This is a genomic window from Georgenia satyanarayanai, assembly GCF_023715365.1.
GTDB lineage: Bacteria > Actinomycetota > Actinomycetes > Actinomycetales > Actinomycetaceae > Oceanitalea > Oceanitalea satyanarayanai_B.
The window spans coordinates 1-56,799 of sequence record NZ_JAMBNZ010000015.1; the positions used below are offsets into that span (position 1 = coordinate 1).

The following is a 56,799-nucleotide window of genomic DNA, read 5'->3' on the forward strand; positions in this document are numbered from 1 at the left end:
TGGCATCGGAGGCCACCGGTCCATACACGCCGGGCTCGGCGCGCAGCAGCGCGATGTCGGCCAGGCATTCCCCGCCCAGGGCGAGCGTCACGGCCAGGTCCAGCACGACCTTCGCGGGGTCGTGCACCGCCAACGGCTTGCGCCACCGGCCAAGCGCCGCCGACAGCTCCAGGCCGAGCCCGGTCGCGGTGACGGCCTCGGTGAGCAGCACCCCACCGGCCTGACCCACCGCCCTGGAGGTGGTGCTCGTGTCGACCTGAACACGGGGATAGAACCGCGTAGTCTTCTTCACCTGGAAGGTGCTCCTCGAACTCGGCTGACATGGACCTCGACAATCCATATCGTCCCAGTTCAGGAGCACTTTTCAGTTCACCGACACGACCTCACCCCGCTCCGCCGTGAAAGCACCGGTCTAGCAGGATCAGACCGATGACGACAAGCATGTTGCTCCCCTTCGCTCGATACTGCCTACGGGGACTATTGACGTCAGTGTAGTGGCTCACACGACGGGCCACCGGGTGGCGAGGTTGGTGCCCCGGCGGTCGTGCCAGGTTCGCGCTCATCGCCGGCGGGGCGTCAAGGTTTCCGAATTCCGTAAGACGAACCCGCTACGAGAACGGCGCGGGCCAGCGTGTTCGCCCCTCTGACCGGTGTCCGTATGGCCCGTCCGGTGATGTGTTCCGGTGGCGGGGCCCCGTGCGCGCCACAGCTGCGGTCTTCAATCGGCTGCGCCGGGGCCATCGGCACCGCGCACTCCGTTCTTGCCGCACTCGCGGCCTCCGGTGAACACCATGACAGCACCGCACGCTCATCGAGTGCGCGTCCGCGCGAACGCCAACGTGCCGCCGACGCGCACCGCGACGCCGACGGTCCGCGCCCATTTCGGGTCCCACATTTTCTGCTCGTCCACGAGGTGCTCTACCAGCGCCTCGAGCAGCACCGTGCATGCCACCGGTGACGCAAGCACCCGGCCGACGCAGTCCTCGATCCCATGCTCCTTCTCGACCGTCTTCGTGGTCACCCGGTCGACGACATGCACCGCGATCGCGCCACGTGCGGCCGCACGCCTCTCCTCGTATGCCGCGCGCCGGCACGACTGCGAGCACCACGTAGCGGGGCGTCCCGTTCTTTGTCGCGGGACCGGTGCGCCGCAACGCGGACAGTTTCCCGGGTCGATCTGGATGTCTGACAGCTCGTCCATCACGCGCCTCCCTTCCGTGCGGACGTAACAGCAACCGCCTCTGGTGCCAGAGGTGTGAGGACTACAATTCGGCCCCTGGCTCGGCTCGTTCGTGAGGTATCTGAGCCCCAGTGCGACCGCTCGCAGGACGGCGTAGTTCTCGACGACGAGCCCGCGGTGCCGGTGTGCATCGTGCTACACGTTTGTGCCTCTGGCGCCGACGGCGCACCTGGTAGTCGAACGGGAGCTTCTCGGGCACATTCTCGGGGTGGACTGCACTGTCGCCGTGCTCCACAGTCCTGGCCGACGTCGGTGCGCCGCCGTACCATCGATGCATGACCCCGAAGCTGACGGAGTACATCGAGGCGGGCTACTCGCTCACCCCTGATGAGCGCCTGGAAGCTGCTCGCATGCTTAGGCTCAGCGTGGATCAAGACGCCGACACGGATCCGGCGGAGGTCGAGGTCGCCTGGCGCGATGAGGTCGGCTCGCGGATCAACGACATCCTTGCGGGCAAGGTCGAACTGGTCGACGCGGACGAGACGTACCGGCTCCTTTCAGCTGAGCTCGCGTCGAAGCGCCGGTGACGCTCGCCCAGCGCGAGCATCCCGAGGCGCGCGCCGAGCTTCGTGCCGGAGCCATTTGGTACGACGACTCGGCCACCGGCCAGGAGTTCCTTGATGCGACGCGCCAGGCACGGCGGAGCATCGCCGCGATGCCCGACGCATGGCCACCGATCCGCGATTGGGACCGTGAGCCAGTCGTCCGGCGCAAGGGCGTGCCCGGCTTCCCCTACGGGGTGATCTACCACGTTGCCAATGACGAGGTCGTGATCGTCGCCTACGCCCATGAGAGGCGCCTGCCGGGGTACTGGAAGCACCGGGTGGGCGACTGATCAACGGTTCGCCGCCGGTCTCGGGCAGAGTGTCTGAGACCAGTCGACCACCCGCGGCGACGATTGCCCCGTACGCATCTGGACCTGGGCTGATGCTCCTCGTCAGGGTGCGTACGGGGTGCGTACGGGGTCAGGCACCCCGTACGTTCTCGGTAACGCACCCCCGCGAAACTGTCCACATGATCGAGCGATCCCACTTGTGGACGGTGAGCAGGCCGAAGTCGGCCTGCGCCCGGGGTTCGACGAGCGCGCTTTGGGGGAAGAGAGCGGTGGTGATGACTCATCACGACCGCGGACGCGCCGGTGGGCAGACGATTCCCTTCGGTGCAGACGCCGACCTCAGGGGGAGAGAGCGGTGGTGAGGGCTCCTCACCACCGCTCCCTGCGTTCACTTCTCGTCGGTGCTGCTGTCACGAGGAGCGAGTGACTCGAGGATCTCGGCGGTCACCGGGTTCACCTTCTCGTCGGGCTCGATGTAGTGCTCCTTGGTGATCTGGGACGAGGTGTGGCCGAGCATCTCGGCCGCGAGGTCCGCACCGCTTGCCCGGTCGATCACCGTCGCGACGGTCCGGCGGAACGAGTGCGGCGTGACCCCCGAGATGCCGGCCTCGTCCAGGATGGCGCGCAGGCGCCGGCGCACGTTGTTGGTCGTCAGCGGCGTGTGGTTACGGCTGAAGAAGATCAGGTGCTCCGCGTCCTCGTCGGCGATCGCGACGAGCCGCTCGCGCAGCACCTCAGCGGTGAACGACGGCACCGCGACGGTTCGGGCCGACTTGGCCGTCTTGGGGTGCGGCTGCCGGTGGGTCGGCTTGCCCGTGGGCGAGACGATCGTCCCGCTGAACCGGACGGTGGCGGGCGAGACGGTGACGTCGACGTCACACTTTCGGATCGCCAGCACCTCGCCGATCCGGGCCGAGGTACCGAGCATGACCTCGATGATCTGGTCGAGCTGGCCGTCCGGCGGCGGTCCGGGTATCCCGGGCTCTCGGCGCCATCCCCGCACAGCGGCCCGGATCGCGTCCACCTGGTCCAGGGTCAGGGCCATCGCCCGAGTCGGCGGCTTCCTCAACCGGACCGTGTCCCGCACCGGGTTCTCCCGGAGCGCGTCGTAGCGGACCGCCAGGCCGAGCGCGAGGCTGAGGACGGTGCGCGCCTGCTTGGCCATGCTGTAGCTCCGGGCGGTGGCCAGCGCCTTGATGAACCTGTCGACCTTCGCGACGCTGATCTCGCGCAGCGTGTAGTGCTCGAAGGCGGGCATCACCAGCTGCCGCATGTTGCGTTCGTAGAGCGCCCTGGTGCTCGGTGCGAGCTTGCCCTCCAGGTCGAGATCCTCCAGCCAGAGGTCGACGAGGCGCCCGAAGGAGGCGTCGGGGGTCAGCTCGCCGGTCCCGATGGCGTAGTCGGCCCGGCGGGAGAGTCTTTCCTTCAGGCGGTGCTCGGCCGCCTTGCGCGTCGGGCTGCGCGCCTCGACCCGCCGGAGCCGACCGACGAGGTCCCGGACGCGCACCCGGGCGCGGACCACCCCGTTGGCCAGAGCCGTGAACTCGATGTCACCGAACGTGCCGATCGGGGTGCGGGGCCGCGCCACCTCAGCTCACCCCGCCGAGCGATCGCGGCGGTCCGCCGTGGCGTTGCGCTGGGCCTCGACCCACGCCGCGACGTCGGAGACGGCGAACTTCAGGTGCCTGCCGACGCGGAAGCCGCGAGGACCGTGCCCGGTCTGCCGCCAGTCGTAGATCGTCCGGACGGGCACGCCGAGGTACTCGGCGAGCTCCTGGACGTCCAGGAGCGGTTCCAACCCGCCCAACCGTGTCGTCGAGGTTCCCATGCCCGCCAGGTGCGCGGGACGCGCCGTGGCAGCCGTGACACCCCGGCAGCGACCGGCGACGACCGCACGGCAGACCCGACCCGACCTCGACGAGGAGGTCAAAGTGGAGGGTTTGTGGAGGGTAGATCAAATCTCTAGACGCCTCAGGCCCGGGAATCCGTGGATTCCCGGGCCTGATCTGGTAGCGGGGGCAGGATTTGAACCTGCGACCTCCGGGTTATGAGCCCGGCGAGCTACCGAACTGCTCCACCCCGCGTCGGTAATCACCACCCTACGCGGCGGTGACCCCCGGTGGCAATCCGGCGGGCAGTGAGGTGACTCACCACCCGCCGGACCGCCGCGGCCGGCTCAGCCTCCGCCGTCGTCGCCGCCCTCGGGCGGTGTGCCGTCGGCGGGCGACTCGCCCTCACCGTCGGCCGGCGGGGTCGCGCCGTCCTCGGGCGCGGGGACCTCGCCCGCCGCGGCGTCGAGCTCCTGCTGGGCCTCGGCCGCCTCCGCGAGCGCGGCCTGGAGGCGGGACTGCGCCTCGCCGTAGGTCGTCCAGTCACCCTCGGTGAGGGCCGCCTGGCCGTCCTGGAGGGCCTGGTTCGCGTCGGCCAGCGCTCGGGTGAGGCGTTCCTGCGCCGCGGCGTCGACCTCTGTGGTGCCCTCCGGCGTCTCCCCCTCGGGTGTCTCGCCCTCGGGCGTCTCGTCGACGACGTCGGCGTCCCCGCCCTCGGCACCCGAGTCACCACCGAAGACCTGGTCGAGCGCCTCGGTCAGCGTCGGCGCGAAGCCGATCTCGTCACCGAAGGCGACGAGTACGTACTGCAGGAGGGGGTACTGCGTGCCGGCTGATGCCTGGACGTAGACCGGCTGCACGTAGAGCAGGCCGCCGCCCACCGGGACGGTGAGGAGGTTGCCGTGCAGCACCTGCGAGCCACCCTGCTGGAGCAGGTTGAGCTCAGTGGAGATCGTCGGGTTGGAGTTGAAGGTGTTCTGCACCTGGCCCGGGCCGGGCACCGTGACGTCCGAGGGAAGCTCGAGGAGCCGCAGCTGCCCGAAGCCCTCTCTCACCTCGCCCGGGGTGTTGCCGGTCTCCGAGTCCACCGCGAGGAAGCCGGTGAGGATGTTCCGGTCGGTCTGCCCGCCCGGGATGAAGCTCGAGGTGAGCGAGAACTCGGCGGTCTCCTGCCCCGGCATCTGCATCGTCAGGTAGTACGGCGGCTGCGGCACACCCTCGGCCGCGGTCGGGTCGTTGGGGATGTTCCAGAAGTTTCCACCGGAGTAGAAGGAGGCCGCATCCGTCACGTGGTAGCGGCTGAGCAGCTCGCGCTGGACCTTGAAGAGGTCCTCGGGGTAGCGCAGGTGGCTCATGAGGTCGCCGCTGATCTCCGCCCGCGGGGAGATGTGGTCGGGGAAGACGTTCTGCCAGGTCTTGAGGATCGGGTCCTCCTCGTCCCACTCGTAGAGCGTCACCTCGCCGTCGTAGGCGTTGACGACCGCCTTGACGGAGTTGCGGATGTAGTTGACCTCCTCCGGCGCGGGGCCCACGACGACGCCACCGAGCTCGTCGGTCAGGGCGTCGGTCGTCGCGTCCTCGAGCGACTCACGAGCCGAGTAGGGGTACTCGTTCGTCGTCGTGTAGCCGTCGACGATCCACACGAGCTCCTTGGGGGTGGACTCGTCCCCGTCCATGTCGACGATAGCGGGGTAGGCGCGCGCGTCGAGGGTGAGGTAGGGCGCCACCTTCTGGACGCGCTCGTGGGGGTCGCGGTCGTAGAGGATCTGCGACTCGGAGTTCACGCGGTCGGAGAACAGGATCTGCTCCGAGCCCATGCGGATCGCGTAGAGCAGCTGGTTCCAGAAGTTGCCGAGGCTCGGCCCGCCGTCCCCCTCGTAGGTGGTGTTGACCTGCCCCTGGTCGGCGTCGTCGTTCGGGTAGTCCAGCTCCCACGGCTCGGTGCCCTCGGGGGCGCCGACGATCGAGTAGCCCGGGGTGTTCTGCCCGAAGTAGACCCGCTCCTCGTACTCGCCGAGCTCACCGACGCTCGGGATCCCGTACTCGAAGAAGGCCGGCTGGCCGTCCCCGGCGACGGTGTTGCCGTACGCGGCGACTGCACCGAAGCCGTGGGTGTAGACCGTGTGGTCGTTGACCCAGGTGCGCTGGTCGTTGCCCAGGCCGTCCTGGTTGAGCTCACGGATCGCGATGACGGTGTCACGCTTCTCGCCGTCGATCTCGTAGCGGTCCACGGCCAGCGTCGTAGCGAAGTCGTAGTACTGCCGGTTCTGCTGGAGCTGGCGGAAGGTGGGGCTGACGATGTTCGGGTCGAGGAGCCGGATGCTGGCTGTGGACTCGGAGTCGTTGCGCAGCTGGCCGGCCTCCGCCTCGGTGACGGCGTCGTAGGTCTGGGTCTCGACGTCGTCCAGGCCGTACGCGACGAGCGTCGCGTCGATGTTGCGCTGGATGAACGGCGACTCCGCCTCGACGGCGTTCGGCGTCACCTGGAAGCGCTGGACGACGGCGGGGTAGATCCCGCCGATGACAACGCCGGAGACGATCATGACGCCGACGCCCGCGGCCGGCAGCATCCAGCTCCCGCGGAAGGCGGCGACGATGAAGAGGATCGCGATGATGACCGCGATGACGGCGAGGATCTCGCGGCCGGGCAGGTTGGCGTTGATGTCGGCGTAGGAGGCACCGGCGAACCGCTCGTTCTCCTCCACGAGCAGCGAGTAGCGGTCCAGCCAGTAGTTCGCCCCGATGAGGAGGACGAAGACGGCGGCCATGACCGACAGCTGGACCCGCGCCGCGCGCGTCACCCGCTGCGGACGGCCGGCGAGCTGGATGCCGCCGTAGAGGTAGTGCGTGACGAGCGAGGCGACCAGCGTGATGAGGACGACCGTCATGAGGAAGGAGACGAGCGTACGCAGCACCGGCAGCGTGAAGACGAAGAAGCCGACGTCGATGTCGAACTCCGGGTCGGTGGTGCCGAAGGGCTCACGGTTGAGCCACATGAGCACCGAGCGCCAGTTTCCGCTCGCCGAAATGCCCGAGAAGACGCCCAGTACGAGAGGGGCGCCGATCATCACGAGGCGGCGAAGCGGCTCCACGCTCTCGCGGTAGCGGTCGAGGTTCTGCTGCTCAGGGGTGACCGGCGCGTAGATGGGACGCGAGCGGTAGGCCAGGCGCAGGCCGAGCCAGACGGACACGCCCATGACGAGGAAGCCGATGGCGAAGAGCACCGCTCGGGTGGTCCACTCCCGCCACAGGACCTCCTCGAAGTCCAGGTGCGAGAACCACAGCACCTCCGTCCAGAACTGGGCGGTGATCATGAGGATCGCCGCGAGGACCGCGAGGATGACGAGAGTGGGCACGAGTGCGCCGCGTCGTCGGCCTGCCGCGGGCCGCGGTGGTCGTGGGACGGAAGAGGTCGTCACGTGGTGGCACCTTCGGTCGTGGAGCTGTCGGGAGGCGGCGTGGGTCGCCCCTGCCGGAACAACGCGCCGCCCGCCCTCTAGGTTCCCACACGCGCCGCTCGCCTCCCCCTCCCGAGGTGCGCGATCATGGGCCCATGACGGCTTCCCCCATCGAACCCAGCCCCCGCCAGCGCGCCCTCGCCGAGGCGGTCCGCGACATCGAGCGTCACGTCGGCTCGCTCGGCTGGGACTCCCCCGTCCTCGTGTTCTCCCTCGTGCGCACGGCCGCGGCGCTGGCGGTCAACCCCGCGCTCGCCGCCGAGCTGCCCGAGGGCGCGGAGGAGTCGGCGCGCCTGGACCCCGAGCACCTGCTGTCCGTCGAGCAGGACGGCCTGCCGCCGGCCGGCACCCTCGAGGAGCTCCTCGCCCAGCTCGGCTGGCCCGAGGAGGTCGACGGCGCCGCGATCGTCGTCGAGCGCATCGTCGTGCCGCCGGAGGCGGAGACGGACATGCCGCAGGACCCGGAGGCGGCCGTCGCCTACCTCGAGGCGCACCCGGACCGGCAGGACGTGCGGATCGTCGCGGGGGTGCTGCGCACCGGGGAGTCGTGGTGCGCGTTGCGCTCGCGTGCGCACGACTCCGAGGACGCCGTGGGCGGCTCCCCGGACGCCGTGCCCGGGCTCGTCGAGGCGCTGCGCGCGACCTTCGCCTGAAGGCTCAGGGGGCCGGGCAGCGCTCGAGGTCCCCGGTGCGTCCCTCCGTCACGGCCTCGAGCGCCGCGACGGCGTCGGAGACGGTGTCGACGGCCACGACCTCCAGCCCGTCCGGCACCGCGCCGGTGACCTCGTCGCAGTTCTCCACCGGCGCGAGGAACCACTCGGCGCCGTCGCGCTCGGCACCGGCGAGCTTCTGGGCAATGCCGCCGATGGGGCCGACGTCACCGGCGAGGTCGACCGTGCCGGTGCCCGCGACGACGGCGCCGCCGGTCAGCGAGCCGGGGGTGAGCATGTCGACGATCCCGAGCGTGAGCATGAGTCCCGCGCTCGGGCCGCCGATGTTCTCGATGGCGAAGCCGACGTCGACGGGCAGCTCGACCTCCGGGGAGATCATCACGCCGAGCAAGCTGCCGCCGTCGCCGTCGTCGGCGGTGACGACCTCCACCGGCGTCTCCTCCCCCGCGCGCTCGACACCGAGGGTGACGGTCGACCCGGGCGGGGTGTCGGCGAGGACGTCACTGAGCACGGCGAAGGAGGTGAGCTCGGTGGGTCCGGCGCCGGCGGCGATGCTGACGAGAGTGTCCCCCTCCTCGAGCAGCCCCGTGGTCGGGCCGTGGGGGCTGGTGCCGGCGACGCGCAGCTCGGTGGGCACGTCGTAGCCGAGCTCGGTGAGCGCCGCGACCGTGGCGTTGGTCTGCGAGGAGCTCATCTGCAGGGTCGACTCCTGCTCGACGTCCTCCCGGGTCTGCTCGGGGTCGAAGGCGGCCTCCCGCGGCATGACCGTCGTCGTCCCCGAGAGCCAGCCGCCGACGACCTGGGCGGCCGTGGCCGGGAAGCCCGGCCCGCCGCGCGTGGAGACGGTGGTGAGCCGCAGCTCCCCGTCGGTCGGGTAGGTCTCGGTGCCCTCGACGGTGATGAGCGGGACGTCGGTGCCGGGCGCGTCCCCGAGGGTGTCGACCGTCGGTCCGGGGCTCTGGATCGCGTAGGGCGGGGTGATGACGAGCATCGCCAGGGCGAGGACGAAGGTCACCGCACCGGCGACGGCCGCGGTCACCGTCCGAGGGGTGAGCAGCGGCCGGTCGTCGTCGGTCACCGCGGGGTGGTCGGGTCGCAGGCGCACCGCCACATCATCACCCCGGGCGGGCGGCAGGCCGAACCGTCCCGCCTCGTCACGCCCTCGGCGAAACCGCTCCTGCCGTGCTCTGAGCCCCGGGCCGCGGGGTTACCGTGGTGCCCCCCGAAGGATCGGAGCTGTCGAATGAGCCAGGACCCCGCCGGTGAGGAGAGCTGGGAGGCGCTGCTGCGCTCCATGCTCGGGCCGCAGGCCGCCGACGAGGCCATGGCCGCGATGCGCGCCGCGGGCCTCGACCCGGAGGCGATGGCCAGCGCCGCCGGCCTCCCCCAGGACCGCAACCAGCTCGCGCTGATGCTCGGCCAGATGCAGCACATCCTCGCCGCCGGCGGCACCGACCCCGTCAACTGGGCGCTCGCCGGTGACGTCGCCACCCAGGTGGTCCGCCAGACCGGTGACGTCACCGTCACCGCCGCCCGGGCGGCCGAGGCCACCGAGGCGCTGCGCGTGGCCGACCTGTGGCTGGACGCCGTCACCGAGCTCGGCCCCAGCGGCGGCGCCACGCGGGCGTGGTCCCGCTCGGACTGGGCCCGCGAGACGCTGCCGACGTGGAAGACGCTCGCCGAGCCGATCGCCACCTCCGTGGCCCGCGCGCTGGAGCGCGTCCTGGAGGAGCAGACCCGGGAGCTCGGCGACCACCCGCTCGCGGCCGGCCTGGGCGCCGGTGCGGGCGGCGGCATGATCCGCCAGCTCGGGGGCGCCGTCTTCGGGATGCAGGTGGGCCAGGCCGTGGGCACGCTCGCCGGGGAGGCCTTCGGCGCGTCCGACACCGGCCTGCCGCTCGTCGAGGGCCACGATGCCGCCCTGGTCCCCGCCAACGTCGACGCCTTCGCCGAGGGCCTGGACGCGCCCGCGGAGGAGGTGCGCCTCTTCCTCGCCGTCCGGGAGGTCGCCCACGCGCGGCTCTTCGCGCACGTGCCGTGGCTGCGCGCCCACCTCCTGGGCACCGTCGAGGCCTACGCCCGGGAGATCTCCATCGACACCGGGGCGATCGAGGAGGCCGTCCGGGGTCTGGACCCGAGCGACCCCGAGTCCCTGCGCGAGGCCTTCTCCGGCGGCGTCTTCGCGCTGGAGCAGAGCGACGCGCAGCGCGCGGCGCTGGTCCGGCTCGAGACGGCGCTGGCGCTGGTCGAGGGCTGGGTGGAGGTCGTGGCCGGCCAGGCCGTGGCCCCGCACCTGCCGCACGCCGTCCCCCTGCGCGAGATGGTCCGCCGCCGCCGGGCTGCAGGTGGTCCGGCGGAGCAGACCTTCGCCTCGCTCGTCGGGCTCGAGCTGCGGCCGCGGCGGCTGCGGGAGGCCGCGGCGCTGTGGACGCACCTGGCCGAGCAGCGCGGTGTCGAGGCGCGTGACGCCCTGTGGTCCCACCCCGACCTCATGCCGACCGCCGAGGAGCTCGACGACCCGAAGGGCTTCGTCGCCGCCCGCGACGCCGCCGCGAGCGCGGACGAGGACGTCGACGCCGCCCTCGCGAGCATCTTCGCCGAGGCCGAGCAGGCCGAGGGCCCGGACGCCGCGCAGGACGACGCCGAGGGCGACCCCCGCTAGTCCTCCGTCCCGCCGGGCTCGGGTGCCTCCCGGCCCTCGAGCCGGCGGGCGAAGGAGACGCCGTCCAGGAAGCCGCGGGCCCGCTCGGTCTGTGGGTAGCGCTCGACCCAGGCCCAGAAGTCGGGCCCGTGGCCGCCGACGAGCAGGTGGGCGAGCTCGTGGACGAGCACGTAGTCCAGCACCCACGGGGGCATCCCCTTGACCTGCTCGGAGATGCGGATGGTCCCGGTGCCCGGCGTGCACGAGCCCCAGCGCGTGGTCTGGTTGCCCACCCAGGCGACGGACTGCGGGCGTGCCCGGCCCTCGAGGTAGCGCGCGGACAGCTGCTCGGCGCGGGTGGCGAGCTGCGCGTCCGACGGTCGGCGGCGGCGACCGGTGCGCTCGAGCCGCTCGACCATCCGCGCCACCCACTCCGCCTCCTCGGCCGCGGTGAAGCGGTCCGGGATGGCGACGACGGTGCGCCCGTTCTCGCGGAAGGCCTGAACCGTCCGCGTGCGCCGGCGGCTGCGTCTGACCTCGATCTCCGACATGACACCAATCTACGGCGGGCCACCGACAGCTCGGCCGCGCGGGCCGGCCCGTCCACAGGCGCGGCTGTCCACAGGGCGCCGGTGCACCTGCGCCGCGCCGGTCGGCCCGCTGCCATCCTCGGGGTGGGAGGGCACATGCGACTACGACCAGGCACCCACGTGCTGTGGCGCCAGGAGGGCAGCAGCCAGGTCCACGCGGACCCGGACCTCGCCGTCGTCCTCGACGGGCTCACCGGCGAGGAGCAGCAACTGCTCGACGGCCTGGAGCGGGAGACGAGCGAGGCCGCGTTCCTCGCCCGCGGACGCGAGCTCGGGGTGCGCGCCGGCCGGGCGCGGGAGCTGCTGGCGCGACTCGAGGGCTGCGGCGCGCTGGAGCGGGCCCGCGACCCGTCCCTCGACCACCGGGGCCTGGGCGCGGAGGTCGACCACTGGTCGCGGGTGGCGCAGCGTGACGCTAGCGACGTCGTCGCCCGTCGCGGCGCCGCGACGGTGGCCGTCCTCGGCCTGGGCCGGCTCGGGCTCCTCGTCGCCTCGGGTCTCGCGTCCGCCGGAGTGGGGACGCTGCTCGTGGAGGACCGGGCGCGCGTCCGGCGCGACGACGTCGGGCTGGGCGGCTACGGTCTGCACGACGTCGGCAAGGAGCGCGGGGAGCGGGGCCGGGCGGTGCTGCGCCTGGCGCACCCGCACCTGCGGACCTCGGCGCCGGCGCGCACCCGGCCCGACGTCGTCGTCCTCGTCGAGCAGGACGTCAGCGACCCGGTGCGGCTGCGGCCGCTCGTGCGGGAGGACGTCGTCCACCTGCTCGTCGTCACGCGGGAGGTGGACGTCGTCGTCGGTCCGCTCGTCACGCCCGGGGCGGGACCGTGCGGGCGCTGCGTCGAGCTGCACCGCACCGCGGCGGACGAGCGGTGGCCGGCGGTGGCCACGCAGCTGCTCGGCACGCCGGCCCGCGGGGTGGAGGCCGCCACCTGCCTGCTCGCGGCCGCCGTCACCGTGGGGCAGCTCGTGGCCTCCCTCGACGGCCGGCCGGTGGCGACGGCGGGCACGAGCCTCGTCGTCGACGCGCGGCGGCCGGTGCCCCGGACACAGCAGTGGCCGGTGCACCCGGACTGCGGGTGCACCGGCCTGCCGGCGCGGACGGGGGTGGTGCCCGCCGCTCAGGCCTGACTCAGGCCGCGGGGTGGTGCTTCCGGGGGCGGCCGCGGCCGCGCTTGGTCGCGACGACCGCGCCGCCGATGAAGACCTCCCCGCCCCACACGCCCCAGGGCTCGGCGCGCTCGAGCGCGCCGGCGAGGCAGGCCTCGCGCACGGGGCAGGTGCGGCACAGCGTCTTGGCGAACTCGACGTCCGCCTGGCGCTCGGCGAACCAGAGGTCGGGGTCCTCCGCGTCCTGGCACGGGGCGAGCGGCGTGGGCTCGACCAGCGCGAGCACGTCCGTCTCCTCGGCCAGCGGCCACGACTGTGAGGACCCCTCGTTGAGGCGGTCGAGAAGGGTGGTGAGTTGCACGAGAGTCTCCGTGAGTGCGAAGCCGGGTCTGGACAGACCTGCGGCAAGTCCCCGGGAGGGGCGAACCGCGGTCGGGAGCTGCGCGGTCCGGCGGAGAACGTGTGCGGTTCTACGGCGTCCGGAGCGCGCGGCCCTCGGCGTAGCCGACGGGCGCGGGGCGAAGGCGGGAGCGGTCCCCGGTGAACCAGGGCAGAGCTCGGCCCAGCTCACGGCTGGCGGCTTCCATCGAGATGATGGTGATCACTGCGGTTCACCTCCCCTTCGCACATGGGGGCCCTTGTGTGCTGGCTAGGCACGGGCCCCGACTCGGTCACGGACGAGAAGGACATTACGCCCGTCCCGTGACGGGGGGCAAGGTATTTATCGAGGAGATCGTCCCGATCTTCCCGGCGGACCGGAACCGGCGAGATCTCGCGGCTCGGCGGCCCGGGCCGGCTCAGGCGCCGGGCGGCTCGACGACGACCTCCTCGCCGCGCACGACGGCGAGGACGGCGGGCCCGTAGGCCTCGAGCTTGGCGGCACCGACGCCGCGCAGGATGCCGAGCTGGCGCAGGTCCTTGGGCTTGGCCTCGGCAATCGCGGCGAGGGTCGTGTCGTGGAGGACCGTGTAGGGCGGCTTGCCGATCGCGGTGGCCACCTGCCCGCGCCAGGCGCGCAGCCGTTCGACGAGGGCGGCGCCCTCGGGGTCGGACTCGGTGAGCTCGGCGATGCGGTCACGCCGGGGCGCGCGGGCGGCGGGGCGGCGGGCGGCGCCCTCCTCGGGCCACAGGCCGTCGAGGAAGCGCGAGGGCTTGCGGCTCGCGCGCCCGCCGACCGTGCGGGCCCGGGCGTAGGAGAGCATGAGGTGCTCGCGGGCCCGGGTGACGCCCACGTAGAGCAGGCGGCGCTCCTCGGCGACCGCCTCCTCCGTCTCGGCCAGGGAGATCGGCAGCAGCCCCTCGCTCACCCCGACGAGGAAGACGGCGTCCCACTCCAGGCCCTTGGCGGCGTGGAGGGAGGCAAGGGTGACCCCGGAGACGGTCGGGGCGTGCTGGGCGCTGGCCCGTTCCTCGAGCTCGGCGACGAGGCCGGCGAGGTCGGCGCCGCGGGCGGCCGCGATCTCGTCCGCGAGCGCGACGAGCGCCTGGAGCGACTCCCAGCGCTCGCGCACCGCGCCACGGGCGGCCGGCGGGTCCGGGGCCCAGCCCATGCCGGCGAGGACGTCGCGGACGGCGTCGGGCATGGGGTGGTCGGTCATCGTGCGGGCCGCCCCGCGCAGGAGGACGACGGCCTCGCGCACCTCCCGGCGGGAGAAGAAGCGCTCACCGCCGCGCACGAGGTAGCCGATGTCCGCCTGGGCCAGGGCCTGCTCGAGCGCCTCGGCCTGGCCGTTGGTGCGGTACAGGACGGCGATCTCCCCCCGCGGCACGCCCGACTTCTCCAGGGCCGCGATGCGGGCGGCAACCCCGGCGGCCTCCGCGACGTCGTCGTCAAAGGCCTCGAAGCGGACCGCGGGCCCGGAGGGGCGCTGGGCCACGAGCCGGACGGCTGCGCTCGAGCGGTGGCGCCCGGCCCGCTCGAGGACGCTGTTGGCCAGGGACACCACCTGGGGCGTGGAGCGGTAGTCACGCACGAGGCGGACCACCTCCGCGCCGGGGAAGCGGCGCGGGAAGTCGGTGAGGAAGCGCGGGGTGGCACCGGTGAAGGAGTAGATGGTCTGGGAGACGTCCCCGACGACGCACAGCTCGTTGCGGTCCCCGAGCCACAGGTCGAGGAGGCGCTGCTGGAGCGGGGAGACGTCCTGGTACTCGTCGACGACGAAGTGACGGTACTGGCGGCGGACCTCCGCGGCGACGTCCGCGCGCTCCTCGAGGATGCCGACCATGAGGAGGAGGACGTCCTCGAAGTCGATGACGCCGCGCTCGGTCTTGACGTCCTCGTAGATTTCCAGCAGCCGCGACACCGTGGCGCGGTCCTGTCCGGCCGCCTCCTCGCGGCCGGCGGCGGCGGCGCGCGTCACGTAGTCCTCGGCGGTGACGAGGCTGACCTTGGCCCACTCGATCTCGGCGGCGAGGTCCCGGATGCTCACGCGGTCCACGCCCAGGCCCAGGCGCGAGGAGGCCTCGGCGACGAGCGGCGCCTTGTGCTCCTGAATCTTCGGCAGGCCGCCGCCGATCGCGGCGGGCCAGAAGTAGGACAGCTGGCGCAGCGCGGCCGCATGGAAGGTGCGCGCCTGGACGCCGCCCACCCCGAGGTCGCGCAGCCGCGAGCGCATCTCCCCCGCGGCGCGGGCGGTGAAGGTGACGGCGAGGACGGTCGTCGGGCTGTAGACGCCGGCCCGCACGCCGTGGGCGATGCGATAGGTGATGGCGCGGGTCTTGCCGGTGCCCGCGCCGGCGAGGACGCACAGCGGCCCGGTGAGGGTCTGGGCCACGGCGCGCTGGTCGTCGTCGAGGGCCGCGAGGAGCTCCTCGCTGCTGGGGGTGGTCGAGCTCGTCATCGCGGCCAGTGTCTCAGCACCCGCCGACACGCGGCCCGACCGTCCCCGGGCCCGTGGAAATACGCCGTCGTGGCACGGCGTTATGGTCGGCGAACCCCGACCTGAAGGAGACCTCTGTGAGCACGATGACGCCCGAGCCCGGCACGATCACGATGTACACGACCACGTGGTGCGGGTACTGCCGCAGGCTGAAGAAGCAGCTCGACGGCGAGGGCATCGGCTACAGCGAGGTCAACATCGAGGAGGACCCGCAGGCCGCGAGCTTCGTCGAGGAGGTCAACGGTGGCAACCAGACGGTCCCGACCGTCCTGTTCCCCGACGGCTCCGCCGCGACGAACCCCTCCCTCAACGAGGTCAAGACGCGCCTGGGCTGAGCCCGGGCCGCAGCTGGACGCAAGGTGTGGGGTTCCGGACCTCTGAGGTCCGGAACCTCGCACCTTGTCTCATGCCCGGATCGGGCCGGCCTCGAGCGGGCCGCCGTACCAGTCCTCGATGAGCGAGCGGGCGATCGAGGACAGCGAGGGCAGCAGCACGCTCCCCTCGGCGACGGCGGCGGCCAGCGCGGCGCGGGTGAAGAAGCGCGCGTCGGTGAGCTCCACGCCGTCGACGGTGATCTCCGTGCCCGCCCCCGGGGCGACGTCCGCCCGGAATGCGGTCATCAGCGAGCAGGGGAAGGGCCACGGCTGGCTGCCCTCGTAGCGCACCGCGTCGACGACGACGCCGGTCTCCTCGGCCACCTCCCGCCGCACCGCCGCCTCCAGCGACTCCCCCGGCTCGACGTACCCGGCCAGGGTGGAGAAGCGGTGCTCGGGCCAGTGGGCGGCGTGCCCGAGCAGCAGACGGTCCTCGGCGTCGACGACCGCCATGATGACCGCCGCGTCGGTGCGCGGGTAGTGCAGCGAGTGGTCGACGACGCAGCGGCGCACCCACCCGGCCTCGAGCACCTCGGTCGCCTCCCCGCAGCGGGGGCAGCGCGGGTTGCGCGCGTGCCACGCGGCGAGCGCCACCGCCGTCGTGCCCAGCCCCGTGTCCCGGTCGCTCAGCCGGTCCCCGACCTCCCGCAGGTTGCGCATCCCGACGCCGGCGAGGAGGGCCACGAGCGGCGCGTCGGTGTCGACCGGTGCGCCGTCGAGGTCCCGCTCCGAGCCGAGGTGGCCGGGCAGGACGAGCGCGACGAAACGCGCGTCCCCCTCCCGGCCGAGGTAGTGGACCTGCTCTGCCGTCCACGCGTCCGCCGGCACGTCGGCCGCGGGGAGCAGGACGAGACCGTCCTCCCGTGCCCCGACCTGGCCCCGGTGGACGAGGACGACGCGCGTGCCCGGGTCCTCCCGCAGCTCACCGAGGAGGTCGGGACGGGCACGGGAGGCGCCGTCGGCGTCGATGGTCGTGCGCGCGAGGGGGAGCTGGGTGAGGGCCACCCGCGCACCGTATCCGCACCCCGATCTGGGGGCGCGCCGCGGGCGCCGCGGGTGTGGAGGGCGCGCGCGTCCTACGGTTGGGGCGTGACACGTAGATCCCCCCTCGCCCTGGCGGCGCTCGCCACTGCGGCGGTGCCGGGCCTCGACGTCGTCGCGACCCGCTCCCCGCAGAGCACCACCGCCGACTTCCAGGTCACCGGGGTCCTCGACTCCGGCGGTCGCCACTGGGTGGTCCGCTGCCCGCTGCACGCCTCCGCCGGGGCGTCGCTCGAGGCGGAGGTCGCGCTGCTGGGCACGCTCGCGGCACACGTCCGCGACGGCGTGCTGCCCTTCGCCGTGCCCGAGCCTGCCGGCTTCGCCGCCCTTCCCGAGGGCGGGCGCGCGATGGTCTACCGCCAGCTGCGCGGACGCCCCCTCGACCTCGAGCGCCTCGGCGCCGGGCCCGGGCTCGCGGCGGACCTGGGGCGCAGCCTCGCGGCGCTCCACGAGCTGCCCGCGCGGATCGTCGAGGACGCCGGCCTGCCGGTCTACGACGCCGACGAGTACCGCAAGCGCTGCCTCGCGGAGATCGACACCGCCGCCCGCACGGGGCACGTGCCCACCGTCGTGCTGGCTCGCTGGGAGCGGGCCCTGGAGGACGTCGCCCTGTGGCGCTTCCGCACCACCCCGGTCCACGGGGACCTCGCCGAGGAGCACGTCCTCGTCCAGGACGGCGAGGTGAGCGCGGTCATCAGCTTCTCCGAGACCCACGTGGGCGACCCCGCCGTCGACCTCGCGTGGTTGCTCGCGAGCGCCCCCGAGGAGTGCCTCGACGCGATCGAGGAGGCCTACGCCCTCGCGCGCCCCGAGAACGCCGACACCTACCTCCTCGACCGGGCCCAGCTCGTCGGGGAGCTCGCCCTGGCGCGCTGGCTCATGCACGGTGTCAACACGTCCAACGAGCAGGTCGTCGCGGACGCCGTCCACATGCTCGAGGACCTCGCCGAGCAGGTGGGGGACGCGGAACCGATCGGCCACCGGGAACCCGTCGTCGTCCCCGGCCGGCCCGAGGACTGGGCCGAGGACGGCGACGACGCAGCTGCCGGCGCCGAGGACCTCGACCCGAACGCGACCGCCGAGCTGCCGTTCCTGCGCGCGGAGCAGTCCCCGGACGACCCGGCCGAGGAGACCGAGCCCGACGGCGGGGAGCCGTCCCGGGCGTGAGCGGCGCCCCGTCCGCCGATGCCCCGCGCCGGGACGCCGCCCTCACCGCCGTGCTGGCGGCCGTCGGCGTGCTCGGCGTGTGGTGGGTCTTCGTCACCACCTCCCTGGGGCAGCGGGTGGAGAGCACCGCGCTCGAGGGCTCGCGGATCGGCCGGCGTCGCCTGTCCGAGGGCAGCCAGACGGTGCTCGACGTCGTCTCGGTGCCCTTCCTCGTCGTCGTCATCGTCGTCGGTGTCGCGATCGCCCTGGTGCAGCGGCAGGGGCGGGTCGCGCTCGCGGTGCCGCTCCTCGTCGGCGGTGCCAACGTCACGACGCAGGTCCTCAAGTACCAGGTCCTCACCCGTCCCGACCTCGGCGTCTCCGAGGCGGTCGCCAACTCGCTGCCGAGCGGGCACACGACGGTGGCCGGCACGGTGGCCGCCGTCGCCGTCCTCGTCGCGCCGCCGCGCTGGCGCTGGGCCACCGCGCTGGCGGGCTGGGCCTACGCGGGCGGCACCGGGCTTGCCACGATGGTCAACGGCTGGCACCGGGCCTCCGACGTCGCCGCGGCGATGCTCGTCGTCCTCCTGTGGGGCGCGCTCGCCGTGCTCGTCGGGAGGCCGCTCCCGCCCGGCCCGGGCCACCGTCCGACGGCGGTGACGCGCCGGCTGGTCCTCCTCGCCGCGGGGGTGAGCGGGCTGCTCACGAGCGTGTCCCTCGCCCTCACCGCGGGCAGCACCGGATCCGACGCGAGCCGCGCCGAGCTGCTCGTCGCCTACGGCGGGGCCGTGCTCGGCGTTGCCGCGGTCACCCTCCTCACCGCGGGCCTCCTCCTTCGCCTGTGCACGTCCGGCCCGGGGCGCCGGGGCCGCAGGCGCTGACGCGGCCGGACAGTCCTGTCCGCTCTCGAGATGCGGCACCGCCACTCTCGGTGTTGTCTATGGGCCACACGTCGGCCGCCGCAGGCCGACCGTCACGCCGAGGAGGGCACGTGCGACGACCGCGGACGACGATCACGGTCCTGACGCTCGCCCTGGCCGCCGGCCTCAGCGCCTGCGCCAGCGAGTCCGGACCCCCCGTGCTCACCTGGTACATCAACCCCGACGACGGCGGCCAGGAGTCCCTCGCGCAGACGTGCACCGAGGAGGCCGAGGGCGAGTACCGCATCGAGACCTCGCTGCTCCCGCGCGACGCCGCGTCCCAGCGTGAGCAGCTCGCCCGCCGCCTCGCCGCCTCCGACGAGTCGATCGACATCATGAGCCTCGACCCGCCGTTCATCCCCGAGATGGCGGCCGCCGGCTTCCTCGCCCCGGTCCCCGACGACCTCCAGGAGACCGAGGACGTCGTCCAGGGCGCGGTGGACTCCGCGACGTGGGACGGGGAGCTCGTCTCGGTCCCGTTCTGGGCCAACACCCAGCTGCTCTGGTACCGCAAGTCGGTGGCCGAGGAGGCCGGGCTGGACATGGAGCAACCCGTCACCTGGGATCAGCTCATCGAGGTGGCCACCGACCAGGATCTGCTCCTCGGCGTCCAGGGGGCCAAGGCCGAGTCCCTCACCGTGTGGATCAACGCGCTCATCGCGTCCGGCGGCGGCGAGGTCATCGCCAACCCCGAGGCCGAGGCGGACGAGGTGGAGATCGACCTCGACTCCGACGCCGGCCGCGCCGCTGCCTCCGTGCTCCAGCGGATCGGGCAGGGCGGCCTGGCGGGGTCCGGGTTCCCGACGGCGGACGAGAACGCGTCGATGAACCTCTTCCGCGGGGACGACGGCTCGTTCATGGTCAACTGGCCCTTCGTGTGGCCGGCCATCAACGGCTCGGACCCGGACATCGCCGAGGACATCGGCTGGGCCATCTACCCGCGGATGGACGAGGGCACCGACGCCGCGCCGCCCGTCGGCGGGATCAACCTCGGGGTCAGCGCCTTCAGCGAGCACGTCGACGCCGCCTACGACGCCGTCGCATGCATCGTCCGTCCCGAGCACCAGGCCGAGTACTTCGTCACCAACGGCAACCCGCCGTCGTCGGTCGAGGCCTACGAGGACGAGCGGGTCCAGGAGGACTTCCCGATGGCCGACACCATCCGGGAGTCCCTCGAGCTCGCCGCCCCGCGTCCCCAGACGCCCTACTACAACGAGGTCTCGATCGGCCTGCAGGAGACCTGGCACCCGCCCGCGGGGGTCGATCCCGACGTCACCCCCGGGTCCTCGGCCGACTTCATCACCGCGGTCCTGCGAGACGAGAGGCTGCTATGACCTCGAACATCCCGGCGGCCGGTCCCGCAGCGGACCGGCGCCCCGACGATCCCACCCCCCGGCCCGACTCCCGCCCGCGCGGCAAGAAGGGCTCGGACCGCTCCCGCTCCGAGGCCCGGCTCGGCTGGTACCTCGCCGGCCCCGCGTTCGTCATCATGCTGGCGGTCACGCTCTACCCGATCCTCCAGGCGCTCTACGACTCGCTGTTCAGCCTGCGCCTCACCGCGCCGGACGAGACCGAGCTCATCTGGTTCCGCAACTACCAGGTGGTGCTCGGCGACCCCGCCTTCCTCCAGTCGCTGTGGATCACGATCGTCATCACGATCATCACCGTGCTCATCGAGCTCGTGCTCGGCTTCCTCCTCGCGCTCGTCATGCACCGCGCGATCCAGAACCTCCGCGGCCTGATCCGCACGGCGATCCTCGTCCCCTACGGCATCATCACCGTCGTCTCCGCCTTCGCGTGGTTCTACGCCTTCGACATCAACTCCGGCGGCTACGTCAACAACTGGTTCGACTGGGTCCCGGGCATCACCGAGAACCTCAACTGGTTCGCCTCCCAGGGCACGTCGCTGTTCGTCATCATCGCCTCCGAGGTGTGGAAGACGACCCCGTTCATCTCCCTGCTCCTCCTGTCCGGCCTCGCGCAGGTGCCCGGGGACCTGGAGGAGGCGGCGAAGGTCGACGGCGCGACGGGCTGGCAGGTCCTCAAGCGCGTCATCCTGCCGAACATGAAGGCGGCGATCATGGTCGCCGTCCTCTTCCGGGCGCTGGAGGCCTTCCGGATCTTCGACAACGTCTACATCATGACCAACGGCGCGAACGACACCGAGGTCCTCTCGCTGCTCGCCTACGACACCTCGATCGGGCGGCTCGAGATCGGCCTCGGCTCGGCGATCTCCGTGCTGCTCTTCCTCTGCGTGCTCATCATCGCGGGCATCGCGATCAAGGGCTTCAAGGTCGATCTCGCCGGCTCGACGGGAGGAAAGTGATGAGGGGCCTGTCCACGAAGCAGAAGATCGGGTGGGTGGCGATCACGCTCGTCGTGCTCGTGTGGTCCCTGTTCCCCGTCGTGTCCATCGCCATGACCTCGTTCAAGACGCAGAGTGGGCTCTTCTCCGGGACCTTCCTGCCCGAGGAGTGGACACTGGAGAACTACGAGACGATCCTCGCGCCGGGCGGCAGCGCCCAGGACCTCTTCCTGCCGTCGCTGCGCAACTCCATCGGCATCTCGCTCATCGCCACCTTCATCGCCGTCGTCCTCGCGACGCTGTGTGCGTACGCCATCGCCCGGCTGGACTTCCGGGGCAAGCGGCTCATCCTCACCACCGCCTTGGCCGTGTCGGTATTCCCCGTCGTCTCGATCGTCACGCCGCTGTTCAACCTCTGGCGCTCCATCGGTCTGTACGACACCTGGGCCGGCCTCGTCATCCCCTACCTGTCGCTCACGTTGCCGATCTCCATCTGGACCCTGGCGGCCTTCTTCCGGCAGATCCCCTGGGAGCTGGAGCAGGCGGCCCAGGTGGACGGCGCCACCCCGTTCCAAGCCTTCCGCAAGGCCGTCGTCCCGCTCGCCGCCCCCGGCGTGTTCACGACGGCGATCATTGCCTTCTTCATCGCGTGGAACGACTTCGTCTACGGCATCTCGCTCACCTCGACGAGCGCCGCCCGGCCCGTGCCGGCGGCCCTGTCCTTCTTCACCGGCGCCTCGCAGTTCGAGGAGCCCACCGGTTCGATCGCGGCGGCTGCCATCGTCGTCACCGTGCCGGTCGTCATCGTCGTCCTGCTCTTCCAGCGGCGCATCGTGTCCGGCCTCACCCAAGGCGCAGTCAAGGGCTGAGGCCCGAACGACAAGGAGTTCAGCCATGGCATCGATCACCCTCGACAACGTCGTCAAGACCTACCCGGACGGCTTCACGGCGGTCAAGGGCGTGAGCCTCGACATCGCCGACGGCGAGTTCGTCATCCTCGTGGGACCGTCCGGCTGCGGGAAGTCGACCCTGCTGCGGATGATCGTCGGGCTGGAGGACATCAGCGACGGCGAGCTGCGCATCGCCGACGAGGTCGTCAACGACAGGGCGCCGCGCGACCGCGACCTCGCGATGGTCTTCCAGAACTACGCGCTGTACCCCCACCTCACGGTCTACGAGAACATCGCCTTCCCGCTGCGCCTGGCCAAGGGCGAGTACACCGACAAGCAGATCGACGAGCGGGTCCGCGAGGCCTCGCGGCTCCTCGAGCTCGACGAGCACCTCGAGCGCAAGCCCGCCAACCTCTCCGGCGGCCAGCGCCAGCGCGTGGCCATGGGCCGGGCCATCGTCCGGCGGGCCAAGGCCTTCCTCTTCGACGAGCCGCTCTCCAACCTCGACGCCAAGCTCCGCGGGCAGATGCGCACCGAGATCGCACGCCTGCAGCGCAACCTCGCCACGACCACCGTCTACGTCACCCACGACCAGACCGAGGCGATGACGCTCGGGGACCGGGTCGCGGTGCTGCGTCGCGGCGAGCTGCAGCAGGTGGCCAGCCCGCGCGGGCTGTACGACCAGCCGATCAACCTCTTCGTCGCGGGCTTCATCGGCTCCCCGCCGATGAACTTCCTGCCGGGGATCGTCGAGGGCGACGTCCTGCGCCTGCCCATCGTCGACGTCCCCATGGACGAGCGGATGCGTGCCGCCGTCGGCGACCGCGAGGTCGTCATCGTCGGCATCCGGCCCGACGCCTTCGAGGACGTCGACACGATGGAGCCCGGCCGCACCGACACCGGGGTGCGCTTCGACGTCGACGTCGACGTCACCGAGTGGCTCGGTGAGGTGCTCTACGCCTACATCCCCTTCGAGACCCACAAGGCCGTCCAGGCGCAGCTCGAGGAGCTGGACCGGGACCTCGACGGCGAGGGCATGCGCACCCAGCTCATCATCTCCCTCGACGCGGCGAGCACCGTCCGCGCCGGGGACCCGGCCGAGCTGTGGTTCGACCCCGCCTCCCTGCACCTCTTCGACCCGGAGTCCGGCGACAACCTCACGCGCAGCGAGGAGCGCGCGGCCGAGCTCGAGGACCAGGCCCGGGCGATGCGGGAGCGCGCCCTGGAGCGGGCCCGGCGGCGGGCTGAGAAGGACGGCCAGCAGGACGGCGAGCGCGCGACGGAGACGGCCCGCACGCGCCGCTGACTCGCCCGCTTCACCCCTGCCCCTCGCCGCCGACAGCTGGATCCCGCACCGGACGGGATCCGGCTGTCGGCGCATGCGGGTGGGGCGAGGGCTGGCGTGGCCCAAGTCACACTTAGGGAAATATCTCACCATGCGGACGCAATTTCCCCCGGCCAGGGCCGCGCCGGAACGAGGTCGAGCTTCCCGCACCATGTCACGCCAGACCGCCGCTCCGCCGCCCGCCGAGATCAGGCCCGGAGGGCGACGGCAGGCCGCTGGACGACTGTCGGACGGCGCGCGACCTCGTTAACGTGGTTGGCCGTATGCCCCCCGCCACACCAGCAGCACCCCGTGTCCCGTCCGCCGCCGCACCCGACACAGTCAGCGGCAACCCGCCCGTGACCGTGCGGCCTCCGCAGCCCGCCGAGGGCGCCGACATGTGGCGCCTCGCCCGCGACTCCGGCGCCCTGGACCTCAACACCTCCTACGCCTACCTCCTCCTCGCGCGCGACTTCGCGCGCACCTGCCGGGTGGCCGTGGTCAGCGGTGAGGTCGTGGGCTTCCTCCTCGGCTACCGCCGTCCCGAGGAGCCGGGCACCCTGTTCGTCTGGCAGGTCGCCGTCGACCCTGCCCAGCGCGGGCGGCGGCTCGCCGCCCGGCTCCTGGCCGACGCCGCCGCCGGCGCCGTTTTCGTGGAGGCCACGATCACCGCGGACAACACCGCCTCCCAGCGCCTCTTCGAAAGCTTCGCCGCCGAGCGCGGCGCCCCCCTGGTCCGCAGCGGGCTCTTCGCCGCCGCGGACTTCCCCGACGCCGGACACGAGACCGAAGGGCTGGTGAGGATCGGCCCCCTGGAGCCCATCGAGAGCTGAACCCCGCACCCACACGCGTCCGTACCGCCACGAAAGGCAGCCTCCCCGATGACGATCACCAGCCCGACCACGACCACGACCGATCTCGAGTCCGAGGTCCGCAGCTACTCCCGCTCCTGGCCGGTCACCTTCGACCGCGCCGTCGGCGCGACGATGTACGACACCGACGGCAACCCGTACATCGACTTCTTCGCCGGCGCCGGCTCCCTCAACTACGGGCACAACAACCCGGCCCTGAAAAAGGTGCTCCTCGACTACCTCGCGCGTGACGGCGTCGTGCACTCGCTGGACATGTTCACCGCGGCACGCGACGAGTTCCTCACGACCTTCGCCGACACGATCCTGCGTCCCCGCGGACTGGACCACAAGGTCGTCTTCCCCGGTCCCGGCGGTGCCAACGCCGTCGAGGCCGCGCTCAAGCTCGCACGCAAGGTCACCGGCCGCGAGTCGGTCATCAGCTTCACCAACGCCTTCCACGGCATGACCCTGGGCGCGCTGTCGGTGACCGGCAACGCGATGAAGCGCGGCGGGGCGGGCATCCCCCTCGTCCACGCGACGCCGATGCCCTACGACGACTACTTCGACGGCGACGTCCAGGACTTCCTCTACCTCGAGCGGCTGCTCACCGACTCGGGCGGCGGCCTCAACCAGCCGGCCGCCGTCATCGTCGAGACGGTCCAGGGTGAGGGCGGGATCAACGCCGCTCGCGCCGAGTGGCTGCGCAACCTCGCGGACCTGTGCAAGCGGCACGGGATCCTGCTCATCGTCGACGACATCCAGATGGGCTGCGGCCGCACCGGCGGCTTCTTCAGCTTCGAGGAGGCCGACATCGTGCCCGACATCATCACGCTGTCGAAGTCGATCAGCGGCTACGGCCTGCCGATGGCGCTGACCCTCGTGCGCCCCGAGCTCGACATCTGGGAGCCGGGTGAGCACAACGGCACCTTCCGCGGCTTCAACCCCGCCTTCGTCACCGCGACCGAGGCGATCCGCCGCTACTGGTCCGACGACGAGCTGCAGCGCAGCACGATCTCCCGCGGCCTGGCGGTCGAGTCACGCTTCAACGCGCTCGTCGCCCGCTACGAGAGCCACGGCCTCGTGGCCAAGGGCCGCGGCCTGGCCCGCGGGCTGCAGCTGCCCTCCGGCGAGCTCGCCGGCCGGGTCACCCAGGAGGCCTTCGCGAACGGCCTGCTCGTCGAGACGTCCGGGCCGGGCGATGAGGTCGTCAAGCTGCTTCCCCCGCTGACCATCAGCCCGGCGGAGCTCGAGGCGGGCATGCGCATCCTCGAGCAGGCCGTCGTCACCGTCCTCGAGAACCAGGAGAACTGACCATGATCGTCCGCAGCTTCCACGATCTCGACGACACCGAGTTCGACATCCAGACCCCCAACTGGCGTTCGAAGCGCATCATCCTCGCCCGCGACAAGGTGGGCTTCTCGGTGCACGAGACCACCCTGTACGCCGGCACCGAGAACGAGTTCTGGTACGCCAACCACATCGAGGCCGTGATGATCGTCGAGGGCGAGGGCACGATCACCGACCTCGGCACCGGGCAGACGCACGAGCTCCGTCCGGGCTCGATGTACCTCCTCAACGAGCACGACAAGCACGTCGTCCGCCCGCGGACCGAGATCCGCACGATCTGCGTCTTCAACCCGCCCGTCACCGGCCGCGAGGTCCACGACGAGAACGGCGTCTACCCCCTCATCACCGAGCCCTGACACCCCCCTCCATCGCATATGCGGGAAATCCGCGGCTCCAGAGGACCCCGGAGCCGCGGATTTCGCGCATATGCGCTTGTTTGGGGGCTAGGCCAGGTCCGTCAGCCAGCGGAGCAGGAGGCGGGCGCCGTAACCCGTCGGGCCCTCGGGGACCTCGTCGCGGGCCTTGGTGGCGCGGCCGGCGCCGGCGATGTCGAGGTGCGCCCACGGGGTGTCCCCCGCGAAGTGCTGGAGGAACAGCGCCGCGGTGATCGAGCCCCCCGAGACGTGCGGGTCGCGCGCCTGGTGGGAGATGTCGGCGACGGCGGAGTCCAGGCTGTGCCGGTAGGAGTCCACCAGCGGCAGGCGCCACGTCCGCTCGCCGCTCACCTCGCCCGCCACCTGCAGGGCGGCGGCCAGGGACTCGTCGGTCGCGTAGAGGCCGGCGTGGGTCCGTCCCAGGCCCAGCGTCACCGCGCCGGTGAGCGTGGCGACGTCGACGAGGACGTCGGGCCGCGCGGTGTCGCGCACCCAGGCCATCGCGTCGGCGAGGACCATGCGGCCCTCCGCGTCGGTGTTGGAGACCTCGATCGACGTGCCGTCGTAGGCGCGCACGACGTCACCGGGCCGGTAGGAGGAGGCGCCGAAGGCGTTCTCCGCCAGGGCCAGCACGCCCACCACCCGGTGGGGCACCTGCAGCTCGGCGGCAGCGAGGACGGCGGCGAGCACCGCGGCCGCGCCGGCCATGTCGGTCTTCATGCCGACCATCGACTCGCGGGGCTTGATCGAGATGCCGCCGGTGTCGAAGGTGATGCCCTTGCCCACGAGCGCGACGGTCCGCCCACCGCGGCGGCGCGGGCTGTAGGTGACCGTGACGAGCCGCGGCGGTGTCGAGGATCCGGAGCCGACGGCGAGCAGCGCACCCATCCCCTGCGCCCGGATCCAAGCCTCGTCGTGGACCTCGACGCTGACGCCGGGGACGCCCGCGGCGAGGGCCTGAGCCTGCTCGGCCAGCCACTGCGGGTTCTTGACGTTGGACGGCGTCGCGGCGAGGAAGCGGGCCCTCACCGTGGCGGTGGCCGCCGTGCGCGCCGCCGCGATGACGGCGGTGTCCGCCTCGTTGCCGAGGAGGACCAGCCGCGAGGCGGCCGGCTTCCCCGGTCGCGGGGACTGCGCCATGCGCGGGCCGCGGTAGGCAGTGAGCCAGAAGCCCTCGAGCAGGGCGGCCAGTCCGGTGGCGCCGGCCAGTGCGCCGATGGGCGTGATGACCGTGCCCAGGCCGGTGGTCGTGCGGCACAGCGCCGAGCCCACCTTGCGCATGGCGTCCGGGCCGGCGTCGCCGACGCCGAGGAGCACCAGGCGGGCGGGCAGCTCGTTCCAGCCGAAGTCGCGGCCGGGCAGGGCACGCGGCAGGTCGAGGACCGCAGACTCCCCCGCCCGTCCGGTCAGGCCGTGGCGCGCGGCGAGGTCGACGAGGTCGATGCCGTAGCGCGCGGCGGCGTCCGCCGTGCCGGGGCGGGGCTCCACGCCCTCCTCACCGGCCCCGGCGGGCGCGACGGCGACGACGACGGCGCCGGCCTGCGTGAGGTCGGCGCCGTCGAGCGAACCGGCCTCACCGACGACCTCGGGAAGCTCGGCGAGGCCGAGCTCGCTCAGGGAGGTCAACGGTCAGGCGGGAGCGACGGCGCTGAGGGCCTCGCTGAGCTCGCCCGCCTCTGCAGGCGTGAGCTCGACGACGAGGCGACCGCCACCCTCGAGGGGAACGCGCATGACGATGCCGCGTCCCTCCTTCGTGACCTCCATCGGCCCGTCCCCGGTCCTCGGCTTCATCGCGGCCATCTGGCACCCCTATCGTTCGACGTGTCGTGCCGCAGGGTCTGCGGCGCACCGGGACCAGTCTAGTCCACCCCTGCCCCGCGGCGGTGTGCGCTTGGCGCAACGGTGCAGGTGGGGGCCTTGCGACGGGCCCCCGGGACGCTCAGGAGGTCGAGGCCTCCTCCGCGGTGCGGGCCTGCGACTCGGCCTCGTCCCGCATGAGCGCGAGCCGGTCGCGGACGCGGTCCACGGCCTCCTCGGCGGTGTCGACGAGCTGGATGAGATCCAGGTCGGCCGCGGCGATCGTGCCCGCGGGCACCATGGTGTCGCGCGCCCACGCCAGCAGCCCGCCCCAGTACTCGGTCCCGACGAGGACGATCGGGAAGGAGCTCACCTTGCCGGTCTGGACGAGGGTGAGGGCCTCCCACAGCTCGTCCATCGTGCCGAAGCCGCCGGGCAGGACGATGAAGCCGAGGGCGTACTTGACGAACATCGTCTTGCGGGCGAAGAAGTAGCGGAAGTTGACCCCGAGGTCGACCCACTCGTTCATGCCCTGCTCGAAGGGCAGCTCGATGCCCAGGCCCACCGACACCCCACCGGCCTCGCAGGCGCCCTTGTTCGCGGCCTCCATGACGCCCGGGCCACCTCCCGTGATGACGGCGTAGCCGGCCTCGACGAGGAGGTGGCCCACCTCCTCGCCCATCCGGTACTCCGCGGACTGCCGATCGGTACGGGCGGAGCCGAAGACGCTGATGGCAGGGCCGAGCTCGGCGAGCGCCCCGAAGCCCTCGACGAACTCGCTCTGGATGCGCATGACCCGCCACGGGTCGGAGTGCACCCAGCCGGCGTCGCCGTCCTGGGCGAGCAGCCGCTCGTCGGACGTCTCGTCGGGGATCTGAGCGCCGCGCAGCGTCACCGGGCCCTTGCGGTAGACGTCGGCGTCACGGCTGTCGCGGACGGCGGGGCGCTCGGACCCGCGGCTCGCACCTGCCGAACCGTTGCGGTGGTAGGACCGGCTCATCGTGCTCCTTCGGTCAGCCACGCCTCCAGGGCGGTGGCACAGTCACGGATCTGGGCGGTGGGGCAGTGCTCGTCGTCCGCGTGGGCCAGGGACGGGTCGCCGGGCCCGAAGTTCACGGCCGGCACGCCGAGCTCGGCGAAGCGGGCGACGTCGGTCCACCCGTACTTGGGGGCGGGGCCACCGCCCGTCACGCGCCCGACGGCGGCGAGGAAATCGCCGACACCGGGGGCGTCGAGGCCGGGGCGGGCACCGGCGGCGCCGTCGACGACGGTGACGTCGTAGCCGGCAAACACCTCGCGCACGTGCGCCTCCGCCTCGGCGAGGGACGACGACGGCGCGAAGCGGTAGTTGACGAGCACCTCGCACACGTCGGGCACGACGTTGCCGGCGATGCCGCCGCTGATCCCGACGGCCGAGAGGCCCTCCCGGTAGACGAGCCCGTCGACCTCGACCGACCGGGGCTCGTACTCGGCCAGGCGCGTGAGGACCGGCGCGGCGAGGTGGATGGCGTTGACCCCGCGCCAGGCCCGCGCGGAGTGGGCGGCGCGTCCCGCCGTCGTGACGGACACGCGCAGCGTGCCGTTGCAGCCGCCCTCGACGCCGCCGTTGCTCGGCTCCCCGAGGACGGCGAAGTCGGCGGCCAGCCACTGCGGGTGGTGGCGCGCGAGGCGGCCCAGGCCGTTGCGCTCGGCCTCGACCTCCTCGTTGTCGTAGCAGACCCACGTGACGTCCCACGCGGGCGCGGTGAGGCGCGCGGCGAGGTGGAGGGCGACGGCGACCCCGCCGAGCATGTCGACGCTGCCGCGGCCCCAGAGCACCTCCTCGCCGTCGACGGTACGCAGCTCGCTGGGCAGGTTGCCCGCGACCGGCACGGTGTCGATGTGGCCGGCGACGACGGCCCGGCGCTCGCGGCCGAGCCGGGTGCGCGCCATGACGGCGTCACCGTCGCGCAGCAACTCCAGGTGCGACAGGCCGGCGAGAGCGGCCTCGATCGCATCGGCGAGCGGCCCCTCCCCGCTCGAGACGGAGGGGATGTCGCACAGGGCGCGGGTGAGGTCGACGACGTCGGCCGTGCGCAGGTCCGGGAGCGCGGGCGCGGTCATGCACTCAGTCCCCCGTCTGGTGCAGCGTGCGGGCGGCCTCGGCGATCGACCCGCTGAGCGAGGGGTAGATCGTGAAGACGTTGGCGAGCTGGTCCACCGTGATCCGCTGCGTGACGGCGACGGCGAGCGGGAAGATGAGCTCACTGGCGCGCGGCGCGACGACGACCGCACCGAGCACCGCACCGGAGTGCCGGTCGGCCATGATCTTGACGAAACCCTCGCGGATGCCGAGCATCTTGGCCCGCGGGTTGCGGGCCAGCGGGAGCTGGGTGACGACGGCGTCGACCGTGCCGTCGTGCACCTCTCGCTCACCCACGCCGATCGTCGCGATCTCGGGGGCGGTGAAGATGTTGGCGGTGACGGCGTCGACGTCGAGCGGGGAGACGGCGTCCCCGAGCGCGTGCCACATGGCGATGCGGCCCTGCATCGCCGCGACCGAGGCGAGGGGCAGCACGCCGGTGCAGTCGCCGGCGGCGTAGACGCGCACCCCGGTCGTCCGGGAGACGCGGTCGACCTGGATGTGCCCGCTGTCGCGGAGCACGACGCCGGCCTCCTCCAGTCCCAGGTCCGCGGTGCTCGGCACGCCGCCGACGGCGACGAGGCAGTGGGAGGCGGAGACGACGCGGCCGTCGGTGAGCTCGACCTCGACGCCGTCGCCGACGCGGCGGACGGCGGCGGCGCGCGAGCGCGACAGGACGGTCATCCCGCGGCTGCGGAAGACGTTCTCGATGAGCTCGGCGGCGTCCTCGTCCTCCCCGGGCAGCACCCGGTCCCGGCTGGAAACGAGCGTGACGGGCACGCCGAGGCCGTTGTAGGCGCCGGCGAACTCGGCGCCGGTGACGCCGGAGCCGACGACGACGAGGTGCTCGGGCAGCTCGGTGAGGTTGTACATCTGCACCCAGGTGAGGATGCGCTCGCCGTCCGGCTGCGCGTCGGGCAGCACGCGGGGGGTGGCGCCCGTGGCGACGAGGACGATCTCGGCGACGAGCTCGACCTCCTCGCCGTCGGCGGTGGTCACGTGGACGGGCCGGGTGCCGGTGCTGCCGAGGTCCCCCGCCAGCCGGCCGGTGCCGTCCACGACCCGGATGCCCTCCCGCTCGAGACGGGCACGGATGTCCTGGGACTGGCGCTGGGCGAGCTCGAGGACACGCCGGTTGACGGCGGCCATGTCGACGGACGTGCCGCCCCCGCCTCGGATGCCGAGCTCGGCGGCGGCGTCCGTCGTCGTCATCCACTCGGCGGTGGCGATGAGGGTCTTGGAAGGGACGACGTCGGTGAGGACGGCGGCCCCGCCGGTGCCCTGCCGCTCGACGAGCGTGACCCGCGCGCCGAGCTGCGCGGCGACGAGCGCCGCCTCGTAGCCGCCGGGCCCGCCGCCGATGATGACGACGCGGCTGCCCGCGCGGACCGGCGAGCTGCCGGCCGCTTCCTGGGTACGCCGTCCCTCGGTGGGGGCGGTGGGGGCGGGGCGCTCCGCGGCGGGCCGGTGCTCGTCGGTCGATGTGCTCACCCAGGCATTGTGCCGCCTTTGTCCCGCGGCATGCCTGCCGAGCACCCAGGACGGTAACGTCGGGGCATGGTCACCCCCACCGGCATCGCCGGCCACGACGCGCCCTTCGCCCTGGCCCGCGAGGCGGCCGACCGCCTCGCCGAGCTCACCGGGGTGGCCCGGCACGATGTCGCCCTCGTCCTCGGCTCGGGCTGGGGAGGGGCGGCCGAGCTCCTCGGTGAGACCGTCGCCGAGGTGCCGGCCGAGCAGGTGCCGGGTTTCCGCGCCCCCGTCGTCGCCGGGCACGGTGCCACCATCCGCTCGATCCGCATCGACGCCGACGGCGAGGCGCGCCACGCGCTCGTGCTCGGCTCGCGCACCCACTACTACGAGTCGCGCGACGTGCGGGCGGTCGCGCACGGCGTGCGGACCGCCGCCGCGGCCGGTGTGCAGCGCCTTGTCCTCACCAACGGCTGCGGAGGCCTGGACCCCGCGGTGGCGCCCGGCACGCCGGTCCTCATCTCCGACCACATCAACCTCACGGCCGCCTCGCCCCTCGAGGGCGCGACCTTCGTCGACCTCACCGACCTGTACTCCCCGCGGCTGCGCGAGATCGCGCGGGAGGTCGACCCGACCCTCACCGAGGGCGTCTACGTCCAGCTCCCCGGCCCCCACTACGAGACGCCCGCGGAGGTGCGCATGGTCGCGCTCCTCGGCGGCACGCTCGTGGGGATGTCGACGACGCTGGAAGCCATCGCCGCGCGGCACGTGGGCCTGGAGATCCTCGGCCTGTCGCTCGTGACGAACCAGGCGGCGGGCATCAGCACTCAGCCGCTCTCGCACGAGGAGGTCATCGAGGCGGGCCGCGCTGCCGGCCCGCGGATCTCCCGGCTGCTGGCAGACATCGTCCGTCGTATCTGAGAGAGGAACCCATTCATGGATGTCGACGTCGTCCGGAGCTGGATCGCCGAGGACCCCGACCCGCAGACCGCCAACGAGCTGGGGGTGCTCCTCGAGCGCGCCACGGCAGGCGGCCCGGAGGCCCACAAGGCTCGCGCCGAGCTGGAGGACCGGTTCTCCGGCCCGCTCGCCTTTGGCACCGCCGGGCTGCGCGGGGCGCTCGGCGGAGGTCCCAACCGGATGAACCGCGCCGTCGTCATCCGCACGACGGCGGGTCTCGCCGCGTGGCTGAGCGAGCAGCTCGCGGGCGCCGCCCCCCGCGTCGTCATCGGTTACGACGCCCGGCACGGCTCGGCGCGCTTCGCCGAGGACGCGGCCGCCGTCGTCACGGGTGCCGGCGGGGAGGCGATGCTCATGCCGACCGTCGGCCCCACCCCCGTGCTCGCCTACGCCGTGCGCGCCCTGGACGCCGACGCCGGGATCATGGTGACCGCCTCCCACAACCCCAAGGAGGACAACGGCTACAAGGTCTACCTCGGCGGAAGGGTCGTCACCGACTCCGGGCAGGGCGCCCAGCTCGTCTCGCCGGCCGACGCCGAGATCGCCGCGCGCATCGCCGCCGTCGGGCCCCTCGCGGACGTCCCGCGCCCCGCCGACGGCTGGCAGGTGCTCGACCCCTCGATCACCGAGGAGTACGTCGCCCGGGTCGCCTCGCTCGTCCCCCACGGCTACGCCCGCAGCCTGCGGATCGTCTACACCCCGATGCACGGCGTCGGGGCCGAGGTGGCCGTCGCCGCCCTCGGGGCCGCCGGCTTCACCGACGTCCACGTCGTCGCCGAGCAGGCCGAGCCGGACCCCGAGTTCCCCACGGTGGTCTTCCCCAACCCCGAGGAGCCCGGGGCCCTCGACCTCGCCTTCCGGCTCGCGCAGCAGGTCGAGGCCGACGTCATCATCGCCAACGACCCCGATGCCGACCGCTGCTCGGTGGCCGTGCCGGACACCGGCACGGTCGAGGGCTGGCGTCAACTCACCGGTGACGAGGTGGGTGCGCTCCTGGGCAAGCAGGCCGCGATCAGCGCGGCGGTGTCCGGGCACGGGGTGCTCGCCAGCTCGGTCGTGTCCTCCCGCCTGCTCGCGCGCATCGCCTCCTCCCACGGCCTGGAGCACCGCACGACGCTCACCGGCTTCAAGTGGATCAGCCGGGTGCCGGGGCTCGTCTTCGGCTACGAGGAGGCGCTGGGCTACTGCGTGGACCCGCAGGCCGTGCGCGACAAGGACGGCATCAGTGCGGCCGTGCGGGTGGCGCTGCTCGCCTCCCAGCTCGTCGACCGGGGCAGCACGCTCCTCGACGTGCTGGACGAGCTGGCCCTCCAGTACGGGCTGCACGCGACGGCGCCGCTCACCCTGCGCGTCGAGGACGTCTCGGTCATCCCGCCGGCGATGAAGCGGCTGCGCGAGAGCGGCCCCGAGGCGCTGGCCGGCTCGCCGGTCGTGCGGACCATCGACCTCTCCGCAGGGGAGGACGGTCTGCCCCCGACCGACGGGCTGGTCTACCTCACCGCGCGTGGTGACCGAGCGATCATCCGGCCCAGCGGCACCGAGCCGAAGCTCAAGTGCTACCTCGAGGCCGTGGAGCCGGTGAGCGAGCAGGACCGCCTGCCCGCCGCGCGCCGCGCCGCCGCCGCGCGCCTCGAGGAGATGAAGGCCCAGCTCGGCGCCCTCATCGGCCTGTAGCCCAGGCCCTCCTTCGCCGCACAGCTCCCCCTTCCTCGCGTCGAGCGAAGGGGGGCGAGCCACAGCCGCCGAGAGCCGGATCCCTCCTGGAGGAATCCGGCTCTCGGCGGCTGAGGTGGCTGAGGTGGCTGAGGTGGCTGAGGTGGCTGAGGTGGCTGAGGCGGCTGAGGTGGCTGAGGTCAGCCGATGAGGTGCTCCATGGCGAGCTGGTTGAGGCGCACGAAGCGGTAGTCGCGAGCAGCGGCGGCGTCGACGTCGAAGTCCTCGAAGGTGCTGCGGTCCGCGAGGAAAACCTCGAGCGACTCGCCCTCGGCGAGCGTGGGCTCGGACAGCTCGAGCACGCCGGACTCCTGGAAGGCCTCCTGCACGCGGGGGTCGGCGCGGTAGGCCCGGGCCTTCTCGGCGAGCATGAGGTACATCGACATGTTTGCCTCGGCGGAGTCCCACACGCCCTGCATGTGCTCGGTCCGCGAGGGCTTGTAGTCGAAGTGCTTGGGGCCCTCGTAGCGGGGGCCACCGCCGGCGAAGCCGTTCTCGAGCAGGTCCACGGTGAAGAACGCCGAGAGCAGGTCGCCGTGGCCGAAGACGAGGTCCTGGTCGTACTTGATGGACCGCTGGCCGTTGAGGTCGATGTGGAAGAGCTTGCCCGACCACAGGGCCTGCGCGAGGGCGTGGGTGTAGTTGAGGCCGGCCATCTGCTCGTGCCCGGTCTCGGGGTTGAGGCCGACGATGTCGCCGTGCTCGAGCTCGGCGATGAAGCCGAGCGCGTGACCGACGGTGGGCAGGAGGATGTCGCCACGGGGCTCGTTGGGCTTGGGCTCCAGCGCGATGCGCAGGTCGTAGCCCTTGTCCTTGATGTAGCCGGCGACGGTGTCGATGCCCTCGCGGTAGCGGTCGAGCGCGGCATTGACGTCCTTGACGCCGTCGTACTCGCTGCCCTCGCGCCCGCCCCACATGACGAAGGTCGTCGCGCCGAGCTCGGCGGCGAGGTCGACGTTCCGCAGCACCTTGCGCAGCCCGAAGCGGCGCACGGACCGGTCGTTGGCGGTGAAGCCGCCGTCCTTGAAGATCGGGTGGCTGAAGGTGTTGGTCGTGACCATCTCGATGGTCAGGCCGGCGTCGTCCGTCGCCTGCTTGAAGCGGGTGAGGATGCGCTCACGCTCGGCGTCGTCGGCGCCGAAGGGCACGACGTCGTCGTCGTGGAAGGTGATGCCCCAGGCACCGAGCTCGGCCAGCTTGGTGGCGTACTCCCAGGGGTCGAGCACCGGGCGGCTGGCCGAGCCGAACTGGTCCTGGGCGGACCAGCCGACGGTCCAGAGGCCGAAGGAGAAGCGGTCGTCGGGGGTGGGCTTGCGAACCATGGAGTGACTCCTCGTCGAGTGAGTTTTGTTTCTTAGCGCAATTTAACTACGTCGGGGGCAGGGGGTGTCAAGCACCAGGCAACCATCGGCTCGGCGCTGCGACCACCTCGCCCAGGACCGCGAGCGCCGCCCCCGTCAGCGCCGGCTCGCCGGACAGGCCCGGCCTGATCGTCACGTCGAGCCACGGGGCCGCGAGGACGCGGCTGCTCAGCTCCTCCTCCAGGGCGGGTCGCAGGGCCGGCAGGAGCGGGATGAACTGCCCCCCGAGGACGAGATCGTCGACGTCGAGGAGGTTGACGACGTTGGCCAGCGCCGTGCCCAGCGCCCGTCCCGCGCGGTCGACGGCGTCGCGTGCCGGACCTGGCACGGCGGCAGCAGTGACGAGATCCTCGGCCGTGGCGTCGAGCCCGAGACCGGCGGCGGAGAGGAAGGCGTCCCGCCCGGCGTACTGCTCGAGGCAGCCCGCGGCCCCGCACGTGCAGGGCGGCCCGGCCGGGTCGACGAGCGTGTGCCCCACCTCCCCGGCCCACCCGTGGCGCCCGCGCACCGGCACGCCGTCGACGATTGACGTCCCACCGACGCCGATGTCGGCGGAGACGTAGAAGAAGGTGCCGCTGCCCGCGGGCCGGCCCGGCGCCTCCAGCGCGTGAGCGAGGGCAGCCAGGTCAGCCTCGTTGCCCACGCCGACCGCGGCCGGCGCCTCCCCTGCGGGAGGGGCGGGCAGCTGGAGCCGCTCGGCCGGCATGACTTCCCGCCAGCCGAGGTTGGGCGTGCGCAACACCCGGCCGTCGGAGTCGACGAGACCGGGGACCGCGAGGCGCGCCCCGGCCAGCACGGTCCATCGTCCGTCACTGGACGCCAGGATCTCGCCGGCCAGGTCCGCGACGCGGTCGAGCACGATGTCGGGGTCGCTCGCCTCGAGGTGGGCCGGCACCACCCGCTCAGCGAGGACCGCGCCGCTGAGGTCGACGAGCCGAGCCCCGAGGTAGCTCGGGGACACCTCGAGGCCCAGCCCGGCGATCGTGCCGCGTGCCGGCACCAGCGGGGTCGCAGGACGGCCGCGCCCGGCGATCAACGGCGCCAGCTCCTCGAGCAGTCCACCGGCGAGGAGCTCGTCCACGAGCCGGGACACCGTCGAGCGGGTGAGGCCGCTGCCCGCCGCGATGGCGGCGCGGGAGACCGGCTCCGGCGCGGCATAGGCGAGCATGGTGACCACCGAGAGGTTCTGGTCGCGCAGCGACGCCTGGCCCACGCCAGGGGTGAGCGAGCCCGTAGGGACGCTCTGCGCGTCGTCAGTGACCGTCATGCCTTGACCATACCGATCCCACCTGGTTTAGTTCTATGCTCTAACAATCTCGTCCCGCAGAGGTGGCGCCATGACTTCCCCGCTCGCCGGCCGGCTCGTCGCCGGTATCGACAGCTCGACCCAGTCCTGCAAGGTGGTCGTGCGTGAGGCGGACACCGGGCGCCTGGTCCGCTCCGGCCACGCGTCGCACCCTGACGGTACCGAAGTGGATCCCGAGGCGTGGTGGGACGCGCTGCAGGAGGCGCTCGCGCAGGCCGGAGGCCTCGACGACGTCGCCGCCGTCGCCGTCGGCGGGCAGCAGCACGGGATGGTCGTCCTCGACGCGGACGGCGCGGTCATCCGCCCGGCGCTGCTGTGGAACGACACCCGCTCCGCCCAGGCCGCCGCCGACCTCGTCCGCGAGCTCGGTGACGGCGACGTCGACGCCGGACGCCGCGCCTGGGTCGAGGCCATCGGCTCGGTGCCCGTCGCCTCGCTCACGGTGACGAAGCTGCGGTGGCTCGCCCAGCACGAGCCGGAGAACGCGGCCCGGGTGGCCGCCGTCGCCCTCCCCCACGACTGGCTCACTTGGCGCCTCCTCGGCACCGGAGCGCTGGAGGACCTCGCCACCGACCGGTCCGACGCCTCCGGCACCGGGTACTTCGACCCCGCCGGCAACACCTACCGGCGCGACCTGCTCGACCTCGCGCTCGGCCGGGAGAGCGACCTCGTCCTGCCGCGCGTGCTCGGTCCCGCGACGGCCGCCGGCCAGGTGGGCGGGACGGGCGCACTCCTCGGCCCCGGTGCCGGGGACAACGCGGCCGCAGCGCTCGGCGTCGGGCTGGCCACCGGGGACGTGACCATCTCGCTGGGCACCTCCGGCGTCGTCTCCGCCGTCGCCGCCGACCCGGTGCGCGACGCGAGCGGTCTGGTCACCGGCTTCGCCGACGCCACCGGGAACTTCCTGCCGATGGCGACGACGCTCAATGCCTCCCGCGTGCTCGACGCGACCGCCCGTCTGCTCGGCGTCGACCACGCCGGCCTCAGCGATCTCGCCCTCGCCGCCGAGCCGGGCGCCGGCGGCCTCGTCCACGTGCCCTACCTCGACGGCGAGCGCACCCCCAACCTGCCCGCGGCCACCGGGTCCCTGCACGGGATGACCCGCGCGTCGATGACGCGGGAGAACCTGGCCCGCGCAGCCGTCGAGGGCATGATGTGCCACCTCGCCGAGGGCATGGCCGCGGTCCAGGCCCAGGGCGTGGAGGTGCGGCGCATCAGCCTCATCGGTGGCGCCGCCCGCTCGGCGGCCGTCCAGCAGGTGGCGCCGGCCGTGCTGGGACAGGACGTCGAGCTGCCCGAGCCGGGCGAGTACGTCGCCGACGGCGCGGCCCGCCAGGCCGCCTGGGTGCTGTCCGGCGCCGAGCAGCCGCCGGTGTGGGAGCGGAAGGGCACGCGGGTCCTGTCCGCCGAGCCCACGCCCGAGGTCCTCGCCGCCTACCGCGCCGAGTCCGCCCGCGCCATCGAGCGCTTCACCGCCTGACCCACCCCAGTCGCGCCGAGAGCCGGATTCCTCCTGGAGGAATCCGGCTCTCGGCGCTAGGAGGGGGCCTCAGTCGAAGACGGGGCCCTGGGTGCGGGTGCGCTTGAGCTCGAAGAAGCCCGGGACGCCGGCCACGAGGACGCAGCCGTCCCACAGCCGGCCGGCCTCCTCGCCCTTCGGGGCGGGGGTGATGACGGGGCCGAAGAAGGCGACGTCGTCGAAGGCCACGACGGGGGTGCCGACGTCCTCGCCCACCTTGGTGATGCCCTCGCGGTGGGAGGCCCGCAGGGAGTCGTCGAGCTCGTCGGAGGTCGTGTAGCGCACGAGCTCCTCGGGCAGGCCGACCTCCGCGAGCGCCTCGGTGAACACGGAGACGTCGTCGATCTCCCGGCCGCCCGGGTGGTAGCGAGTGCCGAGCGCGTCGTACAGCGGCTTGACGACGTCCTCGCCGTGCAGCTCGCGGGCCGCGTTGACCAGCCGGGCCGGGGCCCAGGCCTTGTCCATCATCGCCCGGTAGTCCGCGGGCAGGTCACGGCCCTCGTTGAGCACGGCCAGCGACATGATGTGCCAGCGCGCCGTCACGGGGCGGACCTGCTCGACCTCGCCCATCCAGCGGGACGTCATCCACGCCCACGGGCAGATCGGGTCGAACCAGAAGTCGGCGACATCCTTCGTGGCGTGCTCGGCCATGTACGTCCTCCTCGAGTGCTCCGCGGCACCTGCGTGCGCCGCCGCGCTCAGCCTAGGCCGCGGCGAGCCGGGCGAGCACTCGGCCGGGATCGGGGTTGGTGAAGGGCGCACCGTCGATGACGACGGTCGGGACCGTCTCGTTCCCGTTGTTGACGCCCCGCACGAACGCGGCGGCGTCCTCGTCCTGCCAGATGTCGACCCAGGTGGCGCGGCGGCCCGCACGGCCCAGCCGGGCCCGCAGCCGGGCACAGTAGGTGCACCCCGGGCGCCAGTAGATGACGACCGACCGCTCGGCCGCCGGCCGGGCCACGACGTCCGCGTGCCGCGCACCGCCCGCCCCCTGCCACGGGCTGAGCCACCAGGTCAGGGCGAGGCCGACGACGCCGTACCCCACCGCCGCGGCGACGCTCCCGTCCCGTGCCGCCTCGACGACGAGAAAGATGGTGCCCGCGAGCATCGGGGCCCAGAGCCAGCGCATGCCGCCAGCATGGCACCCGGGCCCGCCGGGCGTCAGATATCGGCGTGTGCCCGCGGCGAGCGGCGTGGCAGGATCGAGAGCGGCCGGTCCGACCGACCGCCGACCCACGTGACAAGGAGCAGACCGTGCCCGGAGAGAACCTCACCCGCCAGGAGGCCGCCGAGCGCGCCGCGCTCGTCGCCGTCGAGTCCTACGACGTCGAGCTCGACCTCACCCGCGGCGACCGGGTCTTCGCCTCCCGCACGACGATCACCTTCACCGCCCGGGACGGCGCGAGCACCTTCGTCGACCTCATCGCCGACGCCGTCCACGAGATCCGCCTCAACGGCACCCACGTGGACACGCACGCGTGGGACGGCGCCCGCATCGCCGTCGACGGCCTGGCCGAGCGCAACGAGCTCGTCGTCGTTGCCGACGCCCGGTACATGAACACCGGGGAGGGCCTGCACCGCTTCGTCGACCCGGTCGACGGCGAGGTCTACCTCTACAGCCAGTTCGAGGTTGCCGACTCCCGCCGCGTCTTCGCCGTGTTCGAGCAGCCCGACCTCAAGGCGACCTTCCGCTTCACGGTCCGCGCGCCGCGGCACTGGACCGTCGTGTCCAACTCCCCCACCCCCGAGCCGCAGCCGGTGGACGGCGACGACGCCGCCGCCGTCTGGCACTTCGCGCCCACCCCGCGGATCTCGAGCTACATCACCGCGATCGTCGCCGGCCCCTACCACCGCGTGACGGGCGAGCTGACGAGCAGCGACGGGCGGACCATCCCCCTCGGTGTCTTCTGCCGCGCCTCCCTCGCCGAGCACCTCGACGCCGAGAACGTCATGGACATCACGAGGTCCGGCTTCGCGTTCTTCGAGGAAGCCTTCGGGCGCCCCTACCCCTTCGAGAAGTACGACCAGCTCTTCGTCCCGGAGTTCAATGCCGGCGCGATGGAGAACGCCGGCGCGGTCACCTTCCTCGAGAGCTACGTCTTCCGCTCCAAGGTCCCCGAGGCCACGGTCGAGCGCCGCGTGGTGACGATCCTCCACGAGCTCGCCCACATGTGGTTCGGCGACCTCGTCACCATGCGGTGGTGGAACGACCTGTGGCTCAACGAGTCCTTCGCCGAGTACATGTCCACCCTCGCCACCGCCGAGGCCACCTCGTGGACCGACGCGTGGACCACCTTCTCCTCGCTGGAGAAGTCCTGGGCCTACCGCCAGGACCAGCTCCCCTCCACCCACCCGATCGTCGCGGAGATCAACGACCTCGAGGACGTCGAGGTGAACTTCGACGGCATCACCTACGCGAAGGGCGCCTCCGTCCTCAAGCAGCTCGTCGCCTGGGTCGGCCAGGACGCCTTCCTCGCCGGCGTGCGCTCCTACTTCGCCACGCACGAGTGGGGCAACACCGAGCTGCGTGACCTCCTCACCGAGCTCGAGGCCACGAGCGGGCGCGACCTCACCGCGTGGTCGCAGGTGTGGCTGGAGCAGGCCGGTGTCACGCTCCTGCGTCCCGACCTCACCACGGACGACGACGGCGTCATCACCTCCTTCGCCGTCACCCAGGAGGCCCCGGACGAGCACCCCGTGCTGCGCCCGCACCGCCTGGTCGTCGGCGGCTACGACGTCGTCGAGCACGACGGCGGCACGCGCCTGGAGCGGGTGCTGCGAGTGGAGACGGACGTCGACGGCGCCCGCACCGAGATCCCCGAGCTCGTCGGCCGCCCGCGCCCGGACCTCCTCCTCGTCAACGACGAGGACCTCGCCTACGCCAAGGTGCGCCTGGACGAGGAGTCGCTGCGCACCGCCGTCGACCACCTCGCGGGCTTCACCGAGTCGCTGCCCCGCTCGCTCGTGTGGGCGGCCGCCTGGGACATGACCCGCGACGGCGAGCTGCCCGCGCACGAGTACCTCGAGCTGGTCCTGGCGAACGTCGGGGCCGAGCGCGACTCGACCGTGCTGCTCGTCCTCCTGCGCCAGCTCAGCCTCACGCTACGTGCCTACACCGCCCCCGAGACCCGGGCGGAGCTCACCCCGCGGGTGGTCGACCGCCTGTGGCAGCTCGCGGAGCAGGCCGAGGGCGGGTCCGACGCCCAGCTCCAGCTCGTCCGCGCCTTTGCCGACGAGGCCGCCACCGACGCCCAGCTCGACGCCGTCGCCGACCTGCTCGACGGCAGCCGCGTGCTCGAGGGGCTGGAGGTCGACACCGACCTGCGCTGGGTCCTGCTCACCGCGCTCGCCGCCGGGGGCCGCGCCGGCCAGGAGGAGATCGCTGCGGAGTCTCGCCGGGACGGCACCGCCGCAGGCCGCCAGGCGGCCGCGCGGGCGGGCGCGATCGTCCCGAGCGCCGCGGCCAAGGAGCAGGTGTGGGAGTCGGTCGTCGAGTCCGACGAGCTGCCCAACGCGCTTCAGGACGCCGTCATCGACGGCTTCACCGACGTCCACGACCGCTCCCTGCTCGTGCCCTTCGTCGACCGCTACTTCGACTCGCTCGAGACGGTGTGGCGGGAGCGGACCAGTGAGATGGCGCAGAACATCGTCACCGGGCTCTACCCCTTCGCCCTTGCCGGCCTGGCCGACGAGCTCGGGGTGGACGTGCTCGCCCGCACCGACGAGTGGCTCGCCGCGCACCCGGACGCGCCGGCCGCGCTGCGCCGCCTCGTGGGCGAGGACCGCGACGCCGTGCGCCGCACCCTCGCCGCCCAGGAGGCCGACCGCGCCGCCCAGCGCTGAGGCCTGCGCCCCCGCTCTCGGCGGTCAGTGCACTGTCGGCGCGAGGGGCGCTAGGGCGCGAGGGCGGTGAGGTCGGGGACGACGGCGTCGGCGCCAGCCTGGGCGAGCGCGTCGGCGCCCAGGCTGGTCGTCACGCCGACGACGAACCCCACCCCGGCGGCACGTGCGGAGGCGAGGCCGGCCACGGAGTCCTCGGCGGCGAGGCAGTCAGCCGGGTCCACGCCCAGCCGTTGGGCACCGAGGAGGAACGGGGCCGGTGCCGGCTTGCCCACCGGGGTGTCCTCGGCGGTGACGAGCCGGACACCGAGGTCGGCGACGCCGAGCAGCTCGAGCGCCTCCTCCGCCCAGGAGCGGAAAGCGGACGTCACGAGCGACACCGGCAGGTCCTGCTCGCGCCAGGTGCGGATGGCCTCGGCGGCGCCCGGGACGGGGACGGGCGGGTGGGTGAGAGGGTCGGTCATCGCGATGACGGCGTCGGTAAGGGCCACCGGGTCCTCCCCCGCCCACGGGCCGGCGATCGCCGCGAAGGACTCCCGGCCGCGCCGGCCCATGAACTGGCGCACGACCGTCTCGGAGACCTCCCAGCCGCGGGAGGCGAAATAGGCGGCGAAGGCGGCCCGCTGCATGGGCTCGGAGTCGACGAGCGTGCCGTCGAGGTCGAGCAGCACGGCGGCTCCGGGCCGGCGAAGGAGCTCGCCGGCCCGGGCCCGCACGTCGTGGGTGGTGGTCACTCCCACGCGAAGAGCTCGTCGCCGGTGGCGACCTGCGCCCCCGGCTCGACGGCGAGCGTCAGTGCCTCCTGCTTGCCCTCGAGCGCGACGACGGGGCTGACGGGCGAGCGCCCACCGGCCCGGACCTCGGCCGGGTTCCAGCTGACCAGCCGCTGGCCGGCGCTCACCGTGTCCTTCTCCTGCGCGTGGAGGGTGAAGCCCTGCCCCTCGAGCTGGACGGTGTCCAGACCGAGGTGGACGAGCACCCCCCGGCCCTGCTCGGTGACGAGGACGAAGGCGTGCGGGTGGAGCTTGGCCACGGTGCCGTCGACGGGCGCGACGACGTGGACCTCACCCTCGCCGTCGGGCTCGATCGCGATGCCCGGGCCGACGATCGATCCCGCGAAGACGGGGTCGGGGACGTCGGCCATCGCGACGACGGTCCCGGCGACGGGTGCGAGGACCCGCAGGCTCACCGAAGGTCCTCGATGTCCTCGACGATGTTGTCCGCCTCGGGGCCGACGACGACCTGCACGGCCGTGCCCTGCTGGACGACGCCGAAGGCGCCGGCCGCACGCAGCGCGGCCTCGTCGACCTTGCTCGAGTCCTCGACCTCGACACGGATACGGGTGATGCACGCCTCGAGGTCGACGATGTTCTCGTCGCCGCCGAGAGCCGCGAGGATGGACTCTGCCTTGCTCATGTTCTGCTCCTCATCCACGGCCGCGGCCGTTGGTCGGTGACGGACGGCGCCGTCTCGTACCGAAACCTTAACTGGTCCAGACGTCTTCGGCGTGATGGCCCTACTCGTCGTCGGCGCGCCGCCACGTGTCGTCGCTCAGCTCCCCGAGCAGCGCGTCGAGCTCGGGCCCCACGACGACCTGGACCACGTTGCCGCGCTGGACGGAGCCGTGGGCACCGGCGGCCCGCAGCGCGGCGGCGTCGACCTGCGCCGGGTCCTCGACCTCCACCCGCAACCGGGTGATGCACGGTTCCATCTCGCGGATGTTCGCAATGCCGCCGAGTCCGGCGAGGATCGCGTGGATGTCCTTGGTCACGGCAGTCCTTCCTCACGTGGGGTGTGGCCTCCCGCCGTCGACCGGAGGCGACGGCGGGAGGGCACGAGTGTGGGCCCGGGAGCGCTGACCGGCACCCACAGGGAGTAGCGGTCCGCGCGGTAGATGGAGACGGCGTAGTCCACGGCGAGGTCCCCGCTGAAGGTCCGACGGCGGATCTGCAGTCCCGCCGTCGCCTCCGTCAGGCCCAGGTGCCCGGCCACCTCTGCCTCGAGGAGGACCGCCTCGATGACGTCCTCCCCCCACGTGGGCGCGAGGCCACGGGCAGTCAGCGCCTCGTAGACGCTGGGCGCGGGGTCTGCGCCCAGGAGCTCGGGGGCGAGCATGGCCGGCACCCAGTTCTCCTCCACCGCCATCGGCAGCCCGTCCGCCAGGCGCAGGCGGCGCAGGTAGTGGACGTCCACGCCGGGAGGGAGGTCGAGGGCGTCAGCGACGTGCGGGGGCGCGGCGACGCTCTCCGCCGCCAGGACCCGCAGGGACGGCTCCATGCCGCGTCGGCGCATCTCCTCGGGGAAGGAGACGAGTCGCAGCTGGAGGTCGACCTTGGGCTGGGCGACGAAGGTGCCGCGGCCCTGCACCCGCTCGAGGAGGCCCTCGACGACGAGCGCGTCGACCGCCTGACGCACCGTCATGCGCGACACCCCGAAGTGTTCGCAGAGCTCACGCTCGGAGGGGATGGCGTGCCCGACGCCCAGACCGTCGTCGATGAGGGCCCGCAGATGGTCGCGGACGGTGAGGTACTTCACGGCTCCACCCTCCCGTCACCGAACCGTGACTGACGTGCCCGGGCCACGCCCGGGTGATGCTTGACACGCGCGATCATATGGCGGTCTAGTATGCGCAACTGGTCCAGACATCCTGCACGGGATGTTCAGGCCAGCCTGCCCGGCCGGTACCTCCGGGCCGGACCACCTGCGACGGTCCTCCACCGTCGCCCTCGACGAGGAGCCTGACGTGACAGCAGCCACCGCCGGCGCGGCCCCGGCCAAGAAGGAAAAGAGGCCGATCCCCGGCTTCGCCCAGCTTCAGCGTGTGGGCCGTTCCCTCATGCTGCCCATTGCCTCCCTCCCGGCCGCCGCGCTCCTGCTGCGCCTGGGCCAGCCCGACATGCTCGGCGCCGACGGCGTGGCCGGCTGGGCCGGCATGGGCTGGATGGAGCCCGTCGCCGCCGTCATCGGTGCGGCCGGTGACGCGCTCTTCGCCAACCTGCCCCTCCTGTTCGCCGTCGGTGTCGCCGTCGGCTTCGCCCGCAAGTCCGACGGCTCGACGGCCCTGGCCGCCGTCATCGGCTACCTCGTCCTCACGAACGTGCTCGGCGCCCTGGCCCCGATGAACGCTCCGTGGGGCGGGACCTTCGGTGGCGGCGAGGCCGGTGCGGAGACGATCAACTACGGCGTCCTCGGCGGCATTGTCATCGGCATCGTCGCCGCGGTGCTCTACCAGAAGTACTACCGGATCAAGCTGCCGACCTACCTGGCGTTCTTCGGCGGCCGCCGCTTCGTGCCGATCGTCACGGCCGTCGCCGCGATCCTCATCGCCGTCGTCTTCGCCTTCATCTACCCGGTCTTCGACACCGTCATCACCGGCTTCGGCAACTGGGTGACCGACCCGGGCAACTCCGTCCTCGGCGGCTTCGTCTTCGGCACGGTCAACCGCCTGCTCATCCCCTTCGGGCTGCACCACCTGCTCAACAACCTGCCCTGGTTCCAGTTCGGCTCCTACGAGGCCGCGAGCGGTGAGGTCTTCCACGGCGACATCGCCCGCTTCCTCAACGGCGACCCCACGGCCGGTGTCTTCATGACCGGCTTCTTCCCGATCATGATGTTCGCCCTGCCGGCCGCAGCCCTGGCCATCTGGCACACGGCCAAGCCGGCCCGCCGCAAGCTCACCGGCGGCATCATGGTCTCGGTCGCCTTCACCGCGTTCCTCACCGGCATCACCGAGCCCCTCGAGTTCGCCTTCGCCTACGTCGCCTTCCCGCTGTACGTGGTGCACGCGCTACTCACGGGCAGCTCTCTGGCCCTGATGAACGCGCTGGAGTACCGCAGTGGCTTCGGCTTCTCCGCCGGCGCGATCGACTTCCTGCTCAACTTCCGCATCGCTGAGCAGCCGCTGATGATCATCGTCTTCGGTCTGATCTACGCGGTGATCTACTACTTCCTGTTCCGTCTGGTCATCACCAGGTTCAACCTCAAGACCCCTGGTCGCGAGGACGAGGGCGAGGGTGGCGTGGCGGCCCCGTCCGTCTTCGACGAGGCGCAGGAGGCGGCCGCCGTCTCCACCGGCAAGCGTGCCGCCGAGGAGGAGACCCGGGACGCCGCGATGGAACCCGGCAAGGCCTTCCCCGAGGAGGCGCGCGACAAGCGTGACACCGGCACCGTGCTCCCCGAGACACGGCGCGACCGCTAGGAGTACCCCATGACGAGAGCCCCGGCACCACTCTGGTGCCGGGGCTCTCGCCGTCTGGGACGCACCTGCAGGACGCCACAGGCTGCCCAGGTGTGCGTCCAGGGGTCCGGACGTGCGTCCCCACGTGGGAGCCGGGTCAGGCCTCCGGGCGCAGGGCACCTTCCACCACGGCGACGAGGGAGCGCAGACGGGCGATGCCGGGCAGGTCCTCGACGAGCACGACCTTCTCCGAGCCGTCCGCGAGCGGCAGCTTCCAGTTCGGGTACTCCGTGTCCGTGCCCGGCTGGTTCTGCGCGCGCCGCTCCCCCACGGCGTCGACGAGCGCGACGCCCACGAGGCGCGAGGGCGTGCGCGCGACGTAGGCGTGCAGCGCCTCGACGATCTGCCGCTCGGTGGGGCTGTCGGGCAGCAGCCCGTACTGCCGCAGCCGGGCGACCATCTTCTCCCGCTCGCGTCGCGCCTCGGCGCGCACGACCGGCACGGGGTCGGCGAGCAGCCCGAGGCGCTCGCGCAGGTCGACGTGCTCCTCGGCGAGGTAGCCCGCCGTCGGCGGCAGGTCGTGGGTGTTGACGGTGGCGAGCACGAGCTCGCGGTAGTCCTCCGGGCGCAGCGGCCCGCCGTCGTCGTCCTTCTCGAACCACAGCACGGAGGTGCCGAGGACGCCGCGGGAGGCGAGGTAGTCGCGCACCCAGGGCTCGACGGTGCCGAGGTCCTCACCGATGACGACGGCGCCCACGCGCTGGGCCTCGAGGAGCAGCACGCCGACCATCGCCTCGTGGTCGTAGCGCACGTAGCAACCCTCGTCGGCGCCGTGGCCGTCGGGGATCCACCACAGGCGGAAGAGGCCGAGGATGTGGTCCATGCGCAGGGCGCCGGCGTGCCGCAGCACGGTGCGGAGCATGTCGCGGAAGGGCGCGTAGCCGGAGCGGGCGAGCGCGTCGGGGCGCATGGGGGGCTGGGACCAGTTCTGCCCCTGCTGGTTGTACATGTCCGGCGGGGCGCCCACGCCGATCCCGCGGGCCAGGACGTCTCCCATGCTCCACGCGTCCGCGCCGCTGGGGTGCACGCCCACGGCGAGGTCGTGCATGATGCCCATCGCCATGCCGGCCTCGCGGGCGGCGCGCTGGGCGGTGTCGAGCTGGGTGTCGGCAATCCACTGGAGCCACACGTAGTAGTCGACGCGGTCGGCGAGCTCGACGCGGGCCCGGTAGACCGCCGGGGAGGAGACGTCGTCGAGCTCAGCCGGCCAGCGCTGCCCCTCGTACTTCTCGGCGAGGGCGCACCACAGCGCGAAGTCCTCCAGCCCCTGCCCCTCCTCGGCGCGGAAGGCGTCGAGCCGACGCTGGCGCGCCGGGGAGCGGCCGGCCTTGTGGATGACCTCCAGGGCCTGGCGCTTGGCCGCCCAGGCCGCGTCGCGGTCGATGGGGCTGGGGTCGCTCGCCGCGCCCCGGACCTCCTCGGCGGCCCACTCGACGAGGGCGCGCTGGGGCCCCGGCAGGTAGGCGCACTCGCGGATGTCCTCGGGACGGATGTAGAGCGGGTTGTGGAACCGCCGGGTGACCGGCAGGTACGGCGACGGCGTCATCGGACCGACCGGCTCGGCGGCGTGGAGCGGGTTGATGAGGAGGAAGTCGGCCCCCTGCTGCCCGAAGAAGCTGCCGAGCTCGGCGAGGTCGGCGAGGTCGCCCACGCCCCACGACGTGCGGGACCGCACCGAGTACAGCTGCGCCATGAGACCCCAGGCACGCTCGGGAACCTCGGCGGGGACGCCGAGCACGTCGGGGGTGACGGCGAACGTGCACCGCGCCGGATCCTGCCCCTCGACGACGGCGACGAGCTCGTGCCAGCCCAGCGGCAGGTCGGCCGGGACCCCGAAGGTCGCCCGCCCGGTCCGCACGCCGTCGATGTCGCGGGGGTCCACCCACACGGGCAGCTGCTCGAGCACCCGCTCGCCGCCGTCCTCGAGGGCGACGCGGACCGACACCGTGCTCCCGTGGGGCAGGTGCACCGGCACCTGCGCCTCGCGGCCCTGCCGCACGACGAGGCTGGGCGGCAGCACCGAGCGCCATGGCGCCAGCTCGACGTCGACGAGCGCCTCCGCGACGTCCTCCTCGCTCTCGACGACGACGCCCAGGGCCGCCAGGACGGCGCGGATCGTGCTCGCGGGGACGGTCCGGTGGTTGCCGGTGTAGTCCCAGAAGTCCGTTGCCACCCCGTACGCCGCTGCCAGTCGCTGGAGGGCCTCGCTCGGAAGGCCGGCGGCCCGCCCGGACGGCGATGTGGTGTTCACGTGCAGATGCTCCTCGGCTCGTGCGTCATGGCTGCCTCAGCACCCAGGTCTCCGCGTGATCTTGCCAGACCTCCCGTGCCCCGGCGCGTGCGAGCGGTGCAGCTCCGGGCGGGCGGACGATAGGCTCGACGGGCAGTGGCCCGGCGCGGGTGACCGCAGGACTGCGCCGCGCGGGCCGGTGCGCCCGGCCGACCGGCCCGCCTGCGGGCCGGTCACCCCTCCGGACCGGCCCGAGCAGCACCGGTCAGGGCGCACAATAGGCAGAGCATGGGACCACGTGACGGGAGCACCCACTTGAGCACTGAGAACGCACGCCGCACCAACGTCCGTGGCATCGGCGTGAGTCCCGGTCGGGCCGCCGGCCCGGTGGCTCAGCTCGCCGGTGCCGTCCCCGCGCCGTCCCCCCACGAGCGGCTCGCCGCGGGTGACGACGTCGAGGCCGCCGCCGCCTCCGTCGCCGAGCACGCGGCCGCGGTCGCCCAGGGCCTGAGCACCGCCGCCGAGAGCGCCGAGGGCGAGGCGGCGGAGATCCTCACGACCACCGCTCAGATGGCCGCCGACCCCACGCTCGTCCAGTCCGCCCAGGCGAAGGTCCGCGAGGAGGGCAAGGCCCCAGCGCTCGCCGTCTGGGAGGCCGCCGACGCCGTCGCCGAGCAGCTCAGCGCGCTCGGCGGGTACATGGCCGAGCGGGCACGCGACGTGCGCGACGTGCGCGACCGCGTCGTCGCCAGCCTCCTCGGCATCCCCATGCCGGGCATCCCGCAGCGCGAGGAGCCCTTCGTCCTCGTCGCCCTCGACCTCGCCCCCGCCGACACCGCGCTGCTCGACCCCAGCAAGGTGCGCGCCATCGTCACCGCCGAGGGCGGCCCCACCTCGCACACCGCGATCCTCGCCCGTTCACTCGGGATCCCCGCCGTCGTCGGGGCGCCGCACGCCCTGGAGGTTCTCGAGGAGGGCCGCACCGTCCTCGTCGACGGCGCCGCCGGCACCGCGGTCCTGGACCCGAGCGCGGAGGAGGTCACCGCCGCAGAGGCCCTCGCCGCGCAGGTGCGCACCTTTGACGGCGAGGGACGCACCAGCGACGGCCACCGCGTCAGCCTCCTCGCCAACGTCGGGGAGCCCGCGGGCGCCGTCAAGGCCGCCGAGGCGGGCGCGGAGGGCGTGGGCCTGTTCCGCACCGAGTTCTGCTTCCTCGACCGGGCCGAGGAGCCCACCGTCGCCGAGCAGGTCAAGGCCTACCGCACCGTCCTCGCCGCCTTCCCCGGCAAGAAGGTCGTCGTGCGCACGCTCGACGCCGGCGCGGACAAGCCGATGCCCTTCCTCACCGACACCGCCGAGCCCAACCCGGCCCTCGGCGTGCGCGGCCTGCGCACCTCCTGGCGCAACCCGCGGATCCTGGACAACCAGCTCACCGCGATCGCCGAGGCGGCGGCTGCCGAGAGCGCCGACGTGTGGGTGATGGCCCCGATGGTCGCCACCGTGGACGAGACCGAGGAGTTCGTCGCGGCCTGCGCCAAGCACGGCCTCACCACCGCGGGCGTCATGGTCGAGGTGCCGAGCGCGGCGCTCATGTCCGGGCCGATCCTCGCCCGCGCCGCCTTCGCGTCGATCGGTACCAACGACCTCACCCAGTACACGATGGCCGCCGACCGCCTCCTCGGCTCCCTCGCGTCCCTCTCCGACGCTTTCCACCCGGCGGTGCTCCGGATGATCGAGGAGACCTGTCGCGGCGGTGCGCAGCAGAGCCGGCCCGTGGGCGTGTGCGGTGAGGCGGCCGCGGACCCGGCCACCGCCGTCGTCCTCGTCGGCCTGGGCGTGTCCTCGCTGTCGATGTCCCCGCGCTCCTTGCCGGACGTCGCCGCCGTGCTCGCGGCCACGACGCTGCAGCGCTGCCAGGAGCTCGCCCAGCTCGCGCTCGGCGCCGAGTCTGCCGAGCAGGCCCGCGCCCTCGTGCGCGGCCAGCTGCCGGTCCTCGACGAGCTCGGCCTGTGAGCGCGAGCCCGGACCAGGTCACCGCGTACCAGGCGTTCGGCGGGCGGGCGACCTTCGAGCGGCTCGTCCGCCGCTTCTACGAGGGCGTGCGCACCGACGACGTCCTCGCACCGATGTACCCGGAGGACGACCTCGAGGGCGCCGTCGAGCGCCTGACGACGTTCCTCGAGCAGTACTGGGGCGGCCCGACGACGTACTCCGAGACCCGCGGGCACCCGCGGCTGCGGATGCGGCACGCCGCGTACGCCGTGAGCCCGCTGGCCCGTGACCGCTGGCTGCAGCACATGCGCGACGGCGTCGACGAGCTCGCGCTGCCCGCGGACCTCGAGACGATGCTGTGGACCTACCTCGAGCGGGCCGCGTTCTCGCTGGTCAACACGATGGAGGAGCCGTGACCGTGGCCGACGCCGGTGAGCAGAGCGAGGCGCTGACCTCGGTCCTGGAGCTGCTGCGCCTGGAGCGGACCGGGCACGACACCTGCACGGGGACGTCGCTGGAGCACCTGAGCGGACGCGTGTACGGCGGGCAGGTGCTCGCTCAGTCCCTCATCGCGGCCGCCGGGACCGTCTCCGACGCCGGCCTGCCCGCCGAGCGCCTGCCCCACTCCGTGCACGGCTACTTCCTGCGACCCGGCAAGCTCGACCGGCCGATCACCTTCGAGGTGGAGCGGATGCGCGACGGCGGCTCCTTCAGCGCCCGCCGCACGCACGCGATCCAGGACGGCAAGCCCATCCTCTCGATGATCACCTCCTTCCAGGAGCGCCAGCCGGGGCTGGACCACGCCGAGGACCCGCCCGAGGTGCCCGGCCCCGAGGGCCTGGAGAGCTCGGCGGACCTCTTCTCCCGCTACGACCACCCCGCGGCGAACTTCTACGCCCGCACCGGCGCCTTCGACATCCGGCACGTCGAGGGCTCGATCTACGTCCCGCGCGGCCGCTCCCCGCTGAGCCGCCAGGCGCTGTGGATGCGCTCGCGCGGCCGCGTGGACGCGGACCAGCTCACCCACCGGGCGCTGCTCGCCTATGCCTGCGACCAGGTGATGCTCGAGCCGGTGCTGCGCCGCCACGAGCTTGTGTGGACCTCCCCCGGCCTGTCGGTCGCCAGCCTCGACCACGCGATGTGGTGGCACCGCGACGTCCGCGTGGACGAGTGGCTGCTCTATGTCCAGGACGCCCCCAGCGCGCAGGGCGGACGCGGGCTGGGCCTGGCGAAGGTCTACGACCAGGCCGGCGATCTCGTGGCCACGCTGGCGCAGGAAGGCATGGTCCGGGTCCCCGAGGGGTCTTGACGCCGGTCGTAGCATGACGGCGTCACTCGCGGCGGGGCGGGCCTGGCACGCCTCCCGTGGTCGCCACCCAGGGGGAGCTTGCCATGACCGTACCCACGTCCGTGCCCGTCCGACCCGGTCGCCGCCGTGGACGACGACGACGCAGTGCGCTCGCGCTCTCCGCGGCCCTGCTGCTGCCGTTCACGGTGCTCGGCCTCCCGGCCGCCGCCCAGAACGGGCCGGCCACCGCCGCCGTCGGTGGCACGCTGGGGGCCATGGCGCCGACAGACCCGCCGACCGAGTCGCCCATGATCGTGCCGCGTCCCGTCTCTCTCGAGCACGAAGCCGACGCCGAGCCCTTCCTCCTCACCCCGGACGCGCAGATCGTCGCGGCCGGTGAGGCCGCAGGAGCCGGTGCGTTCCTCGCGAGCGTGCTGCGCCCGTCCACCGGCTACGACCTGCCGGTCACCGAGGCCGGCGACGGCGCCGACATCACGCTGCAGGTGGGCCCGGAGCACGCCGTCGAGGGCCACGAGGACTCCGCCGAGGCCTACAGTCTCATCGCGGGTGCCGACGGCGTCGTCGTCTCCGCGACCAGCGCCCAGGGCGTCTTCAACGGCGTCCAGACGCTGCGCCAGCTCTTCCCGACCTTCGTCGAGCACGACGAGGCGACGGCGGGGCCGTGGACGGTCCCCGCGGTGACCGTCCTCGACTCCCCGCGCTTCGAGTACCGCGGCATCATGCTCGACGTCGCGCGCAGCTTCCAGACCGTGGACGAGGTCAAGCAGTTCATCGACTCCCTCGTCCAGCTCAAGATGAACCACCTCCACCTCCACCTCGCCGACGACCAGGGCTGGCGCATCGAGATCACCAACGAGGGCCGCGTCGAGGGCGACGACATCGACTACACGCGCCTCACCGCGGTCTCGGGCCAGACGGCGATGACCGAGCAGGGCTACGAGGACGAGCCGGGGCGGACCGGTTTCTACACCCAGGAGGACTACGCCGAGATCGTCGACTACGCGGCCCAGCGGCACGTCGTCGTCGTCCCGGAGATCGACACGCCGGGACACACCCAGGCGGCGCTCCACGCGATCCCGCAGCTCAACACCGAGGGCGCCGCCCCGGAGCCGGACCCGGAGACCGGTGTCCCGCCGGCGCACGGCACCGGGGAGGTCGGCCACTCGACGCTCGACACCCGGGGCGAGGTGACGTACACCTTCCTCGAGCACGTGTGGTCGCAGATCGCCGAGCTCACCCCCGGCCCCTACCTCCACATCGGCGGCGACGAGTCCCACGTCACCGAGGAGGAGGACTACATCTACTTCATGGACCGGATGATCGACGTCGTCGAGGACCTCGGCAAGGAGCCCTTCGGCTGGAACGAGCTCGCCCTCGCCGACGTCCACGAGGACAACGTCCTGCAGATGTGGAGTGCGGGCACCGCCGGGGCGGCGATCGCACCCGAGCGGGTCAACGAGAACGGCGCCCGCATGGTCGTCTCCGACGCCCCGCACGCCTACCTCGACCAGCGGTACGACGGCGACGACCCCGAGGACCCGGACGACTCCGTGTCCCCCATCGGGCTGTCGTGGGCGTGCCCGGACGACTGCACCGTCGAGCGGTACTACGACTGGGACCCGCAGGAGCTGTTCCCCGACGTCATGACCGAGGGCTTCCTCGGCGTCGAGGGACCGCTGTGGTCCGAGACGGTCCGCGGCATCGCCCAGGCGCAGTGGCTCGTGCTGCCCCGGGCGGCGACGGTCCTCGAGATCGGCTGGACCCCGCAGGCGGACCGCGCGCTTGAGGACTTCTTCGGCCGTCTCGCCACGCTCGGCGGGCGGCTGACCCTTCAGGACCACAACTTCTACGCCACCCCGGAGGTCGCGTGGACCGTCGACGCCGCCGGCGTCGACCAGCACCTCGAGGCTCCCGGCACCGCCGCCGCCATGACCGTGGGCGTCGTGACGGCACCGGGAACGTCAGCGGAGGACATCGAGGCGACCGTCGACCTCGGTGACGGCAGCGAGCCGGTGCCCGCGACGGTCGTCGCCACCCGCGAGGGGGACGAGCTCACCGTCAACGGGGAGTACCTCCTCGAGGTCGAGCACACCTTCACCGAGCCCGGCACCTACAGCGGGGTCCTCAGCGTCACCGCACCGAACGGCACGGCGACGGCCCCGTTCACCGTCACCGTGCTCGGCGACGACGGCGAGCCCACCCCCACGCCGACGCCCACGCCCACGGTGACGACGCCCGCCACGCCGCCTGCCAAGCCCGGTGGCGGCCAGCTGCCCGCCACCGGCGCCCCCGTCGCGCTCGTGCTGCTCGGCGTCGCCGCCCTCGTCGGGACCGGCACCGGCCTGCTGCGGCGCCGGCGCGGCTGAGTCGGCGCCCGGGCGGGGCCTGCCCCGCCCGGGCGCCCTCTCCGCGCGCGAATTCCGCGCACACCTCACAGACTTGGGGCCGTGAGGGATACCAGGTGAGGCTGCGCAAGGTCCGCGTCGACTCCCCCGGTCTGACCCGCCGCCGTGCCGGCAAGGGGTACATCTACCTCGACGCGGACGGACAGCGGGTCACCGACCCCGACATCGTCGACCGGTGCCGTTCGCTCGTCATCCCGCCCGCGTGGCGGGACGTGTGGATCTGCCCCGACCCGGCCGGGCACATCCAGGCCGTGGGGATCGACGACGCCGGACGGCGCCAGTACCTCTACCACGACGTGTGGCGCGCCCGACGGGAGCGGGCGAAGTACCGGCACGTGCTCGACGTCGCCACCCGCCTGCCCGAGGCCCGCGGGCAGGTGGCCGAGCACCTGGCGCTCCCTCGGCTCACCCGGGAGCAGTCGCTCGCCATCGCCTTCCGGCTCCTCGACCGCGGCGCCTTCCGGATCGGTGGGGAGACCTACGCCGCGCGGCACGAGACCTACGGTCTGGCGACGCTGCGCAAGGACCACCTGCGGATCCGCACCGACGGCACGCTGAGCTTCCAGTACACGGCCAAGTCCGGGCTGCCCCGCTCCCTGGAGCTGCGTGACCCCGAGCTCACCGGCCCGCTCACCACGCTGCGCCGACGCCGCGGTGGTGGCGTCGAGCTGCTCGCCTACCGCAACGGCAGCCGCTGGGTGGACCTGTCCACGGCGGACATCAACGCCTACCTCAAGGAGCTCCTCGGGCCGGACGCGAGCGCCAAGGACTTCCGCACGTGGCGCGGGACGGTCATGGCCGCCGTCCACCTCGCCCGCGCCGAGGACGTCTCCACCTCGCGCACGCGGCAGGCGGCGGTGCGGGAGGCGGTCAAGCGGGTGGCCGAGGACCTCGGCAACACCCCGGCGGTCAGCCGCGCCTCCTACATCGACCCGCAGGTCATCGACAGCTTCGAGCGCGGCAACACGATCCCGCCGGATGCCGCTGCGCCCGGCGAGATCGAGGTCCGCACGGGCCTCGCCCCGGCCGAGCAGGCGGTCATCGACCTCCTGTCCTGAACCGTTCCTGAACCCCGGGCGTGGGGCCGGGCACGTGTGCCACGATGGCGGGGCTGCTCGGGTCGAGGGGAGACGACGACGATGGCGCTGGTCGTGGCATGCGCCTTCGCTGCCGTCATGGTCGGGATCCTCGCCGTCACGCGCCTGTTCAGCACGCGGGTGGCCGCAGGCCTCACGGTTCTGTCCCTCGTCCACGTGGCTCTGCGGGTGCGGCGTCAGCGCCGCTATGCGGCCACCGTGCGCAGGCCGCACGAGGGCGGCGGCTGATCAGGCTGCCGGAGGGGGCGGCTGACGCGGGGGTCAAGGCCGCCGTCGGCGACGACGGCTGAACCCGACGACGACGGCGGCCGTCGCGAGGGCGAGCACGAGGAGCCACGGGGCGGCGACCGAGTCCGGGGTGGCGAGCGCGGGGGAGGAGGCGGAGCGTGGGTCGGCGGCGGCGGCGTCGTCGGTGGTGACGGTGCTGGTGCCGGCCGGCGGGGTGGGGACGGAACCGTCGAGCGCGGTGAGGGTGAGCACGGTGAGGGACGCGGTCCAGCCGAGGGTGGAGACCGCCGCCGGGTTGCCGTCCGGGCCGACCTTCTCCGGGTAGGCGCCGACCCCGGTGCGGTGGGCGTCCATCCACTCGACGAGGCGCTCGGCCTTGACGTCCTGGTCGTCCGCGGCCCAGGCGAGGGCGAAGAACATCGTCTCGGGGGTCCACGTCATGTCGTCGCCCCAGCGTTCGCCGGGCTGCACCCCGCCGGTGTCCTGGACCAGGGCCTCCCACGTCGTGTCGAGCTCGGCGCGGACCACCGGCGTGGCGGGGTTGAAGGGTGGCGCGAGCCAGGCGACGGCCGCGTCCTTGCCGCTGCCGTCGACGACGGTGCGCTGGTAACCGATGGCGCCGAAGGAGTGGTCGATGCCCCACTGGAGACGGTCGGCGGCGACGAACCAACGGTCGGCGTCGTCCTCCTCACCGGCGAGCTCGGCGATCGCGGCGGCCGAGCGCAGGCCGGCCAGCAGCGGGGCCGCCGTCCCGAGGTTCGGTGCCGGGTAGCCGCTCTCCCAGTAGTCCGGCCGGGCCGGAGGGATGCCGTTCTCGTCCAGGCTTGCGGCGGCATGGTCGGCGGCCGCCTCGACTGTCGGGTAGAGCTCGGCGAGAATCGCGTCCCGGTCGGCGGCGGACGCGACCTGGAGATACTGCCACGTGGCCCACGGGATCCAGCCGTTGGCGTCGAGCTGCCAGGCGCGGGCGTCCGGCGGTCCGGAGCCGTCGAGGAGGGTGCGTGCCTCCCACGTGCCGTCCGGGCGCTGGGTGCTCGCGTTGTAGCGCAGGATCCGCAACGCCTCCTCGGGGAACCCGGCGCGGGCGAAGGCGACGGCGGTGAAGGCCGAGTCGCGGGGCCAGGAGTAGCGCCAGATCGTGTGCCACGCCGCGGCGACGGCCCCGTTGTCCTGGAGCAGGAGCCGCATGTCCAGCAGCGCCCGCTCGGCCATGGCCCGCTCGGCCTCCGTGCGTCCCGGCACGCTGCCGGAGGCGAGCCAGGCGCGGCTCTCCTCCACCTGCGCGAGAGCGTCGGGGTGCCCGGCGGGCACGACCTCGGGCGCCTGCGCCCCCTCGGGGACGTAGAGCCAGCTCCCGTCGGCCAGCTCGAGGACGCTGGAGCCCGGCACGA

General features: G+C 72.9%; 53 protein-coding genes and 1 tRNA gene (1 of these 54 only partly in view). 26 read left to right on the plus strand and 28 right to left on the minus strand.

The genetic code is table 11. The features are described from left to right. Positions 1–292: transposase (locus tag M3148_RS14890; protein WP_251305510.1), on the minus strand; the 292-nt coding region annotated here is incomplete at its 3' end. Between the two features lie 516 nt (positions 293–808). Beyond that, entirely contained in the window at positions 809–1,021 is a 213-nt protein-coding gene (locus tag M3148_RS14895; RefSeq protein WP_251305512.1) for a hypothetical protein, read from the minus strand. 494 nt (positions 1,022–1,515) lie between these two features. On the opposite strand from M3148_RS14895, the gene M3148_RS14900 reads away from it, so the two are divergent. Together M3148_RS14900 and M3148_RS14905 are read left to right on the plus strand one after the other, a co-directional pair. Then, positions 1,516–1,767: an addiction module protein gene (locus M3148_RS14900; protein ID WP_251305514.1), complete on the plus strand. Its 252-nt coding sequence runs from the start codon at positions 1,516–1,518 to the stop codon at positions 1,765–1,767. Further along, positions 1,764–2,075: a type II toxin-antitoxin system RelE/ParE family toxin gene (locus M3148_RS14905; protein WP_251305520.1), complete on the plus strand. Its 312-nt coding sequence runs from the start codon at positions 1,764–1,766 to the stop codon at positions 2,073–2,075. The genes M3148_RS14900 and M3148_RS14905 overlap by 4 nt, the downstream gene beginning before the upstream one ends. 388 nt (positions 2,076–2,463) lie before the next feature. Here the strand turns inward: M3148_RS14905 and M3148_RS18020 are convergent, their stop codons facing one another. The 4 genes from M3148_RS18020 to M3148_RS14930 all read right to left on the minus strand — a co-directional run bounded on the left by M3148_RS18020 (position 2,464) and on the right by M3148_RS14930 (position 7,323). Beyond that, positions 2,464–3,663: a tyrosine-type recombinase/integrase gene (locus M3148_RS18020; protein ID WP_308203253.1), complete on the minus strand. Its 1,200-nt coding sequence runs from the start codon at positions 3,661–3,663 to the stop codon at positions 2,464–2,466. A gap of 6 nt (positions 3,664–3,669) precedes the next feature. Then, positions 3,670–3,873 carry a helix-turn-helix domain-containing protein gene (locus tag M3148_RS14920; protein WP_251305522.1) on the minus strand — a complete coding sequence of 68 codons (204 nt, stop codon included), beginning with the start codon at positions 3,871–3,873 and terminating at the stop codon, positions 3,670–3,672. 209 nt (positions 3,874–4,082) lie between these two features. Continuing rightward, positions 4,083–4,159, minus strand: a tRNA-Met gene (locus M3148_RS14925). Between the two features lie 92 nt (positions 4,160–4,251). After that, positions 4,252–7,323 carry a UPF0182 family membrane protein gene (locus tag M3148_RS14930; protein ID WP_440136958.1) on the minus strand — a complete coding sequence of 1,024 codons (3,072 nt, stop codon included), beginning with the start codon at positions 7,321–7,323 and terminating at the stop codon, positions 4,252–4,254. Positions 7,324–7,457: 134 nt separating this feature from the next. On the opposite strand from M3148_RS14930, the gene M3148_RS14935 reads away from it, so the two are divergent. Further along, the gene (locus M3148_RS14935) at positions 7,458–8,015 is read left to right on the plus strand and encodes a PPA1309 family protein (protein WP_251305525.1); all 558 of its coding nucleotides are present in this window, start codon (positions 7,458–7,460) and stop codon (positions 8,013–8,015) included. Positions 8,016–8,019: 4 nt separating this feature from the next. Here M3148_RS14935 and M3148_RS14940 read toward each other — a convergent pair whose 3' ends face one another. Continuing rightward, the gene (locus M3148_RS14940; protein WP_251305526.1) at positions 8,020–9,138 is read right to left on the minus strand and encodes a YlbL family protein; all 1,119 of its coding nucleotides are present in this window, start codon (positions 9,136–9,138) and stop codon (positions 8,020–8,022) included. 138 nt (positions 9,139–9,276) lie between these two features. Here M3148_RS14940 and M3148_RS14945 point away from each other — a divergent pair, with 138 nt between their 5' ends. Further along, entirely contained in the window at positions 9,277–10,695 is a 1,419-nt protein-coding gene (locus M3148_RS14945) for a zinc-dependent metalloprotease (protein WP_251305527.1), read from the plus strand. On the opposite strand, the gene M3148_RS14950 is transcribed toward M3148_RS14945, so the two are convergent. Next, positions 10,692–11,225, minus strand: coding sequence for a M48 metallopeptidase family protein (locus M3148_RS14950; protein ID WP_251305528.1), 534 nt, complete (start codon positions 11,223–11,225; stop codon positions 10,692–10,694). The two genes, M3148_RS14945 and M3148_RS14950, sit on opposite strands and share 4 nt — an antisense overlap. Before the next feature lie 135 nt (positions 11,226–11,360). Here M3148_RS14950 and M3148_RS14955 point away from each other — a divergent pair, with 135 nt between their 5' ends. After that, positions 11,361–12,392, plus strand: coding sequence for a thiamine biosynthesis protein ThiF (locus M3148_RS14955; RefSeq protein WP_251305529.1), 1,032 nt, complete (start codon positions 11,361–11,363; stop codon positions 12,390–12,392). Position 12,393: 1 nt separating this feature from the next. Here M3148_RS14955 and M3148_RS14960 read toward each other — a convergent pair whose 3' ends face one another. The 3 genes from M3148_RS14960 to M3148_RS14965 form a co-directional block, all read right to left on the minus strand. Next, entirely contained in the window at positions 12,394–12,657 is a 264-nt protein-coding gene (locus M3148_RS14960; RefSeq protein ID WP_251305573.1) for a WhiB family transcriptional regulator, read from the minus strand. Positions 12,658–12,841: 184 nt separating this feature from the next. Next, positions 12,842–12,976 carry a hypothetical protein gene (locus M3148_RS18025; RefSeq protein ID WP_285884893.1) on the minus strand — a complete coding sequence of 45 codons (135 nt, stop codon included), beginning with the start codon at positions 12,974–12,976 and terminating at the stop codon, positions 12,842–12,844. Positions 12,977–13,168: 192 nt separating this feature from the next. Further along, entirely contained in the window at positions 13,169–15,211 is a 2,043-nt protein-coding gene (locus tag M3148_RS14965) for an ATP-dependent helicase (RefSeq protein ID WP_251305530.1), read from the minus strand. A gap of 125 nt (positions 15,212–15,336) precedes the next feature. On the opposite strand from M3148_RS14965, the gene M3148_RS14970 reads away from it, so the two are divergent. Then, entirely contained in the window at positions 15,337–15,585 is a 249-nt protein-coding gene (locus M3148_RS14970; protein ID WP_251305574.1) for a mycoredoxin, read from the plus strand. A 69-nt stretch (positions 15,586–15,654) separates the two neighbouring features. Here M3148_RS14970 and nudC read toward each other — a convergent pair whose 3' ends face one another. After that, positions 15,655–16,629: an NAD(+) diphosphatase gene (gene nudC / locus M3148_RS14975; RefSeq protein WP_251305531.1), complete on the minus strand. Its 975-nt coding sequence runs from the start codon at positions 16,627–16,629 to the stop codon at positions 15,655–15,657. 84 nt (positions 16,630–16,713) lie between these two features. Between nudC and M3148_RS14980 the strand changes: the two genes are divergently transcribed. From M3148_RS14980 to M3148_RS15020, 9 genes are all read left to right on the plus strand, one after another. Continuing rightward, a complete protein-coding gene (locus M3148_RS14980; protein ID WP_251305532.1) occupies positions 16,714–17,832 on the plus strand; it encodes a phosphotransferase in 1,119 nt (372 codons plus the stop codon). Further along, positions 17,829–18,692, plus strand: coding sequence for a phosphatase PAP2 family protein (locus M3148_RS14985; protein WP_251305533.1), 864 nt, complete (start codon positions 17,829–17,831; stop codon positions 18,690–18,692). Before M3148_RS14980 ends, M3148_RS14985 begins: the two co-directional genes overlap by 4 nt. 59 nt (positions 18,693–18,751) lie before the next feature. Then, entirely contained in the window at positions 18,752–20,065 is a 1,314-nt protein-coding gene (locus M3148_RS14990; protein WP_440136959.1) for a sugar ABC transporter substrate-binding protein, read from the plus strand. Beyond that, positions 20,062–21,057, plus strand: coding sequence for a carbohydrate ABC transporter permease (locus M3148_RS14995; protein WP_251305535.1), 996 nt, complete (start codon positions 20,062–20,064; stop codon positions 21,055–21,057). The genes M3148_RS14990 and M3148_RS14995 overlap by 4 nt, the downstream gene beginning before the upstream one ends. Then, positions 21,057–21,905 carry a carbohydrate ABC transporter permease gene (locus tag M3148_RS15000; protein ID WP_251305536.1) on the plus strand — a complete coding sequence of 283 codons (849 nt, stop codon included), beginning with the start codon at positions 21,057–21,059 and terminating at the stop codon, positions 21,903–21,905. Before M3148_RS14995 ends, M3148_RS15000 begins: the two co-directional genes overlap by 1 nt. Before the next feature lie 25 nt (positions 21,906–21,930). Further along, on the plus strand, positions 21,931–23,232 hold the full coding sequence (locus M3148_RS15005; RefSeq protein WP_251305537.1) for an ABC transporter ATP-binding protein: 1,302 nt from the start codon (positions 21,931–21,933) through the stop codon (positions 23,230–23,232). Between the two features lie 377 nt (positions 23,233–23,609). Then, a complete protein-coding gene (ectA, locus tag M3148_RS15010; protein WP_251305538.1) occupies positions 23,610–24,083 on the plus strand; it encodes a diaminobutyrate acetyltransferase in 474 nt (157 codons plus the stop codon). Positions 24,084–24,131: 48 nt separating this feature from the next. Continuing rightward, on the plus strand, positions 24,132–25,412 hold the full coding sequence (ectB, locus tag M3148_RS15015; protein ID WP_251305539.1) for a diaminobutyrate--2-oxoglutarate transaminase: 1,281 nt from the start codon (positions 24,132–24,134) through the stop codon (positions 25,410–25,412). A gap of 2 nt (positions 25,413–25,414) precedes the next feature. After that, positions 25,415–25,804, plus strand: a complete 390-nt coding sequence (locus tag M3148_RS15020; protein ID WP_251305540.1) for an ectoine synthase — start codon at positions 25,415–25,417, stop codon at positions 25,802–25,804. An 87-nt stretch (positions 25,805–25,891) separates the two neighbouring features. Here the strand turns inward: M3148_RS15020 and M3148_RS15025 are convergent, their stop codons facing one another. The 5 genes from M3148_RS15025 to M3148_RS15045 all read right to left on the minus strand — a co-directional run bounded on the left by M3148_RS15025 (position 25,892) and on the right by M3148_RS15045 (position 31,232). Beyond that, positions 25,892–27,448, minus strand: coding sequence for a leucyl aminopeptidase family protein (locus tag M3148_RS15025; protein WP_251305541.1), 1,557 nt, complete (start codon positions 27,446–27,448; stop codon positions 25,892–25,894). 3 nt (positions 27,449–27,451) lie between these two features. Beyond that, the gene (locus M3148_RS15030; protein WP_110852098.1) at positions 27,452–27,622 is read right to left on the minus strand and encodes a DUF3117 domain-containing protein; all 171 of its coding nucleotides are present in this window, start codon (positions 27,620–27,622) and stop codon (positions 27,452–27,454) included. 139 nt (positions 27,623–27,761) lie between these two features. Then, on the minus strand, positions 27,762–28,619 hold the full coding sequence (locus tag M3148_RS15035; protein WP_251305542.1) for a TIGR00730 family Rossman fold protein: 858 nt from the start codon (positions 28,617–28,619) through the stop codon (positions 27,762–27,764). Then, positions 28,616–29,722 carry a succinyl-diaminopimelate desuccinylase gene (gene dapE, locus M3148_RS15040; protein WP_251305543.1) on the minus strand — a complete coding sequence of 369 codons (1,107 nt, stop codon included), beginning with the start codon at positions 29,720–29,722 and terminating at the stop codon, positions 28,616–28,618. Before dapE ends, M3148_RS15035 begins: the two co-directional genes overlap by 4 nt. A 4-nt stretch (positions 29,723–29,726) precedes the next feature. Next, the gene (locus M3148_RS15045; protein ID WP_440136960.1) at positions 29,727–31,232 is read right to left on the minus strand and encodes an NAD(P)H-quinone dehydrogenase; all 1,506 of its coding nucleotides are present in this window, start codon (positions 31,230–31,232) and stop codon (positions 29,727–29,729) included. Positions 31,233–31,298: 66 nt separating this feature from the next. Here M3148_RS15045 and M3148_RS15050 point away from each other — a divergent pair, with 66 nt between their 5' ends. Next, positions 31,299–32,132 (plus strand): purine-nucleoside phosphorylase, encoded by an 834-nt coding sequence (locus tag M3148_RS15050; RefSeq protein ID WP_251305544.1) that lies wholly within the window; start codon positions 31,299–31,301, stop codon positions 32,130–32,132. A gap of 15 nt (positions 32,133–32,147) precedes the next feature. Next, the gene (locus tag M3148_RS15055) at positions 32,148–33,845 is read left to right on the plus strand and encodes a phospho-sugar mutase (protein WP_251305545.1); all 1,698 of its coding nucleotides are present in this window, start codon (positions 32,148–32,150) and stop codon (positions 33,843–33,845) included. Between the two features lie 179 nt (positions 33,846–34,024). Here M3148_RS15055 and xylA read toward each other — a convergent pair whose 3' ends face one another. After that, complete coding sequence (xylA, locus tag M3148_RS15060) at positions 34,025–35,206, minus strand: xylose isomerase (protein ID WP_251305546.1); 1,182 nt, start codon at positions 35,204–35,206, stop codon at positions 34,025–34,027. 67 nt (positions 35,207–35,273) lie between these two features. Continuing rightward, positions 35,274–36,512, minus strand: coding sequence for an ROK family protein (locus tag M3148_RS15065; protein ID WP_251305547.1), 1,239 nt, complete (start codon positions 36,510–36,512; stop codon positions 35,274–35,276). Positions 36,513–36,582: 70 nt separating this feature from the next. Between M3148_RS15065 and xylB the strand changes: the two genes are divergently transcribed. Beyond that, entirely contained in the window at positions 36,583–38,031 is a 1,449-nt protein-coding gene (gene xylB / locus M3148_RS15070; protein ID WP_251305548.1) for a xylulokinase, read from the plus strand. A gap of 69 nt (positions 38,032–38,100) precedes the next feature. Here xylB and M3148_RS15075 read toward each other — a convergent pair whose 3' ends face one another. Together M3148_RS15075 and M3148_RS15080 are read right to left on the minus strand one after the other, a co-directional pair. Then, entirely contained in the window at positions 38,101–38,721 is a 621-nt protein-coding gene (locus tag M3148_RS15075) for a mycothiol-dependent nitroreductase Rv2466c family protein (RefSeq protein ID WP_251305549.1), read from the minus strand. A gap of 52 nt (positions 38,722–38,773) precedes the next feature. Then, on the minus strand, positions 38,774–39,199 hold the full coding sequence (locus tag M3148_RS15080; protein ID WP_251305550.1) for a glutaredoxin domain-containing protein: 426 nt from the start codon (positions 39,197–39,199) through the stop codon (positions 38,774–38,776). A gap of 125 nt (positions 39,200–39,324) precedes the next feature. Here M3148_RS15080 and pepN point away from each other — a divergent pair, with 125 nt between their 5' ends. Then, positions 39,325–41,913, plus strand: a complete 2,589-nt coding sequence (pepN, locus tag M3148_RS15085) for an aminopeptidase N (RefSeq protein ID WP_251305551.1) — start codon at positions 39,325–39,327, stop codon at positions 41,911–41,913. Positions 41,914–41,963: 50 nt separating this feature from the next. Here pepN and M3148_RS15090 read toward each other — a convergent pair whose 3' ends face one another. Genes M3148_RS15090 through M3148_RS15110 form a run of 5 tightly spaced genes read right to left on the minus strand, consistent with a single transcriptional unit; the run spans position 41,964 to position 44,445 of the window. Then, positions 41,964–42,650 (minus strand): HAD family hydrolase, encoded by a 687-nt coding sequence (locus M3148_RS15090; RefSeq protein WP_251305552.1) that lies wholly within the window; start codon positions 42,648–42,650, stop codon positions 41,964–41,966. Then, positions 42,641–43,099, minus strand: a complete 459-nt coding sequence (locus M3148_RS15095) for a PTS sugar transporter subunit IIA (protein ID WP_251305553.1) — start codon at positions 43,097–43,099, stop codon at positions 42,641–42,643. The genes M3148_RS15090 and M3148_RS15095 overlap by 10 nt, the downstream gene beginning before the upstream one ends. Continuing rightward, the gene (locus M3148_RS15100) at positions 43,096–43,422 is read right to left on the minus strand and encodes a PTS glucose/sucrose transporter subunit IIB (RefSeq protein WP_308203258.1); all 327 of its coding nucleotides are present in this window, start codon (positions 43,420–43,422) and stop codon (positions 43,096–43,098) included. Before M3148_RS15100 ends, M3148_RS15095 begins: the two co-directional genes overlap by 4 nt. A 4-nt stretch (positions 43,423–43,426) precedes the next feature. After that, positions 43,427–43,681, minus strand: a complete 255-nt coding sequence (locus M3148_RS15105; protein WP_308203256.1) for a PTS transporter subunit EIIB — start codon at positions 43,679–43,681, stop codon at positions 43,427–43,429. After that, positions 43,678–44,445 carry a GntR family transcriptional regulator gene (locus M3148_RS15110; RefSeq protein WP_308203257.1) on the minus strand — a complete coding sequence of 256 codons (768 nt, stop codon included), beginning with the start codon at positions 44,443–44,445 and terminating at the stop codon, positions 43,678–43,680. The genes M3148_RS15105 and M3148_RS15110 overlap by 4 nt, the downstream gene beginning before the upstream one ends. A 208-nt stretch (positions 44,446–44,653) precedes the next feature. Here M3148_RS15110 and M3148_RS15120 point away from each other — a divergent pair, with 208 nt between their 5' ends. Continuing rightward, a complete protein-coding gene (locus tag M3148_RS15120; protein ID WP_251305555.1) occupies positions 44,654–46,108 on the plus strand; it encodes a PTS transporter subunit EIIC in 1,455 nt (484 codons plus the stop codon). A gap of 136 nt (positions 46,109–46,244) precedes the next feature. On the opposite strand, the gene malQ is transcribed toward M3148_RS15120, so the two are convergent. After that, a complete protein-coding gene (gene malQ / locus M3148_RS15125) occupies positions 46,245–48,398 on the minus strand; it encodes a 4-alpha-glucanotransferase (protein WP_251305556.1) in 2,154 nt (717 codons plus the stop codon). Between the two features lie 267 nt (positions 48,399–48,665). On the opposite strand from malQ, the gene ptsP reads away from it, so the two are divergent. From ptsP to M3148_RS15155, 6 genes are all read left to right on the plus strand, one after another. Next, positions 48,666–50,390 (plus strand): phosphoenolpyruvate--protein phosphotransferase, encoded by a 1,725-nt coding sequence (gene ptsP / locus M3148_RS15130; RefSeq protein WP_251305557.1) that lies wholly within the window; start codon positions 48,666–48,668, stop codon positions 50,388–50,390. Continuing rightward, on the plus strand, positions 50,387–50,785 hold the full coding sequence (locus M3148_RS15135; protein ID WP_251305558.1) for a globin: 399 nt from the start codon (positions 50,387–50,389) through the stop codon (positions 50,783–50,785). Before ptsP ends, M3148_RS15135 begins: the two co-directional genes overlap by 4 nt. After that, entirely contained in the window at positions 50,782–51,678 is an 897-nt protein-coding gene (locus M3148_RS15140) for an acyl-CoA thioesterase (RefSeq protein WP_251305559.1), read from the plus strand. Before M3148_RS15135 ends, M3148_RS15140 begins: the two co-directional genes overlap by 4 nt. A gap of 83 nt (positions 51,679–51,761) precedes the next feature. Beyond that, on the plus strand, positions 51,762–54,044 hold the full coding sequence (locus M3148_RS15145; RefSeq protein WP_251305560.1) for a family 20 glycosylhydrolase: 2,283 nt from the start codon (positions 51,762–51,764) through the stop codon (positions 54,042–54,044). Between the two features lie 95 nt (positions 54,045–54,139). After that, positions 54,140–55,141 carry a DNA topoisomerase IB gene (locus tag M3148_RS15150; RefSeq protein ID WP_251305561.1) on the plus strand — a complete coding sequence of 334 codons (1,002 nt, stop codon included), beginning with the start codon at positions 54,140–54,142 and terminating at the stop codon, positions 55,139–55,141. 81 nt (positions 55,142–55,222) lie between these two features. After that, positions 55,223–55,408 (plus strand): hypothetical protein, encoded by a 186-nt coding sequence (locus tag M3148_RS15155; protein WP_251305562.1) that lies wholly within the window; start codon positions 55,223–55,225, stop codon positions 55,406–55,408. A gap of 33 nt (positions 55,409–55,441) precedes the next feature. Here M3148_RS15155 and M3148_RS15160 read toward each other — a convergent pair whose 3' ends face one another. Next, positions 55,442–56,799 carry the 3' portion of a hypothetical protein gene (locus M3148_RS15160; protein ID WP_251305563.1) on the minus strand. It continues 679 nt past the right edge of the window, so only the last 1,358 of its 2,037 coding nucleotides appear in the window; the start codon falls outside the window, past its right edge — the gene reads right to left on this strand; it ends in the stop codon at positions 55,442–55,444.

Bases quoted from the DNA above. Each gene is read 5' to 3' on its own strand.
- xylB (WP_251305548.1), top strand. From the start codon at position 36,583: ATGACTTCCCCGCTCGCCGGCCGGCTCGTCGCCGGTATCGACAGCTCG.
- M3148_RS14990 (WP_440136959.1), top strand. From the start codon at position 18,752: ATGGGCCACACGTCGGCCGCCGCAGGCCGACCGTCACGCCGAGGAGGG.
- M3148_RS15065 (WP_251305547.1), bottom strand. From the start codon at position 36,512: ATGACGGTCACTGACGACGCGCAGAGCGTCCCTACGGGCTCGCTCACC.
- M3148_RS14955 (WP_251305529.1), top strand. From the start codon at position 11,361: ATGCGACTACGACCAGGCACCCACGTGCTGTGGCGCCAGGAGGGCAGC.
- M3148_RS15000 (WP_251305536.1), top strand. From the start codon at position 21,057: ATGAGGGGCCTGTCCACGAAGCAGAAGATCGGGTGGGTGGCGATCACG.
- M3148_RS15035 (WP_251305542.1), bottom strand. From the start codon at position 28,619: ATGAGCCGGTCCTACCACCGCAACGGTTCGGCAGGTGCGAGCCGCGGG.
- M3148_RS15055 (WP_251305545.1), top strand. From the start codon at position 32,148: ATGGATGTCGACGTCGTCCGGAGCTGGATCGCCGAGGACCCCGACCCG.
- M3148_RS15005 (WP_251305537.1), top strand. From the start codon at position 21,931: ATGGCATCGATCACCCTCGACAACGTCGTCAAGACCTACCCGGACGGC.
- M3148_RS15020 (WP_251305540.1), top strand. From the start codon at position 25,415: ATGATCGTCCGCAGCTTCCACGATCTCGACGACACCGAGTTCGACATC.
- M3148_RS15145 (WP_251305560.1), top strand. From the start codon at position 51,762: ATGACCGTACCCACGTCCGTGCCCGTCCGACCCGGTCGCCGCCGTGGA.
- M3148_RS14945 (WP_251305527.1), top strand. From the start codon at position 9,277: ATGAGCCAGGACCCCGCCGGTGAGGAGAGCTGGGAGGCGCTGCTGCGC.
- M3148_RS14950 (WP_251305528.1), bottom strand. From the start codon at position 11,225: ATGTCGGAGATCGAGGTCAGACGCAGCCGCCGGCGCACGCGGACGGTT.
- M3148_RS15030 (WP_110852098.1), bottom strand. From the start codon at position 27,622: ATGGCCGCGATGAAGCCGAGGACCGGGGACGGGCCGATGGAGGTCACG.
- M3148_RS15075 (WP_251305549.1), bottom strand. From the start codon at position 38,721: ATGGCCGAGCACGCCACGAAGGATGTCGCCGACTTCTGGTTCGACCCG.
- ptsP (WP_251305557.1), top strand. From the start codon at position 48,666: ATGGGACCACGTGACGGGAGCACCCACTTGAGCACTGAGAACGCACGC.
- M3148_RS14970 (WP_251305574.1), top strand. From the start codon at position 15,337: ATGACGCCCGAGCCCGGCACGATCACGATGTACACGACCACGTGGTGC.
- M3148_RS14900 (WP_251305514.1), top strand. From the start codon at position 1,516: ATGACCCCGAAGCTGACGGAGTACATCGAGGCGGGCTACTCGCTCACC.
- xylA (WP_251305546.1), bottom strand. From the start codon at position 35,206: ATGGTTCGCAAGCCCACCCCCGACGACCGCTTCTCCTTCGGCCTCTGG.
- M3148_RS15050 (WP_251305544.1), top strand. From the start codon at position 31,299: ATGGTCACCCCCACCGGCATCGCCGGCCACGACGCGCCCTTCGCCCTG.
- M3148_RS15080 (WP_251305550.1), bottom strand. From the start codon at position 39,199: ATGCGCTGGCTCTGGGCCCCGATGCTCGCGGGCACCATCTTTCTCGTC.
- ectB (WP_251305539.1), top strand. From the start codon at position 24,132: ATGACGATCACCAGCCCGACCACGACCACGACCGATCTCGAGTCCGAG.
- M3148_RS14935 (WP_251305525.1), top strand. From the start codon at position 7,458: ATGACGGCTTCCCCCATCGAACCCAGCCCCCGCCAGCGCGCCCTCGCC.
- M3148_RS14965 (WP_251305530.1), bottom strand. From the start codon at position 15,211: ATGACGAGCTCGACCACCCCCAGCAGCGAGGAGCTCCTCGCGGCCCTC.
- dapE (WP_251305543.1), bottom strand. From the start codon at position 29,722: ATGACCGCGCCCGCGCTCCCGGACCTGCGCACGGCCGACGTCGTCGAC.
- M3148_RS14995 (WP_251305535.1), top strand. From the start codon at position 20,062: ATGACCTCGAACATCCCGGCGGCCGGTCCCGCAGCGGACCGGCGCCCC.
- M3148_RS15155 (WP_251305562.1), top strand. From the start codon at position 55,223: ATGGCGCTGGTCGTGGCATGCGCCTTCGCTGCCGTCATGGTCGGGATC.